This window comes from Streptomyces sp. NPDC030222 (assembly GCF_055573115.1).
Genome location: NZ_JBVICA010000024.1, coordinates 57,672 through 111,649 on the forward strand (window position 1 = coordinate 57,672; position 53,978 = coordinate 111,649).

General features: G+C 69.5%; 56 protein-coding genes and 10 pseudogenes. 32 read left to right on the forward strand and 34 right to left on the reverse strand.

Features of this window, described 5'->3' with window-relative positions; all coding sequences use genetic code 11:
• Window positions 1–63: 63 nt before the first annotated feature.
• The 4 genes from ACZ4Z5_RS28070 to ACZ4Z5_RS28085 form a co-directional block, all read right to left on the reverse strand.
• Window positions 64–1,224, reverse strand: coding sequence for an amidohydrolase family protein (locus ACZ4Z5_RS28070; RefSeq protein WP_468267564.1), 1,161 nt, complete (start codon window positions 1,222–1,224; stop codon window positions 64–66).
• Window positions 1,224–2,603, reverse strand: coding sequence for a type I glutamate--ammonia ligase (locus tag ACZ4Z5_RS28075; RefSeq protein ID WP_468267742.1), 1,380 nt, complete (start codon window positions 2,601–2,603; stop codon window positions 1,224–1,226). The genes ACZ4Z5_RS28070 and ACZ4Z5_RS28075 overlap by 1 nt, the downstream gene beginning before the upstream one ends.
• Window positions 2,604–3,034: 431 nt before the next feature.
• Window positions 3,035–7,243 (reverse strand): tetratricopeptide repeat protein, encoded by a 4,209-nt coding sequence (locus tag ACZ4Z5_RS28080; protein ID WP_468267566.1) that lies wholly within the window; start codon window positions 7,241–7,243, stop codon window positions 3,035–3,037.
• The gene (locus tag ACZ4Z5_RS28085; RefSeq protein ID WP_468267568.1) at window positions 7,240–7,611 is read right to left on the reverse strand and encodes a hypothetical protein; all 372 of its coding nucleotides are present in this window, start codon (window positions 7,609–7,611) and stop codon (window positions 7,240–7,242) included. Before ACZ4Z5_RS28085 ends, ACZ4Z5_RS28080 begins: the two co-directional genes overlap by 4 nt.
• A gap of 671 nt (window positions 7,612–8,282) precedes the next feature.
• Here ACZ4Z5_RS28085 and ACZ4Z5_RS28090 point away from each other — a divergent pair.
• Both ACZ4Z5_RS28090 and ACZ4Z5_RS28095 read left to right on the forward strand, forming a co-directional pair.
• Complete coding sequence (locus tag ACZ4Z5_RS28090; protein WP_468267570.1) at window positions 8,283–9,290, forward strand: permease; 1,008 nt, start codon at window positions 8,283–8,285, stop codon at window positions 9,288–9,290.
• On the forward strand, window positions 9,287–10,021 hold the full coding sequence (locus tag ACZ4Z5_RS28095; RefSeq protein WP_468267572.1) for a TIGR03943 family putative permease subunit: 735 nt from the start codon (window positions 9,287–9,289) through the stop codon (window positions 10,019–10,021). The genes ACZ4Z5_RS28090 and ACZ4Z5_RS28095 overlap by 4 nt, the downstream gene beginning before the upstream one ends.
• A gap of 167 nt (window positions 10,022–10,188) precedes the next feature.
• Here the strand turns inward: ACZ4Z5_RS28095 and ACZ4Z5_RS28100 are convergent, their stop codons facing one another.
• Window positions 10,189–10,542, reverse strand: a complete 354-nt coding sequence (locus ACZ4Z5_RS28100; RefSeq protein ID WP_468267574.1) for a hypothetical protein — start codon at window positions 10,540–10,542, stop codon at window positions 10,189–10,191.
• A pseudogene (locus tag ACZ4Z5_RS28105) lies at window positions 10,539–11,354 on the reverse strand (pyridoxal-phosphate dependent enzyme); the annotation flags it as partial. The pseudogene ACZ4Z5_RS28105 and the gene ACZ4Z5_RS28100, both read right to left, overlap by 4 nt.
• Here ACZ4Z5_RS28105 and ACZ4Z5_RS28110 point away from each other — a divergent pair.
• Window positions 11,354–11,901: pseudogene (locus ACZ4Z5_RS28110) on the forward strand (GTP-binding protein); the annotation flags it as partial. The pseudogenes ACZ4Z5_RS28105 and ACZ4Z5_RS28110 sit on opposite strands and share 1 nt — an antisense overlap.
• 119 nt (window positions 11,902–12,020) lie before the next feature.
• On the opposite strand, the gene ACZ4Z5_RS28115 reads toward ACZ4Z5_RS28110, so the two are convergent.
• The gene (locus tag ACZ4Z5_RS28115) at window positions 12,021–13,250 is read right to left on the reverse strand and encodes a glycosyltransferase (protein ID WP_468267745.1); all 1,230 of its coding nucleotides are present in this window, start codon (window positions 13,248–13,250) and stop codon (window positions 12,021–12,023) included.
• 489 nt (window positions 13,251–13,739) lie between these two features.
• Between ACZ4Z5_RS28115 and ACZ4Z5_RS28120 the strand changes: the two genes are divergently transcribed.
• Window positions 13,740–14,420: a pyridoxine/pyridoxamine 5'-phosphate oxidase gene (locus ACZ4Z5_RS28120; RefSeq protein WP_468267576.1), complete on the forward strand. Its 681-nt coding sequence runs from the start codon at window positions 13,740–13,742 to the stop codon at window positions 14,418–14,420.
• Window positions 14,421–14,452: 32 nt separating this feature from the next.
• Here the strand turns inward: ACZ4Z5_RS28120 and ACZ4Z5_RS28125 are convergent, their stop codons facing one another.
• Complete coding sequence (locus tag ACZ4Z5_RS28125; RefSeq protein ID WP_468267578.1) at window positions 14,453–14,608, reverse strand: hypothetical protein; 156 nt, start codon at window positions 14,606–14,608, stop codon at window positions 14,453–14,455.
• Window positions 14,609–15,029: 421 nt separating this feature from the next.
• Between ACZ4Z5_RS28125 and ACZ4Z5_RS28130 the strand changes: the two genes are divergently transcribed.
• Window positions 15,030–15,800 carry an SDR family oxidoreductase gene (locus tag ACZ4Z5_RS28130; protein WP_468267580.1) on the forward strand — a complete coding sequence of 257 codons (771 nt, stop codon included), beginning with the start codon at window positions 15,030–15,032 and terminating at the stop codon, window positions 15,798–15,800.
• Between the two features lie 58 nt (window positions 15,801–15,858).
• Window positions 15,859–17,655, forward strand: coding sequence for an acyl-CoA dehydrogenase (locus ACZ4Z5_RS28135; RefSeq protein WP_468267582.1), 1,797 nt, complete (start codon window positions 15,859–15,861; stop codon window positions 17,653–17,655).
• A 415-nt stretch (window positions 17,656–18,070) separates the two neighbouring features.
• Here ACZ4Z5_RS28135 and ACZ4Z5_RS28140 read toward each other — a convergent pair.
• Window positions 18,071–18,303: pseudogene (locus ACZ4Z5_RS28140) on the reverse strand (transposase); the annotation flags it as partial.
• Here ACZ4Z5_RS28140 and ACZ4Z5_RS28145 point away from each other — a divergent pair.
• Window positions 18,304–18,684: pseudogene (locus tag ACZ4Z5_RS28145) on the forward strand (transposase); the annotation flags it as partial. It lies immediately after the preceding pseudogene.
• Between the two features lie 17 nt (window positions 18,685–18,701).
• On the opposite strand, the pseudogene ACZ4Z5_RS28150 reads toward ACZ4Z5_RS28145, so the two are convergent.
• A pseudogene (locus tag ACZ4Z5_RS28150) lies at window positions 18,702–19,049 on the reverse strand (transposase); the annotation flags it as partial.
• A gap of 51 nt (window positions 19,050–19,100) precedes the next feature.
• Here ACZ4Z5_RS28150 and ACZ4Z5_RS28155 point away from each other — a divergent pair.
• The 8 genes and pseudogenes from ACZ4Z5_RS28155 to ACZ4Z5_RS28190 all read left to right on the forward strand — a co-directional run bounded on the left by ACZ4Z5_RS28155 (window position 19,101) and on the right by ACZ4Z5_RS28190 (window position 24,737).
• Window positions 19,101–19,562, forward strand: coding sequence for a reverse transcriptase domain-containing protein (locus ACZ4Z5_RS28155; RefSeq protein ID WP_468267584.1), 462 nt, complete (start codon window positions 19,101–19,103; stop codon window positions 19,560–19,562).
• 128 nt (window positions 19,563–19,690) lie between these two features.
• Window positions 19,691–20,110 (forward strand): hypothetical protein, encoded by a 420-nt coding sequence (locus tag ACZ4Z5_RS28160; protein WP_468267585.1) that lies wholly within the window; start codon window positions 19,691–19,693, stop codon window positions 20,108–20,110.
• Window positions 20,111–20,139: 29 nt separating this feature from the next.
• A complete protein-coding gene (locus tag ACZ4Z5_RS28165; protein ID WP_468267587.1) occupies window positions 20,140–22,101 on the forward strand; it encodes a tetratricopeptide repeat protein in 1,962 nt (653 codons plus the stop codon).
• 121 nt (window positions 22,102–22,222) lie between these two features.
• Window positions 22,223–22,387: a hypothetical protein gene (locus tag ACZ4Z5_RS28170; RefSeq protein WP_468267589.1), complete on the forward strand. Its 165-nt coding sequence runs from the start codon at window positions 22,223–22,225 to the stop codon at window positions 22,385–22,387.
• Entirely contained in the window at window positions 22,384–23,118 is a 735-nt protein-coding gene (locus ACZ4Z5_RS28175) for an RHS repeat-associated core domain-containing protein (protein ID WP_468267591.1), read from the forward strand. Before ACZ4Z5_RS28170 ends, ACZ4Z5_RS28175 begins: the two co-directional genes overlap by 4 nt.
• Before the next feature lie 355 nt (window positions 23,119–23,473).
• Window positions 23,474–23,768: pseudogene (locus ACZ4Z5_RS28180) on the forward strand (transposase); the annotation flags it as partial.
• On the forward strand, window positions 23,765–24,214 hold the full coding sequence (locus tag ACZ4Z5_RS28185; protein ID WP_468267593.1) for a HEAT repeat domain-containing protein: 450 nt from the start codon (window positions 23,765–23,767) through the stop codon (window positions 24,212–24,214). The pseudogene ACZ4Z5_RS28180 and the gene ACZ4Z5_RS28185, both read left to right, overlap by 4 nt.
• 34 nt (window positions 24,215–24,248) lie before the next feature.
• Entirely contained in the window at window positions 24,249–24,737 is a 489-nt protein-coding gene (locus ACZ4Z5_RS28190; protein ID WP_468267595.1) for a DUF4265 domain-containing protein, read from the forward strand.
• A gap of 427 nt (window positions 24,738–25,164) precedes the next feature.
• Here the strand turns inward: ACZ4Z5_RS28190 and ACZ4Z5_RS28195 are convergent, their stop codons facing one another.
• The 6 genes from ACZ4Z5_RS28195 to ACZ4Z5_RS28220 form a co-directional block, all read right to left on the reverse strand.
• A complete protein-coding gene (locus tag ACZ4Z5_RS28195; protein WP_468267597.1) occupies window positions 25,165–25,569 on the reverse strand; it encodes a hypothetical protein in 405 nt (134 codons plus the stop codon).
• Window positions 25,570–25,686: 117 nt separating this feature from the next.
• Window positions 25,687–25,833 (reverse strand): DUF4253 domain-containing protein, encoded by a 147-nt coding sequence (locus ACZ4Z5_RS28200; protein ID WP_468267599.1) that lies wholly within the window; start codon window positions 25,831–25,833, stop codon window positions 25,687–25,689.
• A 24-nt stretch (window positions 25,834–25,857) separates the two neighbouring features.
• A complete protein-coding gene (locus ACZ4Z5_RS28205; RefSeq protein WP_468267601.1) occupies window positions 25,858–26,721 on the reverse strand; it encodes a cytochrome c biogenesis CcdA family protein in 864 nt (287 codons plus the stop codon).
• Between the two features lie 7 nt (window positions 26,722–26,728).
• The gene (locus tag ACZ4Z5_RS28210) at window positions 26,729–27,319 is read right to left on the reverse strand and encodes a redoxin domain-containing protein (RefSeq protein WP_468267604.1); all 591 of its coding nucleotides are present in this window, start codon (window positions 27,317–27,319) and stop codon (window positions 26,729–26,731) included.
• 90 nt (window positions 27,320–27,409) lie between these two features.
• The gene (locus ACZ4Z5_RS28215) at window positions 27,410–28,129 is read right to left on the reverse strand and encodes a Crp/Fnr family transcriptional regulator (RefSeq protein ID WP_468267607.1); all 720 of its coding nucleotides are present in this window, start codon (window positions 28,127–28,129) and stop codon (window positions 27,410–27,412) included.
• Between the two features lie 188 nt (window positions 28,130–28,317).
• Window positions 28,318–28,800 carry a hypothetical protein gene (locus tag ACZ4Z5_RS28220; RefSeq protein ID WP_468267610.1) on the reverse strand — a complete coding sequence of 161 codons (483 nt, stop codon included), beginning with the start codon at window positions 28,798–28,800 and terminating at the stop codon, window positions 28,318–28,320.
• Window positions 28,801–28,976: 176 nt separating this feature from the next.
• Here ACZ4Z5_RS28220 and ACZ4Z5_RS28225 point away from each other — a divergent pair, with 176 nt between their 5' ends.
• Window positions 28,977–29,438 (forward strand): SRPBCC family protein, encoded by a 462-nt coding sequence (locus ACZ4Z5_RS28225; RefSeq protein WP_468267613.1) that lies wholly within the window; start codon window positions 28,977–28,979, stop codon window positions 29,436–29,438.
• Between the two features lie 8 nt (window positions 29,439–29,446).
• Entirely contained in the window at window positions 29,447–29,776 is a 330-nt protein-coding gene (locus ACZ4Z5_RS28230; protein ID WP_468267616.1) for a TfoX/Sxy family protein, read from the forward strand.
• Window positions 29,777–29,811: 35 nt separating this feature from the next.
• Here ACZ4Z5_RS28230 and ACZ4Z5_RS28235 read toward each other — a convergent pair whose 3' ends face one another.
• Genes ACZ4Z5_RS28235 through ACZ4Z5_RS28250 form a run of 4 tightly spaced genes read right to left on the reverse strand, consistent with a single transcriptional unit; the run spans window position 29,812 to window position 32,963 of the window.
• Window positions 29,812–30,612: a class I SAM-dependent methyltransferase gene (locus tag ACZ4Z5_RS28235; RefSeq protein ID WP_468267619.1), complete on the reverse strand. Its 801-nt coding sequence runs from the start codon at window positions 30,610–30,612 to the stop codon at window positions 29,812–29,814.
• Window positions 30,609–32,183: a radical SAM protein gene (locus ACZ4Z5_RS28240; RefSeq protein WP_468267622.1), complete on the reverse strand. Its 1,575-nt coding sequence runs from the start codon at window positions 32,181–32,183 to the stop codon at window positions 30,609–30,611. Before ACZ4Z5_RS28240 ends, ACZ4Z5_RS28235 begins: the two co-directional genes overlap by 4 nt.
• Window positions 32,184–32,212: 29 nt before the next feature.
• Entirely contained in the window at window positions 32,213–32,524 is a 312-nt protein-coding gene (locus tag ACZ4Z5_RS28245; protein WP_468267625.1) for a hypothetical protein, read from the reverse strand.
• A complete protein-coding gene (locus tag ACZ4Z5_RS28250) occupies window positions 32,508–32,963 on the reverse strand; it encodes a MauE/DoxX family redox-associated membrane protein (RefSeq protein WP_468267628.1) in 456 nt (151 codons plus the stop codon). Before ACZ4Z5_RS28250 ends, ACZ4Z5_RS28245 begins: the two co-directional genes overlap by 17 nt.
• A gap of 171 nt (window positions 32,964–33,134) precedes the next feature.
• On the opposite strand from ACZ4Z5_RS28250, the pseudogene ACZ4Z5_RS28255 reads away from it, so the two are divergent.
• Both ACZ4Z5_RS28255 and ACZ4Z5_RS28260 read left to right on the forward strand, forming a co-directional pair.
• A pseudogene (locus ACZ4Z5_RS28255) lies at window positions 33,135–33,425 on the forward strand (FAD-dependent oxidoreductase); the annotation flags it as partial.
• Window positions 33,426–33,541: 116 nt separating this feature from the next.
• Window positions 33,542–33,832 (forward strand): hypothetical protein, encoded by a 291-nt coding sequence (locus tag ACZ4Z5_RS28260; RefSeq protein WP_468267631.1) that lies wholly within the window; start codon window positions 33,542–33,544, stop codon window positions 33,830–33,832.
• A 420-nt stretch (window positions 33,833–34,252) separates the two neighbouring features.
• On the opposite strand, the gene ACZ4Z5_RS28265 is transcribed toward ACZ4Z5_RS28260, so the two are convergent.
• Entirely contained in the window at window positions 34,253–34,822 is a 570-nt protein-coding gene (locus ACZ4Z5_RS28265) for an SRPBCC family protein (RefSeq protein ID WP_468267634.1), read from the reverse strand.
• A 250-nt stretch (window positions 34,823–35,072) separates the two neighbouring features.
• Between ACZ4Z5_RS28265 and ACZ4Z5_RS28270 the strand changes: the two genes are divergently transcribed.
• Window positions 35,073–35,603, forward strand: coding sequence for a CDP-alcohol phosphatidyltransferase family protein (locus ACZ4Z5_RS28270; RefSeq protein WP_468267637.1), 531 nt, complete (start codon window positions 35,073–35,075; stop codon window positions 35,601–35,603).
• Between the two features lie 21 nt (window positions 35,604–35,624).
• Here ACZ4Z5_RS28270 and ACZ4Z5_RS28275 read toward each other — a convergent pair whose 3' ends face one another.
• The 3 genes and pseudogenes from ACZ4Z5_RS28275 to ACZ4Z5_RS28285 all read right to left on the reverse strand — a co-directional run.
• Window positions 35,625–35,939: a DUF427 domain-containing protein gene (locus tag ACZ4Z5_RS28275; RefSeq protein ID WP_468267640.1), complete on the reverse strand. Its 315-nt coding sequence runs from the start codon at window positions 35,937–35,939 to the stop codon at window positions 35,625–35,627.
• Between the two features lie 74 nt (window positions 35,940–36,013).
• Window positions 36,014–36,310 carry a MerR family DNA-binding protein gene (locus ACZ4Z5_RS28280; protein WP_468267748.1) on the reverse strand — a complete coding sequence of 99 codons (297 nt, stop codon included), beginning with the start codon at window positions 36,308–36,310 and terminating at the stop codon, window positions 36,014–36,016.
• Window positions 36,296–36,434: pseudogene (locus ACZ4Z5_RS28285) on the reverse strand (MerR family transcriptional regulator); the annotation flags it as partial. The gene ACZ4Z5_RS28280 and the pseudogene ACZ4Z5_RS28285, both read right to left, overlap by 15 nt.
• Before the next feature lie 87 nt (window positions 36,435–36,521).
• Here ACZ4Z5_RS28285 and ACZ4Z5_RS28290 point away from each other — a divergent pair.
• The 3 genes and pseudogenes from ACZ4Z5_RS28290 (at window position 36,522) to ACZ4Z5_RS28300 (ending at window position 37,858) form a co-directional block, all read left to right on the forward strand.
• Window positions 36,522–36,854, forward strand: coding sequence for a thioredoxin domain-containing protein (locus tag ACZ4Z5_RS28290; RefSeq protein WP_468267643.1), 333 nt, complete (start codon window positions 36,522–36,524; stop codon window positions 36,852–36,854).
• 34 nt (window positions 36,855–36,888) lie between these two features.
• Window positions 36,889–37,056, forward strand: a pseudogene (locus tag ACZ4Z5_RS28295) (thioredoxin-disulfide reductase); the annotation flags it as partial.
• Window positions 37,057–37,498: 442 nt separating this feature from the next.
• A complete protein-coding gene (locus ACZ4Z5_RS28300; protein ID WP_468267646.1) occupies window positions 37,499–37,858 on the forward strand; it encodes a hypothetical protein in 360 nt (119 codons plus the stop codon).
• Between the two features lie 19 nt (window positions 37,859–37,877).
• On the opposite strand, the gene ACZ4Z5_RS28305 is transcribed toward ACZ4Z5_RS28300, so the two are convergent.
• From ACZ4Z5_RS28305 to ACZ4Z5_RS28320, 4 genes are all read right to left on the reverse strand, one after another.
• The gene (locus ACZ4Z5_RS28305; RefSeq protein WP_468267649.1) at window positions 37,878–38,666 is read right to left on the reverse strand and encodes a transposase; all 789 of its coding nucleotides are present in this window, start codon (window positions 38,664–38,666) and stop codon (window positions 37,878–37,880) included.
• A gap of 207 nt (window positions 38,667–38,873) precedes the next feature.
• On the reverse strand, window positions 38,874–40,658 hold the full coding sequence (locus ACZ4Z5_RS28310; RefSeq protein WP_468267652.1) for a reverse transcriptase/maturase family protein: 1,785 nt from the start codon (window positions 40,656–40,658) through the stop codon (window positions 38,874–38,876).
• A 364-nt stretch (window positions 40,659–41,022) separates the two neighbouring features.
• The gene (locus ACZ4Z5_RS28315) at window positions 41,023–41,925 is read right to left on the reverse strand and encodes an ISL3 family transposase (RefSeq protein WP_468267655.1); all 903 of its coding nucleotides are present in this window, start codon (window positions 41,923–41,925) and stop codon (window positions 41,023–41,025) included.
• Window positions 41,926–42,289: 364 nt separating this feature from the next.
• Window positions 42,290–42,889, reverse strand: a complete 600-nt coding sequence (locus ACZ4Z5_RS28320; protein WP_468267658.1) for a hypothetical protein — start codon at window positions 42,887–42,889, stop codon at window positions 42,290–42,292.
• Between the two features lie 348 nt (window positions 42,890–43,237).
• Between ACZ4Z5_RS28320 and ACZ4Z5_RS28325 the strand changes: the two are divergent.
• Window positions 43,238–43,627 (forward strand): annotated as a pseudogene (locus ACZ4Z5_RS28325) (arsenic resistance protein); the annotation flags it as partial.
• On the opposite strand, the gene ACZ4Z5_RS28330 reads toward ACZ4Z5_RS28325, so the two are convergent.
• Window positions 43,625–44,710, reverse strand: a complete 1,086-nt coding sequence (locus tag ACZ4Z5_RS28330; RefSeq protein ID WP_468267661.1) for an IS630 family transposase — start codon at window positions 44,708–44,710, stop codon at window positions 43,625–43,627. The pseudogene ACZ4Z5_RS28325 and the gene ACZ4Z5_RS28330 overlap by 3 nt on opposite strands.
• 66 nt (window positions 44,711–44,776) lie before the next feature.
• Here ACZ4Z5_RS28330 and ACZ4Z5_RS28335 point away from each other — a divergent pair, with 66 nt between their 5' ends.
• Complete coding sequence (locus tag ACZ4Z5_RS28335; RefSeq protein WP_468267664.1) at window positions 44,777–44,923, forward strand: hypothetical protein; 147 nt, start codon at window positions 44,777–44,779, stop codon at window positions 44,921–44,923.
• 263 nt (window positions 44,924–45,186) lie between these two features.
• Here the strand turns inward: ACZ4Z5_RS28335 and ACZ4Z5_RS28340 are convergent, their stop codons facing one another.
• The 4 genes from ACZ4Z5_RS28340 to ACZ4Z5_RS28355 form a co-directional block, all read right to left on the reverse strand.
• Window positions 45,187–46,011 carry a 2-phosphosulfolactate phosphatase gene (locus ACZ4Z5_RS28340; protein ID WP_468267667.1) on the reverse strand — a complete coding sequence of 275 codons (825 nt, stop codon included), beginning with the start codon at window positions 46,009–46,011 and terminating at the stop codon, window positions 45,187–45,189.
• Between the two features lie 7 nt (window positions 46,012–46,018).
• On the reverse strand, window positions 46,019–46,978 hold the full coding sequence (locus ACZ4Z5_RS28345; protein WP_468267670.1) for a site-specific integrase: 960 nt from the start codon (window positions 46,976–46,978) through the stop codon (window positions 46,019–46,021).
• 348 nt (window positions 46,979–47,326) lie between these two features.
• Complete coding sequence (locus ACZ4Z5_RS28350; protein WP_468267673.1) at window positions 47,327–47,947, reverse strand: tyrosine-type recombinase/integrase; 621 nt, start codon at window positions 47,945–47,947, stop codon at window positions 47,327–47,329.
• A 252-nt stretch (window positions 47,948–48,199) separates the two neighbouring features.
• The gene (locus ACZ4Z5_RS28355; protein ID WP_468267676.1) at window positions 48,200–48,406 is read right to left on the reverse strand and encodes a DUF397 domain-containing protein; all 207 of its coding nucleotides are present in this window, start codon (window positions 48,404–48,406) and stop codon (window positions 48,200–48,202) included.
• Between the two features lie 130 nt (window positions 48,407–48,536).
• Here ACZ4Z5_RS28355 and ACZ4Z5_RS28360 point away from each other — a divergent pair, with 130 nt between their 5' ends.
• The 5 genes from ACZ4Z5_RS28360 (at window position 48,537) to ACZ4Z5_RS28380 (ending at window position 51,779) form a co-directional block, all read left to right on the forward strand.
• On the forward strand, window positions 48,537–48,809 hold the full coding sequence (locus ACZ4Z5_RS28360) for a hypothetical protein (RefSeq protein WP_468267679.1): 273 nt from the start codon (window positions 48,537–48,539) through the stop codon (window positions 48,807–48,809).
• Window positions 48,802–49,227, forward strand: a complete 426-nt coding sequence (locus tag ACZ4Z5_RS28365; protein WP_468267682.1) for a zeta toxin family protein — start codon at window positions 48,802–48,804, stop codon at window positions 49,225–49,227. Before ACZ4Z5_RS28360 ends, ACZ4Z5_RS28365 begins: the two co-directional genes overlap by 8 nt.
• Before the next feature lie 309 nt (window positions 49,228–49,536).
• Window positions 49,537–50,403 (forward strand): GNAT family N-acetyltransferase, encoded by an 867-nt coding sequence (locus ACZ4Z5_RS28370; protein WP_468267685.1) that lies wholly within the window; start codon window positions 49,537–49,539, stop codon window positions 50,401–50,403.
• Between the two features lie 108 nt (window positions 50,404–50,511).
• Window positions 50,512–50,967: a hypothetical protein gene (locus ACZ4Z5_RS28375; RefSeq protein WP_468267688.1), complete on the forward strand. Its 456-nt coding sequence runs from the start codon at window positions 50,512–50,514 to the stop codon at window positions 50,965–50,967.
• Between the two features lie 62 nt (window positions 50,968–51,029).
• Complete coding sequence (locus ACZ4Z5_RS28380) at window positions 51,030–51,779, forward strand: transposase family protein (RefSeq protein WP_468267751.1); 750 nt, start codon at window positions 51,030–51,032, stop codon at window positions 51,777–51,779.
• 102 nt (window positions 51,780–51,881) lie between these two features.
• Here ACZ4Z5_RS28380 and ACZ4Z5_RS28385 read toward each other — a convergent pair whose 3' ends face one another.
• On the reverse strand, window positions 51,882–52,190 hold the full coding sequence (locus tag ACZ4Z5_RS28385) for a hypothetical protein (RefSeq protein WP_468267691.1): 309 nt from the start codon (window positions 52,188–52,190) through the stop codon (window positions 51,882–51,884).
• A gap of 377 nt (window positions 52,191–52,567) precedes the next feature.
• Between ACZ4Z5_RS28385 and ACZ4Z5_RS28390 the strand changes: the two genes are divergently transcribed.
• Entirely contained in the window at window positions 52,568–52,999 is a 432-nt protein-coding gene (locus tag ACZ4Z5_RS28390) for a hypothetical protein (RefSeq protein ID WP_468267694.1), read from the forward strand.
• Between the two features lie 117 nt (window positions 53,000–53,116).
• Window positions 53,117–53,383 carry a hypothetical protein gene (locus ACZ4Z5_RS28395; protein WP_468267697.1) on the forward strand — a complete coding sequence of 89 codons (267 nt, stop codon included), beginning with the start codon at window positions 53,117–53,119 and terminating at the stop codon, window positions 53,381–53,383.
• The last annotated feature ends 595 nt before the right edge of the window (window positions 53,384–53,978 follow it).

Sequence of the window (53,978 nt, forward strand, 5' to 3'; positions counted from 1 at the left end):
AGCGAGCAGGTGCCGATCCCCTCGCAGGGAAACCGACGGCGATCACGGGCCGGGCCGCGCAGATCAGCCCGGCTCGGAGAGCCGGTAGACCCGGCGGGCGTTGTCTCGCCCGGTCCACGTGGCGATGCGGAGCGCGTCCGACAGGCAGAGCTCGTCCTGGTTCACGCGGTCCTGGAGCAGCGAGGCCAGGCCATGCCGGAAGGCCATCGAGCCAAGGTGGTAGAACTCGGCCGCCCCGTAGGCGTCGGAGCTGTACAGCAGCTTGCGGAACGGGGTGATCTCCAAGGCCTCTTCAAGGATGGCCCGCGCGCGGGACGGCCCGACGTAGTGCAGGGTCAGGCCGACGTCGAGGTGCACCTGCTCGAACACCGTGGCGAGAAAGGCGGCTTGGCGCTGGTAGGGCCAGCAGTGCAGAAGCAGCACGGGGACGGTGCCGGCGGTCAGGTGGAGCCAGTCGGTGAGATGGGTGGGGTCCGCCTTGTGCAGCCGGATGTCGCTGTCCCCGAAGCCCGTGTGCAGCTGCAGCGGAAGGCCCAAGACGACGGCTGACCATAGCAGGTGACGCATCAGCACGGGGTCATCGAGCCGTGTGCCGGTGCCGGTCAGCCACCGTTGCGCGGCGCGGGTGACGTCTTCGCCGTCCGGGCGGCGCGGGTCGAGGTCGAAGCCGGTGCGGTAGGCGGCCACCGATTTCACAGCGACGGCGTTCGTCCGGTCGACGGTCTCCCCCAGCGCGGCGGTGAACGCCGCAGCATATTCGTCCGGTTCCACGCCCCCGGCCGCCACGGACTCGGCGACGTCTTCCAGCCGGACGACGTGCAGCCCGGTCGCCGTTCCGCCGGCCGTCGCGGCGAGCTCCGCGGGGGTGGTCAGGCCTTCCGGGGCGTACCCGGTGTCGACGCAGAACACGTCGGTGCCCGCGCGTGTGAGGAACCTGCGGTTGACCTCTCGCCATCCCAGCTCCGCCCTGCGGGACGTGTAGTCCGTGGCGGGTGCGTGCCGGGGCAGATCGAGGAGAGGGGCGCAGTGCCGGCGGATCGCCACGCCGACGGGGCTGTCGAAGGGCGTGATCCCGCTTCCGGGCCAGGCGTCGCCTTCGGTGATGAGGGACTCGAAGTGCTCGGGGCTCAGATCGGCGGTGGCGACGCCGTGGCAGTGGTGGTCGACGAGTGCCAGATCCGACAGGGTGTCGAAGAGCGCTCCGGTGCCGGACGCTCCCTGCATCAGTACCGCCACCGGTAGGCCGCCGCGATCTCGCCGTCGTCCCTCCCGGCGACCGCCGCGGCCTCCCCGAGGCGTACCGCGATGACGGCGTCGGCGAGGACCCCGCCCAGGGCGGCACGCAGCAGGGTGTCCTTGCGGAATTCCGCGACGGCATCCTCCACCGACGTCGGCAGGCGGTGGATGCCACGTGCGGCCGCCTCGGCCTCCGGCAGACGGGCGGGATCGCCGGTGGTCTCCTCCGGCAGGACGGCGGCCGATTCGACGCCGTCCAGGCCGGCGGCGATGAGGCAGCCCAGAGCGAGGTACGGGTTGGCGGCCAGGTCGACCGGCTTCACCTCCAGGTTCGCCGTGCGGTCCCGTGCCCCCACCGTGCCAGTGATGACGCGCAGCGCGCACTCACGGGTCTCGTGCCCCCAGGCGGTGAAGGCGCCGGCCCATTGGGAAGGCCTGAGCCGCAGATGGCTGGCCGGGCTCGGCGCGGTGACCGCTGTGAGAGCGGGCAGGTGCGCGAGCACACCCGCGGCGAACGCTTCCGCCTCGGCGGTCATGCCGTACCGCCGGTCGCCCCCGGCATGCAGGTTGACACCGTCGCGCCAGGCGGAGAGATGTACGTGGCCGCCGTTGCCGACCTCCTCGGCGACGACGGCCGGCGAGAACGACACACGCAGGCCGTGCCGCTGCGCCACCGCCCTGATCGTCTGCCGCACCAGGACGCTGCGGTCTGCGGCGGCCACCGGGTCGAGCGCGCCCACCGACACCTCGAACTGGCCGGATGCGTACTCGGGGTGGATCTGATCCACGTCCACGCCCTGAGCCGCGAGCGCGGCCATCAGGCCGGCGGTGCAGTCTCCGAGCTCGACCTGACGGATGGCGCCGTACGCGGGACCCGAGCAGGCGGGGGTGAAGTCGTTGTCGGCCGTGGCGTGGCCGAAGGCCCACTCGATCTCGACGGCGGCCCTGAAGTCGATGCCGTACCGTTCGGCGGCTTCGGTGACGATTCGTCGGAGGGCGGTGCGGCTGCAAGCGGGATGGGGTTCGCCGTCCTGGGTGATCCGGTCCACCGGTGCCCACGCCCAGCCCGGCTGTCCGGCCAGCGCGACGAGGCGGTCGAGGTCGGGATAGAGGCGTAGGTCGCCGTCCGGCGAGCCCAGGACGTCTGTCGTCACGGTCGAGTCGTCCGCCAGGAAGGTGTCGAAGACGGGGGACATGCCGACGCCCCACGCCACCGCGGAGGCGAGCCGGGCGACCGGGACGGTCTTCACCCGGCTGATGCCGGCGGTGTCGACGTACGCCAGGACGACGCCGTGCACCCCGCGCTCGGTAAGCCCCGCGCCGAGTGCGCTGGCCCGCTCGACGTCCCCCGGCCGCCCGCCGGGCATGGGGTCGCCGGGCGTCCCGGTCTCGGCTGCGGACGCGATGGCGGAGGCGCCGTGCTGGAAGTCGGGTTCTCTGTTCACGATCACCGTCTACCCGGGGCACGCCTTTCGGTGTCCCAGCGCGGTCGTTTTCCGCCGGACCGGCCGCGTCGACGCCGCTCCGCCGGCTCTCAGCGACCCGCACAGCTCACGTGGCCGTGCACGACGTCGTGCTCGACCAGGTCGCCCCTGGACGGCGCCCCGATGTCAGGGCATGGAGTGGTTCGAGGCGTCGACGTACGTCGGGGGCGACGCTGTCTTTGGCTGCCGGCCGCAAGCAGCCAGGACGGGCGGCGATCGCCCTGCGTCCGGTCGTATCCATGCCAGCCCTCACGCTCGAACAGGTCGAGGCAATCGCCCGCGAAGGAGTGACGTTCGCCGACCGGGGAGCCGGTCTATCTCGTGAGCCGGGAATGCTGCACGTCAGGTGGCTGCGACCGGTCGCGCCGTGGCATGCGGCGACGGCCGGGTCGGTGCATTCTGTCGTACGTCTGCTCCGCGTCCTTGAGGTAAGCGGTGACCAGCCCGGGGGTCTGCTCGGCCAAGGCGCGCAGGATGGTGAGGGCTTCGGTGATGTGCTCCCGGGCTCGCGCCTCCGCATTCCCGGCCTGCCAGTCGGCTCGGGCCTGCGCGTACAGCGAGACAGCGAGGTCCAGTCGGTGTGCGGTGGGGTCCGTGGCCACCAGCCGACGGCTCAGGGCGACCGCCCGGCCGGTGGCTTGTGCGGCCCCCTCGTGCCGGCCGGTCTCGGTCAGACGCAGGCCGAGGTGGGCCAGTGCCCGGGCCAGCTCGCGCTCGTGGACCGTCGGGTCCTGCGCGGTGAGGTCCTCTTGGACGCGCACGGCGTCTCGGGTCACCGCGAGGGCCGCCTCATGATCGGCGGCGCCGGTGGCGAGGTGGTGGCCATAGACGACCAGCAGGCCCGCTCGAGCGCACTGTGCCTCCACACCGGTACCCAGGGGCACGTCTGCGGCACGTGCGAGGAGACGCAGGCCCGGCTCCGGCCGGTTGGTCTCTGCCAGGTGCATGCCGAGGACGGTCATCGCCGCGCTCTGCAGCCGCTGGCGCACCAGGCCCAGCGTGTCGTCGGGCAGGTCTGCGGCCATGTCGGCGGCCGAGCGCAGTATGTCCTCGGCCTCGGGCTGCCCGTGGATGTGTTGCTGGGTGCCGAGCGCGCACAGGGCACCGACGAGCAGGGACCGGTGGGCCGCATCTGCGGGAGGGGTGTGGCCCCAGACCTTGACCGCCTCTTCGGCGACCGGCAACGCCTCGCCGTGGCGGCCCGCCTGCGTCAGCACGTACGTCAGAGTCAGCAGGGCCTGGGCCAGCACCGGCCGGTACCGCGTGTCCTCGGCCGCCAGCTCCCGGTGGACGGCCGCCGCCCTGCCCAGTGGCCCCGCTGCCTCGCCGTAACGTCCCAGACGTGTGAAAGTGACACCGAGCAGGGTCAGTTCTTCGCAGTAGCGCGTCAGGTGGGCCGTGGGATCCCGCCGCACCAGGGTTGTCCGGACCCGTAGCGTCTCCTGTACCGCGTCCGGCACCTCGTCGGTACGTCCCAGGACGACGAGGAGCAGGTGACGGATGGACAGGGCCGTGACGAGCCGCGGGGCGCAGGCTTCCGGTTCTTTGCGCATCAGCTCCCGGTAGACGGTCACCGACTCCTCGACGGTGTGCAGTGCATCTTTTGGCCGGTGCAGGTCGGACAGGCACACCGCCTTGTTCGCCAGCGCTGTGGCGAGTGTTCCAAGAGCGGCGTCGGCCGGGGGTGCGGGCGTTGCGCGGCGGCTGATCCCGATTGCTTCGTCGAACGCATCCAGGGCCTCGGCAAGGTGGTCGAGAGCCTTGAGATGCAGACCGTACGTGTTCAACGCCGTGCTCAATGCGACGAGATGGGGCCGCGGGTGTTGGTCGGCCAGGGTTCGGTAGAGGCTCACGGCCTCCCGGGCGGCCTCGAGTGCCTCGTGGCCGCGGTCCGCCTGCGCCAGCTCGTCGGCGAGCGTGTTCAGCGCCATGGCGAGGTCGGCCCGGTGCGCACTTGGGTACTTCGCCGCGATGGGCCGGTACAGGTCCACGGACTCCTGAGCGGCTGCCAGGGCCTGCGGGATCCGGCCCGCCTTCTCCAACTGGCATGCCAGGGTGTTCAGACTCATGGCCAACGGCTCAGCGTAGGCTGTCAGATCGCGGTGGGCGAGGTTCCGGTAGAGGCCTACGGCGTCCTCGGCCGTCGCCAGGGCCCTGTCCTGGTGTCCCATCTCCTCGAGGTCGATCGCGAGGGCGTTCAGGCTGCGGGCCAGGGCGGCCAGGGAGGCGGCGGGGCTCTCGCGCGCCAGCTCGCGCCGGATGTCCGCGGACTCCTCGGCGCACCGCAGTGCCTCTGTGTGCCGACCGGCGCCACGCAGACACGAGGACAGTGTGCCCAGGCTCATGGCCAAACCGGCCCGGTGGGCGTCCGGGTGTTGCTGTGCCAGGGCGCGGTACAGCTTCGCGGCCTTGCGGGCCTCACAGAGCGCCTCGTGCACGCGGCCGGTCTGCTGCAGACGGATCGCCTGATTGTTCAGCGCGGCCGCCAGATCGGGCCGGAAGGCGTCGCCGTGCTGGTCGACGAGGTGCCGGCGTACCGCGATGGCCTCCTGGCTCGCGGCCAGGGACGCCGGCAGCCGTCCGAGTTCCCCTTCGGTATTGGAGACGGCGTTCAGGGCGTGCGCCAGTTCGGGCAGGGACGCTCCATCGTCCCACTGGCCGATCCGCCGGTAGAGCCGGACAGCCTGGTGAGCGGGGAATGCCGCCGCCTCGCGCCGCCCCGACGCCCCCAGGGCCACGGAGATGTTCAGCAAGCACGCGGCGAGCTGCACTTCGTAGGTGCGCGGGTCCTGGCGGGCGAGGGGCCTGAGCAGTCGTAGCAATTCACGGGCCACCTGGTACGCCTCCGTCCACAGGCCTGCGTCACCGAGTCGGCAGCACAGCAGACGCAGTTGTCCGGCGAGATCGGGCAGACGCGCCGGGTCCTGTGCGGCCCAGTCCCGGTGCAGCCCCACCAGCCGCCGTGTCAGGTGCAGTGCGAAGCCCGCCAACCGGTGGGTGGGGCGCGGCAGGTGTCCGGCGAGCCGGAGCAACTGCGTGGAATCCGGGTCAGGTGCGTCGGCCAGCTGGTACAGGGCTGCCAGCAGTGGGTCCGGCCGTTCCACATGGACGGCCACGTCGATGGCCGCCGTGGCCAGCGTGTCGGCGTACCGGACACACAGGTGCGTGAGGCCTGCGTCCAGACGGCCGCGGTGGGCAGGGTGGCCGGCGGCGCGTGCGGAGACAGTCAGCAGGCGAGTGGCCTGGGCCTCGCCGGCACCGTCCAGCAGCCGTTCGGACAGCTCGGGTGCGCTGCCCAGAAGCGCCCCTACGAAGAACTCGGCGAGCCGGTCCGGGTGGAGGCTGCCCCATACCTGCGTCCGGTCGGGCGGCGGATACAGCTGGGCGATTCGTTCGCGGAGGGCATCGAGGGTGTCCGGGCTGTGATGTTCCAGGCCCGGCACCCGGGCGAGAAGGGCGCGCGCCCCCTGGTGGTCGTGCGCGCCGCAGAGGAAGACGGCGGTAAGCGCAACCTCGGTCTTGGCCAGGCTCACACCCGACGCCTCGCTGGCAGCCCGCCAGTAGACCCGTTCGTGGCTCAGCAATCGCTCCTCCGCCGAACCGGGGCCGGGGGATGGCGACGGGCGGTCATCGCCTTCGTCGACGGCTTCCACCGCTGCGTCCAGCAGGTCGGCGAGCGCGGTCATGTGCAGGGTGAGCGCACAGTCCATACCCGGGCGTTGTAACCGGTGCGCGGGCAGGGCCAGCACGCGCGCCGCCAGGGCCGTCCAGTCGGGGCCCTTTTGCCCCGGCACCTGCGGCAGGGCGGCGGCCAGTGCATCGACGGCCTGGCGATAGGCGTCGACACGATCGGCGGCGTGCGGCTCCAGCGGCGGCAAGAGCGTGCCCCGCACCGCGTACAGATCCTCGATGCGGGCGCGGTCCTGCAACTCCAGCCACCAGTCGTCGGCGGTCCGGGCCAGCAGCAACACCTTGAACGGTGTCGTGTCCGGGCTGCGCAGGGCCGCGCGCAGCAGGGCGAGCAGCTGGTCCGGGCGCGCTTCCGCGTAGTCGACGACCACGACCACCGGGCCGGGCGGGCTGCTGAGCGCCGTCAGGTCGGCGACCGCGGCGTGCTGGCCGAGCCAGAGGACGTTCCACTCTTTTCGAACCAGCTCGTCGGTGAAACGGCGGGCGAGCCGAGTCTTGCCCTGCCCGCCCGGCCCGTACACCAGGTGCACGCCGAATCCCGGCTCGGCACACCAAGCCGCCAACTCCTCCAGCAGATCCGCGCGGCCACGGAAGGGGACCACCGCACGGTGTGCCTCCAGCAGGGCCGACGGGGACCGGGGCGTTCGGGTCCTGCCGACCAGATCGTCCCATTCCAGCCACCTCTGCCGCAGGTCCGGACCCGAAGCATGGAAGGTCAGCGTGTTGTTGTCGCCGGTAACGACGGCGAAGACGTCACCGTCGATCGCCACGGCGCCCTCTCCGGTGGCCTGGACGGCGGCAGGCCGCAGCAGGTTCCTCCACCGTGCGGTCATGCCGCGTCTCCCTCGTTGCCGGTGTCGGCGAAGCCGACGTTCCCGTCGACGGCGATGCTGCGCTCGCCCGGCGACCGCACCGCCCCGGCCGGCTCTCGGCCTGCGTCGCCCGAGGGGACGGGCGACGCGGCGGCGGGATCCACAGGCCGCGCACCTTGACGTCGATCACCGGTGGCTGCGTAAGCGATGCTGCCCCTGACCGCGATCGAGCGGGCTCCGCTCGCCTCCACCGGGCTGTCGGCTTCAGTGCGGTGCAGGCTGAAGAGGGACACCACCAGCCCGGCGAGCCCGACGACCGCCCCGATGACGCTCGCAGTCCGGTCGGCGGTGTCCAGATCCACCATCAGCGCCACGACCGTCAGCCCCACCGCAGTCAGGCCACATAGCACCGCCACCGCTGTAACAACGACTTTCGTCCTCCCCGTCATGTGGTCATACTTCCGGCTCCTCAGCCGGCGGGGAAGCAAAACGGCGAAGTGCCCATCGCAAGGACCTGACCGGATGTTGCCCAGTCGGAAGCGCGGTGTCCGGGAGGCTCATCGGAAGTCTTCACGCCTCGACATGGGACTTCCCCACGACATGAGGACCGTTTCAGCAGGTCCGCGCAATGTACGACGCGAAGTCGTGGAACAGCCCCTCGGCGGTTCCGTCCGGGCCGACGCCGAGCGCGAGCCTTCCGTACACGCACCAGGCCGACGACCAGGGGGTGACAATCGTGGCGCCGGGCCTGGCCTGCCCCAGCCATGCGGCCGGGACGTGGCCGACGGAGAATGTCGCGAGGATCCGTCGTACGGGCCGCCGTCGTCCCAGCCCACGGCCGCGTCACCGCATACCGGCACCGGAGCGAACCCGCAAGCCTTCAGGTGCCGTCCGGCCTGCTCGGCGGAGGCGTTGCGAAGGTACCTCTCGTCCAGGGGTTTGGCTTTGCAAGGCCAGGCAGGGGCGGTTGCGAGAGTGAGCAGTTGTGCCGGAACCGGCGTACTGAAGGTGGAGGGGAACCGAACCCACGAAGCCCTTCCGTACCGGAGGTACCTCACCCATGACCATCAAAGCAGCCCCGGCGCGGGTTGACTGCCGCGAGGCGGACGATGCGCAGGGTTGGCAGTTCAACTCATCCCTCGTGCTGACGATGCTGCTGCTTCTGGTGGTTGGGCTACAGGGGCCGATCCGCCGGGCGCTGTCCGCGCCGGTGATGCAGAGCTGGATGACCGTGTTCGTCGCGGTGGTCGTCCAGGCCCTGCCCTTTCTCGTGCTCGGCGTGCTGCTGTCGGCGATCATCGCAGTGTTCGTCCCATCATCGTTCTTTGCCCGCGCGCTGCCGAGACAGCCTGCCCTGGCGGTGCCGGTAGCCGGGATGGCCGGGGCGGTCCTGCCCGGCTGCGAGTGCGCCTCCGTGCCGGTGGCCGGGGCGCTGGTACGCAGGGGCGTCACCCCCGCTGCGGCGTTGGCGTTCCTGCTGTCCGCCCCGGCGATCAACCCGATCGTGCTGACCGCCACCGCCGTCGCGTTTCCCGGCAACCCGCGCATGGTCCTCGCCCGGTTCGTGGCGAGTCTGCTCGTGGCGTGCGCCATGGGCTGGTTGTGGCAACGGCTGGGCCGCACCGACTGGCTGCGCCCACCAGCCCATCCGTCGCTCGAGGGCCTCGGTAAGGGGGCGGCGCTCTGGGGATCCGTACGGCATGACGTGATGCACGCAGGCGGCTTCCTCGTCGTCGGCGCGATGGCCGCGGCCACGCTCAAGGCCGTGGTACCGGCCGGTTGGCTGCACACCGCGGCCAACAACCCGCTGGTGTCGATCCTCGCCCTGGCGGTGCTTGCGGTGGTGTTGTCGATCTGCTCCGAGGCCGACGCGTTCGTGGCCGCGTCCCTCTCCCAGTTCTCGCTCACCGCCCGGCTGGCGTTCCTCGTCGTCGGCCCCATGATCGACCTGAAACTGTTCGCCATGCAGGCCGCCGCGTTCGGCCGCGGGTTCGCGCTGCGCTTCGCCCCCGCCACCTTCACCCTGGCCGTCCTGATGTCGGCCCTGGTCGGGGCGGTGCTGCTGTGAACCGGCAGGCGCAAGCAGCCGTCCTGTTCCTCGTCGGCGGGGCGGTGCTGCGCGCCGGCCTTACCGACCTCTACCTGCGCTACGTCAAGGCCGGGCTGCGCCCGTTGCTGCTCGTGGCCGGCATCGTCCTGATCGTCACCGCCGTGGCCACCGTGTGGTACGAACTACGACGGCCGCGCGCGGTCCAGGAGGACCAGCCCGAGCGTGAGCCAGACGACCGGCGCGGCCATGCCCACCGCGAACCACGGATCTCCTGGCTCCTGCTCCTGCCCCTGTTCGCCCTCATCCTGGTCGCCCCACCCGCACTGGGCTCCTACAGCGCCATGCACACCGGCACGGCCCTGCAAGAACCCCCGGGCTTCCCCACTCTCCCCGCCGACGACCCCTTGAAGCTTGACGTCGTCGACTACGCCGGCCGCGCCGCCTACGACCACGGACGCACCCTCGGCGACCGGCGCGTCAAAATGACCGGCTTCATCGCACTCGACCGCAGCGGTGCGCCCTACCTCACCCGCATGGTTCTCAACTGCTGCGCCGCCGACGCTCAACCGGTCAAGATCGGCCTGACCGGACGGATTCCGCCCATCCTGCAGCCCGACACCTGGGTCGAAATCACCGGCACCTACACCAGCAAACAGACCAAAGACCCCGTCAACGACGGCGCCATTCCGTTCATCAACATCAGCCAGGTCAGGCCGGTCCCCGCCCCTCCCAACCAGTATGGAGACTGAAGAGGGCGAGTGAGTCATCGGCCTGAGGAGCCGATATGGGTGCGCCAAGGCGAACTTCCGGGGAGGCGCGCCACCGGCGGCTGCTGCACCGGATGGTCAGGTCCAGATCTTCGGAGACGCGGCAAGGGGAGAGAGCTTCCACGGCCTCCTTCTACGATGGCCGGCCGTCAGGGAGGTGTATCTGCTGCCGGGCGCGCCGAGCCTGGCACGATTGCAGTGGTGAACCCGTGCCGCGGCGCGGTGAGTACCTGCTGCGCCGGTCCCTGCTCGATGAGCTCGCCGGCGTCCAGTACGGCGATCCGGGCGGCGGCCGCTGCGGTGTCGAGTTCGTGGGTGATCACGACCAGGGCCAGTTCGAGTCGGTCGCGCAGCAGGACGGCGAGCGTGTTCAGGAGGCCGCGCCGGGTGACCGTGTCGAGTTCGATGGACAGCCGGATGGCCTCGCGGGCCGCCATGGCCGAGCGGGATATGCGCAGTGGCTCGGCGAGTTCGAGGCGTACAGTACGCTGACGGGCCTTCACGGACTCTCTTCCAGATGCGGGGTTCGGCCGTCCAGCGGGTCGGTGACGGCGCTGCACCGCGCCCATCCGCTGGCCTCCACGGCCCTCGGGTGCGGGATCTCGACCGGGCGAGTGGCGGCGGTGGCCAGGTCGAGACCGTGTGTGGCGGTGAAGTCATCGGCGTAGACGGTGGAGAGGTAGCGGTGCGGCCCGTCGGGGAAGACGGTGGCGACGACGGCTCCCGGGTGGACACGGGCGGCCCAAGCGGCCACCAGCGCCACGGCTCCGGTGCTCCGTCCGCCACTGACGAAGTTGCCGACGGCCAGCCGTCGGCAGGCGTCCGCGGCCTCCGCCGGCCCGACCCAGTGGACTTCGTCGAACGCGTCGTAGGCGACGTTGCGCGGATGGATGCTGCTGCCCAGGCCGCGCATCAGACGCGGTCTGGCCGGCTGGCCGAAGATCGTCGAGCCGGTGGCGTCCACGCCGATGAGCCGGAGCCCCGGCCAGTGACGGCGCAGTGGGCCGACGACACCGGCGCTGTGGCCGCCGGTGCCGACGCTGCACACCAGCACGTCCAGGTGGTCGAGCTGTACGGCCAGCTCGGCGGCGAGGGAGGCGTAACCGGCGATGCTGTCCGGGTTGTTGTACTGATCGGGCCAGTAGGTGCCTGGCAGCGATGTCAGCAGTGCACGCATCCGGGCCAGCCGGGCGGCCTGCCAGCCGCCCTCGGCAGCCGGACGGTCGACCAGCTCCAGCCGGGCACCGTACGCGCGCAGCAGCTGTCGCATCGAGGGCTCCAGCTCGGTGTCGCCGACCAGCACGATCGGATGCCCCTCCACTGGCTGGCGGGGACGGGCTCGCCGAGCGAGGACTCGACCAGTACGAGGTCGACGAACGCACCGTCAGCGACCTGCTGATGGACCGGATCGAGTTCGCCGATGTGATCGTGCTCAACAAGCTCTACCTCGTCGATGCGGAGGCCGCCGGCCGGCTCCGGGCAGCCCTGACACGTCTCAACCCGGTGGCCGGGACCGTGGCCGCCACGCGCGGGCGCGTGGACCTCGGCGATGTGCTCGGCACCGGCCTCTTCGATCTGGAGCGCGCGCGGCAGGCCCCGGGCTGGGTCATGGAACTCAACGGCGATCACGTCCCGGAGACCGAGGAGTACGGCATCTCCAGCACGGTCTTCCGCTCCGCGGTGCCGTTCCATCCGGGCCGCCTGTGGACGTTCGTCACCGAGAGACTCGACAGCGGAAGCTTCGGGCAGATCCTGCGCTTCAAGGCTTCTTCTGGCTGGCGAGCCGCCCCCACGTGACCGGACTGTGGTCGCAGGCCGGCTCCGTAGCCCGCTTCGAACCCTCGGGCGCCCGGGCGGCGGACCCCTGGGGGTCTTTGAGGCGTCGCCAGCAGATGGCGTTGTAGGCGAAGGAGATGAAGGCGTCGTGGAGTTCGGTGCGGCGGCACTGGACAACCTTCCTGGCTCGACGATCCCGCGTGGTTCACGCGGACGTTGTCAGCTTTCCTCGGCTGACCGTGTCGAGCAGCAGCTTCGCGGCCACGGTCGTCCCGTTGGTGCGGATCGTGTCGGCCACGGCGGTCGCTTGTGCGCGGGTCTCGGGTGTCAGGGCCGTCCTCAGCGCGGCCGACAGGGACTCGAAGGTCGGAGTTGGACCGTCGTGCGCCGCGCCGATGCCCAACCCGGCCACCCGGCCGGCCCAGTAAGGCTGATCTGCCAACTGGGGGACCACTACCTGGGGGGCGCCGACCCGGGCGGCCGTCGTCGTCGTACCCGCGCCGCCATGGTGCACGACAGCGGCTACCCGGTCGAACAGTGCCTGATGGTTGACCTCGCCGACGGCGAAGCAGTCCTCTTGGCCGTCGATCAGCGCCAGGTCCGCCCAGCCGCGCCCGATGACGACGCGGTGCCCCTGCGCGCGGACCGCCTCGATGGCCACCTGGGCGACGTCCTTCGAGGTGTGCATCGGCATGCTGCCGAAGCCCACGTACACCGGTGGCGCGTCGGCGTCCAGGAACGCCACCAACTCGGTCGGGAGCGGGCGTTCGTCCGGCAGGATCCACGCGCCGGTCTGAACGACGTCGAGGTCGGGTGTCTCCCGCCACGGGTCCAGGATCGGATCCGTCGCCAGCCATGGCTGGTCGCCGATGACGTAGTCGCGGACGTGCTTCACCGGGGGCAGACCGGCCGCCGCACGGTTCGTGTTGAGCGCCTCGCCGAACAGCGCGTCGATGCTCTGGGCGTCCAGATCCCACAGCACGCGCTTGTCGGTCACCTCCGGTGGGAACGGCCGCCCCGCATACGCCAGTGGCCGACGGTGCGGCGCCGGCAGGGTGAGCTGCTGGAAGGTCACGGACACAGACCGGATGCCCAGCATCTCGGCCACCGACAGAGCACCGGCCGCGGCCGGCATCATCCCTGTCGCCACCAGCACGTCGCATCCCTTGGCCGCCGCGGGTACCGCATCGAACAGCCCGGCGATGACCTCGGCTGCGCGCTGCGGCAGGCCCGAGGCCGGCGGCGCCTCCTTCGTCCACGCCCGCGCCGACCGGCTGACCGGCACCAGCGGCACGCCCACACCGTCCAACCGCCGCGCGAAGTCCTCGTCCGGCGGCACGCACACCCGCACCTCCGCGCCGAGTTCCCGCAACCGCACCGCGAGTCCCACCAGCGGTTCGACGTCCCCGCGCGACCCATACGTCGACAACAACACACGCACTTCGCGACACCCGTTTCCGTAGGTTCTGGGTTCGCCGGCGATTCTGGGGCACGCCGGGGGTCTTGCCGCAAGCCCCCTGGTGCGCTATACGTTGAGCATGACAAGGAGTGGGTAACCTCCTTGCCTTCGCCTTTTGTCGTCCGCTGTTGACGGACGACCTCCTTGCGAAGCGGCGGCCCTCTGCGTACGGCGGTGCCGTCGGCCCAGGAGGATCTCCGACGAGCTGTGCACTCCGCGGGCGTGAGCCCGAAGGCGTCGGTGCAGCTGGTCGTCGGAGGGTCGCCCAGGGCGACCCGGCGGCGTCCGCGGGGCGCGGCGTCGCGGTCGCCTTCCGGGCAGTCGAGGATCGCAACCTCGTCGCAACCCAGACCTGGGTCAAGGGCGCGGACAGTGGCGGTCGGTCGCTCCTCCCGCCCGAGCACGCCCGCGCGGGCGTCCGGTCCACCGTCTTGAAGACCCTGGGCATGATGAAAGGATCGGCGCGTGAACGATGAGGACATCGCCGCCGACTCCGACGACTTCCACACAGTGCTCAGGTGCCTGCGCGTCTGGGACACCGAACTGCCGGTCTTCGACCCCGCTTCGGCGCCCGGTGAACCACTGCCGCTCTTCCGTCGGTGGTTCGTCGAGGCGGCGGCCGCCGGACAGGCCGAGCCGCACACCATGACCCTTGCCACCGTCGACGGGGACGGACGGCCCGACGTACGGTCGCTGATGCTGCACGACGCGGACGAGCGCGGCTGGCACTTCGCCTCCCACTCCACGAGCAGGAAGGGCCGCCAGCTGGCGGCCCGCCCGGAGGCCGCGCTCGGCTTCTACTGGCCCCTGCAGGGGCGGCAGGTCAGGGTGCGGGGCGCGGTTACGGAGGGCACCGCCGAGGAGGCCTACGCCGACCTCCACGCGCGGTCGACGGGAGCTCTGGCCTCGGCGCTCGTCGGCCACCAGAGTGAAGTGCTCGCCTCCTACGAGGAACTGGTGGGGGCGAACGAGGCGGCCTGGGAGCGGGCGGCCGCCGAGCCGGACGCCGCCTCGCCGACCTGGACGGTGTACGTGCTCGACGCGTACGAGGTGGAGTTCTTCCAGGGCGACATGCGACGGTGCCACGTGCGGCTGCGCTACCGGCGCGAAGAGGGCTCTTGGGTAAGGGAGTTGCTCTGGCCCTGAACCGGTCCTGCCCGGATGGGTCACCGGCCCGCTCAGCGACACGACTCGTCGAGGTCCCCGACGAAGGACGGGAAGTCGGCCTGGGACTCGGCGGTGATCTCCCGGGCAGCCTGGCGCGCAGTCGCCGCATGCCGCTCTGCCGGCAAGGCGCGGCAGTCGTCGAACTTCGGGTATGCGGGTGCGGCCATGTCCACAGGTGCCTGACGAGATTGTCCGCCTATTGAGGAGTGGGGCAAGTGGTTGCCGTTTCCTGAAGACGAGAGCCTCCAGTAGCTCCGCGTGAGGCTCGGCGGTCATCGTGACGACGGCCCCAGACGTGCCGTGTCAGCAGGTGCTCCAGCGGTCGGCGACGCTCGAGCACGGCCTCCTTGCTCCCATGCGCTGTGGCCGGCACCTGTCGGCTCGCAAACGGCCGGCCAGGCCGCTGGGCAGCCATATGGGCGAGGGCCGGGACCCGGATGGGTCCGCTGCCGACCCACCACGACCTTCGCGGCCACGGACGGGGGCTCGTTTGACGCAACCCTTGGACAATGCCTAAGCGACTGCTTAGTATCTGCCCTGGGCGGGAATGACCTGTCCGTGCCCGCCCCTCCACCTCAGGAGTCCACCGTGACCTCACTGTTCTCCGTTGCCGGCAAGACCGCCCTCGTGACCGGCGGTTCCCGCGGCATCGGCCTGATGATTGCCCGGGGCCTGGTCGAAGCGGGAGCCAAGGTCTACATCAGCTCCCGCAAGGCGGAAGCCTGTGAGGAGGCCGTGCGCGGGATCTCCGGTCTCGGTCAGGCGGTGGCGCTGCCCGCCGACCTGTCGCGCGAGGAAGAGTGCCACCGACTCGCCGCGGACATCGGCGAGCGGGAGGAGCGGCTGCACATCCTGGTGAACAACGCCGGCGCCACCTGGGGCGCGGCCCTGGACGAGTTCCCGGTCAGCGGCTGGGACAAGGTCATGGACCTCAACCTGCGCAGCCCCTTCCTGCTCACCCAAGCCCTCCTGCCGAAGCTGCGCGCCGGCGGGTCGATGGAGGACCCCGCGCGGATCATCAACGTCGGATCCATCGACGGCCTGCACGTCAGCCCGGTGTCGGCCTACTCCTACGCGGCCAGCAAGGCAGGCCTGCACCATCTGACCCGCGTGCTGGCCAAGGAGCTCGGGCCACAGGGCATCACGGTGAACGCCATCGCGCCCGGCCCGTTCGAGTCGAAGATGATGGCCGCGACCCTGGACGCCATGGGCGAGGCGATCGCGGAGGCCGCTCCGCTGCGCAGGATCGGCCGGCCAGATGACATGGCGGGTATCGCCGTCTACCTGGCCAGCCGGGCCGGCGCCTACGTCACCGGGGCAGTCATCCCCGTCGACGGCGGCCTCGGCACCACGGTCTGACCCGGCGGACACGGCTCGCCCACGCCGCACAAGAACCCGAACCGAGAAGAAGCGGACCATGGCCTCCCTCCTGTTCTCCCGCCGAGACCTCGACTTTCTGCTGCACGAGTGGCTCGACGTTGAATCCCTGACCGCGCGCCCCCGCTTCGCCGACCACTCGCGCGAAACGTTCGACGCGGTACTGGACCTCAGCGAGGCGATCGCCACCCGGCATTTCGCCCCGCACAACAAGAAGAACGACACCGAAGAGCCGTGCTTCGACGGCGAGCGAGTGCACATCATCCCCGAAGTGGAAGAGGCTCTGAGGGTCTTCGCCGAGGCCGGGCTGATCGGCGGGGGCATGGACTACGAGGTGGGCGGCATGCAACTGCCCGGCGTGGTGGCCAGCGCCTGCTTCGCCTGGTTCCAGGCGGCCAACGTGGGAACGGCCGCCTACCCCTTCCTCACCATCGGCAACGCCAACCTGTTGCTCGCCCACGGCAGCCCCGGGCAGATCGACACCTATGTCCGCCCGATGGTCGAAGGCCGCTTCTCCGGAACCATGTGCCTGTCGGAGCCGCAGGCGGGCTCCTCGCTGGCCGACGTACGCACCCGCGCGGAACGGGCCGACGACGGTACCTACCGCCTGTTCGGCAGCAAGATGTGGATCTCGGGTGGCGACCACGAACTGACGGAGAACATCGTCCACCTGGTCCTGGCCAGGATCCCCGGCGGCCCGCCCGGGGTGAAGGGACTCTCGCTCTTCATTGTTCCCAAGGTCCTGGTGAGGGCCGACGGGACGCTCGGCGAGCGCAACGACGTCGCCCTGGCCGGCCTCAATCACAAGATGGGGTATCGAGGGACGACCAACACACTGCTGAACTTCGGCGAGGGCGCTTTCCTGCCCGGCGGCGCCCCCGGTGCCGTCGGCTTCCTGGTCGGGGAGCCCCACCGCGGACTGTCCTACATGTTCCACATGATGAACGAGGCCCGCATCGGTGTCGGACTCGGCGCCACGGCGCTCGGTTACACCGGCTACATTCACGCCCTGGACTACGCGCGCACCCGGCCCCAGGGGCGCCCGCTCACGGCCAGGGATGCAGCCACCCCCCAGATCCCGATCATCGGGCATCCCGATGTCCGGCGCATGCTCCTCGCCCAGAAGTCGTACGTCGAAGGCGCGCTGGCTCTCATCCTGTACTGCGGGCGGCTGCTGGACGACGAGCGCACCGCCCCGACGGCCGACGAGCGGACCAGGGCCGGGCTTCTGCTGGACATGCTCACCCCGATCGCCAAGAGCTGGCCCTCCCAGTGGTGCCTGGAGGCCAACAACCTGGCCATCCAGGTCCACGGCGGCTACGGCTACACCCGCGAGTACAACGTCGAGCAGTTCTACCGGGACAACCGCCTCAACCCCATCCATGAGGGGACCCATGGCATCCACGGCCTCGACCTACTGGGCCGCAAGGTTGTCATGGACGGCGGCGCCGGGCTCCGCCTGCTCATCGAGACCGTCTCGACGACGACCGCCCGCGCGGCGGCCGCGGAGGACCAGCTCGCCGGCTTCGGACGGCAGCTGGACGCGTCCGTCGCCCGCGTCGCCGCCGTGACGCAGCACCTGTGGGAGGCCGGGGACGCCGAGACCGCCCTCGCCAACGCCTCGATCTACCTGGAGGCCGTGGGGCACGTTGTGGTTGCCTGGATGTGGCTGGAGCAGATGCTGGCCGCCGCCGGACACAGCGGCACCTTCTACGAGGGCAAGCGCCGGGCGGGTCAGTACTTCTATCGGTACGAACTACCCAAGACCGAGGCCCAGTTCGCGCTGCTGGAAAGCCTCGACCGCACCACCCTCGACATGCCCGCGGACTGCTTCTGAGGCCGGAACCGCCCACCGCGTCGGCCGGTACGCTCGACGACCCAGGGGGCCTCGCCCGGTCCGGAACCGTGCGCGACGCCGCGTCGGGCGACCGTGGCGGCGATTCCTCTGGGCTGTCGCCCAGGCCATGCAGTTCTGATCCTGGCTTCGAATGTCCGGGCGGGATCCCCCGGGCCCCGTGGTTGGCATGGCTGGTTGTCCAGAGCGGGTTCACTTCTCTCATTGCCCCGCACCTCGGCAGCAGACCCCAACGACGAGTCAGGTCTCGGCTTTGGAAGCCCAGCACAGCGTCGAGAGAGGCCCTGTGGCTGCCGGATGAGGGACACACAGGGACACGGTTGCCCTATATCTCCTTGTTCCGGAACGTCTTCCTGCTCTGCCCACAAGCTCGAGAACCTGTCCCTAAGATCGTGTCCTATGTGGTGAGGCGGATGAGGCGTTTATAGCAGCAGCGGGCTGCGGCGAGGCCGAGAAAGGCCAGGTAGTCGCGGGGATGGCGTTCGTAGCGGTGGTTGAGGCGGCGGTAGCGTTGAGCCGGGACATGGTGCGTTCGATGACCCACCTGTGGCGGCCGAGGCGTTCGCTGGACTCGATGCCCTTGCGGGCGACGCGGACCCCGATGCGTTTGCCACGTAACCATTTTCGCAGCTTTCGCAGGTTCTGACCTCGATGCCCGGCATCGGGGTCAGGACCGCAGCCCGCATCCTGATCGACGTCGGTGACGGCAGCGGCTTCGCCACCGCAGGCCACCTCGCCGCCTACGCCGGCCTGGCACCCGCCACCCGCCGGTCCGGCTCCTCCATCCGCGGCGAGCACCCAGCCAGGCGAGGCAACAAACAACTCAAGCGAGCCTTCTACCTCGCCGCGTTCGCCTCACTGTCCCAGCCCCACTACTACGACAGGAAACGACGGGAGGGGAAGCACCACGTCGCGGCCCTCATCTGCCTCGCCCGACGCCGCATCGACGTCCTCTTCGCCATGCTCCGCGACGGCACCTTCTACGAACCCCCCAAGATCGCCACCGCTTGACGAAAACCATAGGGGCACTTTTTCGCCCTCACGTGGGCGGAGTCGAGGACCGATCGGGAGAGGTCAAGCAGGCCGGCGTCGTCGAGGCGGTGCAGGATCGCCTCGTGCAGCCGGCCCCACACACCTGCCCGGGACCAGATCAGGAACCGGCGGTGCGCGGTCGACTTCGATATCCCGAAGCACGGCGGCAACGCGCGCCAGGAACAGCCGCTGACCAGCACGTAGGTGATCGCGGCAAACAGCGTCTCATCAGGCGTGTCCTGCGTCCCGCCACCCTGCGGCCGCACCCGAGAGGGCGGGATCAGCGGCTTCGCGATCTCCCACAACCCGTCCGGAACAATCCAACTCCACGTAGCCCGCCCCATGACGTACCCAACGACCGCCTCACCACATAGGACACGGTCTATGCCTTCGATATGTGGCTATACCGGAACTTCCGGGGCATCCAGTTTGAAAGGTATGCCGACGACGCGGTCGTGCACTGCGTCAGCGAGCACCAGGCCCGCGAAGTCCTGGCGGCGCTCGGGAACAGGATGGAAGAAGTCGGGCTGCGGTTGCACCCCGACAAGACCAGGATCGTGTACTGCAAGGACCGCTCGCGACGCGGCTCGTACGAGCATGTGTCGTTCACGTTCCTCGGGTTCACGTTCCAGCCACGTGGGGCGTGGGACAAGAACGGGAAGCGGTTTCTCTCGTTCCTCCCTGCGGTCAGCAACGACGCCCTCAAGCGACTCGGCGCAGAAGTCCGTAGCTGGCAACTGCACCAGACCCCGCTGACGTCGACACAACAGGCTGCCCCGACGACCCGACCACCGTCTCCAACTTCGTGCGGCTCTATCACCCTGCGGAGGAAGACCAGAAGCCCGAGAGCGTCGTAGCGAACTTCGAATGACCGTCAGCCGCCGCCCAGCGGCTCTCGTGACGTCCTAGAGCCTTTCTGGCGATTCACGTCGGATCAGGCCCTAGCCTGGTACGTAAGGGTGAGGGGCGTTCGCGGGGAGGCGTCATGACGGTCGGTCGGATCGTGGCGGGCGGGGCGGGAGCCGTCGGTCTGGGGCTCGTCGGGGTCGTGGTCCTGGTCGACCTCGACACCGGGGACCGGGTCGCGAGCGTGCTCGGCGCGCTGGTGACCCTCGGGCTCGCTGCGTACACCTTCCTGGCCCCGGCCGGCCAGGCGCGCCCGATCAGGGCCGGGCGCGGCGCGACCGTCATCGACGGGAACGTGACGGGCAGCGCGCTCGGCACGGGCTCCACGGTCGCCGGACCGCCCACCCGGCCACGGGCAACCCGGCCCACTCCCACCGAGCCCCCGGCCGACGGCACCCCGCGGGCCGCGGGTGAGGACGTCCGGGCGGCCCGGGACGCCACGGTCGTCCTCGGCGACGTCCACGACAGCGCCCTCGGTGACGGGAGCGAGCGCCGGTGAGCCCCTGGTGGCGGAAGGACCGGGGTGGCGTGACCGTCGGCGGTGACGCCTGTTACAGCGCCCTAGGCCGGTACAGCTCCGTCGTCGTGCACCAGCCGCCCGCCCAAGGCGAGGCCGCCGTGCGCTGGCCGCTGGAGGTGGGCTCCGCGCCCGCCCTCGCCTCCGCCTTCCAGCCCCGCGCCGCACTGCGGGAACGGATCGACACGGCACGGACCGGGGGCGGTACGGCAGTGCTGACCCAGGTCCTGTCGGGCGGCGGCGGGGTCGGCAAGTCGCAGCTCGCCGCCTCCTACGCCGCCCAGGCCCTCGCCGAGGGGACGGACCTCGTCGTGTGGGCCCCGGCCGCCGAGCCCCAGCAGGTCGTCGCCCGCTACGCCCAGGCCGCCCTGCGGGTCGCCGCCCCCGGCGCGACCGGGGACGACCCGGAGTCCGACGCCCGCGCCTTCCTGGCCTGGCTGGCCACCACCTCCCGGCGCTGGCTCGTCGTCCTGGACGACGTCGCTGACCCAGCGGGCATCGAGCCCCTGTGGCCGGCGAGCCGCACCGGCAGCGGCCGGGTCCTGGCCACGACCCGCCTCCACGACGCCCGGCTGACCGGCGGCGGGCGGCGACGGGTCGCCGTCGACACGTACGAACCGGCGGAGGCGTCCGCCTACCTGCGGGCGCGCCTGGCTGAGGAGGCGGGGCTCGCGGACGGGGCCGTGGACGAACTGGCGGAGCGGCTCGGACGTCTGCCGCTCGCGCTCGGCCACGCCGCCGCGTACATGATCAACCATGGCCTACCCTGCACCCCCTACCTGGCCCGGTTCACCGCCGCCCGGTCGCTCGCGGAGGTGCTGCCGCCAGACGCCGACACCGAGGGCTACGGCCGCGCGGTCGCCACCACGCTCCTCCTCTCCCTGGACGCCGTCCAGGAAGCCGACACGGCGGGCCTCGCCGTACCCGTCCTCCGCCTGGCGGCCTTCCTCGACCCCGCGGGGCACCCGGGGGCCCTGTGGGGCACACCGGCCGTCCGCGCGTACCTCGGAGGCGCCGAGCCGGCGACCGTCCACACGACCCTGCGCGTGCTGCACCGGTACGCGCTCCTGACCTGCGGTGCGGACTCGGTCCGCATCCACGCCCTCACCGCCCGCGCGGTCCGCGAGACGATCCCGGACGGGGAGCGGCGCGGCCTCGCGGTCGTGGCGGCCGAGGCGCTGCTCGCGGTCTGGCCGCAGGACGAACCGCACCGGGAATGGGCCGCCGTCCTGCGGGCCAACACCGACGCCCTCGCGGCGACCGCCGGACGCCACCTGTGGCTCCCGGAGCCGCACCCCGTCCTGTACCGCGCGGGCTCCAGCCTGGCGAACGCCGGGCACCGGGAGGCGGCGCTGGGCTACTGGGAACGGATGGCGGCGGAGGCAGGACGGACCTTTGGTGGCGAGCACGACGACACCCTGGCGGCCCGGGGCAACCTCGCCCTCGCCTACCGGGCCGTGGGCCGGACGGAGGAGGCGTGCCGGCTCGGCGAGCGAACCCTCCACGACCTTGAGCGGCTGCACGGCCCGGAGGACCGGAAAGTCGTCATGACCCGAGCGCAGCTGCTCGTCATCCTCGCCTCGGCCGGGCGGGTGCACGACGCGATCGAGATGGGGCAGCGGGCCCTCATCGGTCACATCCGGGAGTTCGGCCCCTACCACCCGATGACCCTCAGCGTCCTCACCAATCTGATCGGGGTGTGCATGCAGGCCGGGGCGGCCGAGGAGGTCACCGCCCTCGCCGAGGGCCATCTGGCGAACATCGCGGGGCTGCTCGGCCCGACGCATCCGTACACCCTCTTCGCCCGGAACAACGTCGCCTACGCGTACGGGCGGACGGGGCGGCTGGACGAGGCCGCCGCCCTGCTCGACGCCCTGGTGGCCGACGCTGAGCAGGTACTCGGTCCCGACCACCCGGACACCCGGGCGTACCGGCAGTCGCTCGCGTACGTCAGGGGCGAGAGCCGCGTCTGAGGAGGTCGACGCCGCGCACGGCGAGGACAGCGCCGCCGGCCGTGTCTCCTTCGCGCTCGACCACGCCGTCGGCGACCTGTACGGGAGCCTGCGCAACTGTCTCGAGACCCCGGAGGACGTGGTGTGCCGGCGCAAGCAGCACGCCGCGCCGGCGCACCGGCTGTCGGCGGTCCTGCGGGACTGGAACCGTCTGGTGCGCATCGCCGAGGGCTGGCGGGAGCATTCCGCCTACGACCAGACCCGCTGGATCACTTTGACCCACACCGGTGCCGGGGTGGCCGGGTGAGCGTCGAGCTGGAGCGCGTCGACGTCGTGCCTGCTCCGGCGGGCCCGGCCGCGCACGTTGCAGCCTACGACGAAGCAACGGCAGCCGTCCTCGCCGCGCTCGACCAGGGCGCTGAGGACCACCTGGCGGACGCCCGGCCCAAGACCGGCGCCGACCCCAGGACGACCTACTACGACCCCTTCGGCCGACGCGTCAACCCCAACGGCACCGCCACCCCCGCACCCGCCGTCCCGACCGGGATCACCCGCGGCTACACCGGCCACGAAATGGACGACGAATACGGCCTCATCAACATGAAGGGCCGCCTCTACGACCCCGCCACCAAACGCTTCACCACCCCCGACCCCCACATCACCGACCCCCTCAACCCCCAGAAGTGGAACCCCTACAGTTACGTCAACAACAACCCCACCAACGCCACCGACCCCACCGGACACGACGTCTGCGGCGGATGCGGCACCCCGATCGACGCCAACGGCACCGGAGCCACGTACACCGCCACCTTCACCGTGCCCCCTCAGCAGACCATCGCGCCGGGTCAGGACGGCGGGCTGGAAAGCCGCACCATCACCGGCGAAGTAACCGTCACCTGGTACGCACCCGCCCCTGAAGGGGACGCCGCCGTATCCGACCAAGACCAACTCAAGCAAGCGACCACCGAGTTCTCGAACGGCGGAGAGATCAGGCCCGACGGCGCCCGGGACCGATGGATGGGGGCAATTTGGACATGAACAACCCCTACGCTCTCAATACGTGGATCGGCGAGGGAAGTAAAGCGTACAAATTCCTCCAGGGTCTTCCAATAATCGGACTGGGGCTCCCCGACACACTTCCGGATTCTCCGGAGTGGAACGAAAAGAGAGCCGACCAGCGAGCCGGCCAGCTGGGCGTGCAGACACTCCTGGCGTACACCATCGACCGGCCTTGGGGATGGAATGAAGCGTTCAATGACGGTGGTGTATACGGACATCTGGACGGGGGAGGGCGCAGCGTGTTCACAAATACGTCTTTCACTGGCGTGTACGGAAGAGAGGTCGGACAGGTGACCTCAACGCCAGGGTCGAGCTTCATATTCTCCAGCGGCGCAAAATCACCGACGATCGGGACGAACTGCTCGCCTTCTACGACTTCCCGGCCGAGCACTGGATCCACCTGCGGACCACGAACCCCATCGAGTCGACCTTCTCCACCGTCAAACTCCGCACCAAGGTCACACGAGGCGCGGGGCCCGGCTGCGGCCCTGGCGATGGTGTTCAAGCTCGTCGAGTCCGCCCAGGCCCGATGGCGCGCGATCACCGGCGCCCACCTGGTGCCGCTGGTCCGTGTCGGCGCGCACTTCGAAAACGGCGTCTTGGTCGAGCGGTCCGAGATGGCAGCATGAACGACATGTTCGAGGCCCTTGAAGCACTGACCGACCGCGATCCGGACTGCCGGGACGTCGCCGCCGACGCCCTCGGGGACCTCCTGCGCGGCACCGCACTCGACGCCGACTCCGCTCACCTGGCCGTCGGACGCTTGGTCAGTCTGGCCATAAGCGAACCGGTGACCAAGGTGCGCGAATCCGCCCTGAACTCGATCAGCGAGGGATTCAACCACCACCGCCTGCCCCTGACCCTCGTCGAACCGCTGGCGGCAGCCATGCCGACGATGGATCGCCAACTTCTCGTCCACACCCTCTACATCCTCGGAGCCACCCACGACCCACAGGGCCGACCGCTGATCGAACCCTTCCTCCATCACCCCGACCCAGAGGTGCGCGCGGAGGCTCGGCTCGCAGCAGCCGAGATCACCGTCGTCGAGTCGGAGGGCCTCACCCACAACTCTTGACTATTGCTCGGCGGTGGCTGTGGATGATGGTGCGGTGACGAGCATCAGGGACGAGCATGTGAAGGTCCACTTCCGCTTGGAGGTAGACGAGGACGGGTGGCCGCCGGCGAGCGTGGAACGTCTGTGGGCGGTGGACCTTGGCGACGGAACCGTGCGGTTGGACAACACTCCCTGGTTCGTACGCGGAGTCGCCAGCGACGACGTCATCCGGGTGGAGGTCGACGATGAAGGCGTCCACTGGGCTGGTGAGACAGTGCGGGCTTCGGAGAACTGCACCATTCGGCTGATCATCCTGAAGGACGGCGGCTCAGGCGCCGATCGGCAGACCGTGCTGGAGACCTTTCACCGGCTCGGCACGACCGGCGAGGGGATCGAGCAGTTCCGGATGGTGGCGCTCGATGTGCCACCAGATGCGGACCTGCCTCGGATTCGGAAGCTTTTGGGGCATGGGGAGGCCAAGGGGTGGTGGCACTGGGAGGAAGGGTGTGTCACCGCCGCATGGCGGGCCACGGCAGCGGCGTGACTGCCATGGCCGCTCACACCTCTCCTCAGGGGGAGACACGGAAGGGAGACAGTATGTCCGTCTTTTGCTGCGTCAGTTGTCAGCAGCCCTTGACGGGGGAGGTGGCTCCGGGGGAACCGCTGAGGGGGGCGGAGCGGCCGGTGGGCCATGAGGTCGTCTCGCCCCGGATGGCCCCGGGGACCTTCAGGGTCAATTTCGACGCCAGTCTGCTGATCTTTCACCCGGATGACGTTCCGGGGACTGCGCTACACCCCGATTCCCGGCGTCTCGCCGGTTGCTGCGGACTCGCCGGCCAGGACGGCCCCAACCTCGTATGCGGCAGTTGCGGTGTCGAGGTCGCGACCAAGGAGTCTGACTGCTGGACCGACAACCTCGTGGCATTGATCGCCTCCGCCGTTACGGAGAGTGTCTCCTCGCGCCCCAGCCGTCAGTGACGGGAACGGAGCACGCGGTCGCGGTACTGCTGGAAGCCGTGCCATCCGGACGTTTCCAGGGGAGTGATCAGGTCTCCTTCGGCGTAGTCCAGGACCTTGCAGCCCAGGGCTCCAGCGAGGCGGAAGACAGGGGTGAGGACGTCGTCGCCGGATCCGCGGATGTGGAGCATGATCGAGTCGACCGGGTCTTCTGCACCGATGTTGAGTTCCGTGGACCAGGTGGGTCCAAGGAGTTCGCCCCAGGTGGGATGGGCGAGGTCGATGTCGGGGATGGCCTGCGTGGAGGCTGCGAGGACGTCGTGCCGGTTACCGATCGGGGCAGGGGCGTAGTCGTCGGGGATCTGCTGCACCGAGGTGACGTCGTCAGGCAGGCGGAGGAGGAGCACGTCCCAGCTCATGGTGACATTTCGGAATAACTTGTAGGGGTGTTCACGAGCGACTCTGGCCAGGGGCTCACGAAGCGCTTGGAGATCGCTTCCCGCGGGGCGGGTGATCGTTTCCCAGGCGGAGATGGATCAGTCCCACCCAAAGTCCCAGCTGTGGGCTCCGGTGATCCGCTCGGCGTAGCCGGTCAGCGTATACGGTCGGTTGCCCTGCCAGATGTTGTCGGGGCAGATGGCGAAGTGCTCGGCCGCGACCAGGAGAGCGTCTTCCTCGTTCATTGGCGGCGTGGCCGGGGCCTTTGATCACGGTTGGAAGCCGGTGTGCCGACTCGTGCGCCTGCGGCGCCGGATGAGAAGTGTGGCGAGCAGCAGGAGCGCGAAGAGTACGGCGATCGCGGCGGGGCCGGCGGTGTCCAATGTGTTGGCAACGGTTCGCTGGATGGCGGCCGCCGCGTCGATGACGGGGTCGGTGGTGGTGGGATTGCGCAGGGCGCGTATCTCGTACCAGCCGTAGTAGGCGACGTAGGCGCCGACCAGGAGGAGCAGACCGCCACCGAGCCGCGGGGTGATAGCGCCGAGACGGCGCAGCCGGGTGACGGCGGCGGTGCGGGTGAGGGCGACGGTCAGGGAGGCGGCGCCGACGATCAGGCCCATCCCAGCGGCGTAGGCCGTGAACAGGGCGATGCCTTCCGTGGCGGAGCCGCTGCGGAAGGCGGAGACGACGATGGCGAGAAACGGGGCGATGGCGCAGCCGAGGGAGGCAGTGGCATACGCCATGCCGAACAGTGCCATCGAGGGCACGGAGCGCGTGACGGCGGGGGCGCGGCGGAGTTTCGGGGCCAGGGCAGGTAGTTGGCGGCCGGCGAGCAGCCATACGCCGGCCGTGGTGATGAGCAGGCCGAAGATGATGGTGAACCAGGGCAGGTGCTGCTGGACCTGGCCGGCGACGGGCTGGATGAGGAGTCCGAAGACGCCGAAGAAGGCAGCGAAGCCGACGGTCATCGCGGCGGTGGCGGCGAGCGCCCGACCGACGGCGACGGTACGGCTGGGGCTGTCGTCGCCCAAGACGAGCAGCGAGAGGTAGGCGGGCAGCAGGGCGAAACCGCACGGATTGACGGCAGCAAGTATTCCGGCGCCGAGCGCGAGGGCGAGAGGCAGATCACTCATGGCGCGTTCAGCCGGTGCGGGCGGCGACCTTGTCCGCCAGCCCCTTGCCGCCGAGAAGCACGCCCTCGTAGACGGTCTTTCCGGCCTGGTCGAGGATCACGTAGGAGCTCTGCTGGGTGATCTTGAACCGCTTCCACACCTCGCCCTTCTCGTCGGACAGATGGGGGAAGGAGGCGGTGCCAGTGTCGGAGACGAAGGCGCGCATGGCGGCGTTGTTGTCCAGGCCCGCGACGCCCACGACGTTTGCCCTGCCCTCGTAGGCGGCGGCGACCTTGGCCGTCTCGGCGGCCTGGCCCTTGCACGTCGGGCACCAGGGCGCCCAGAACCACAGCACGGTGGGCTTGCCCGCGAGAGTCTTCGCGTCGAACGGCTTGCCGCCCACCGTGGTTGCGGAGAAGTTCAGCGCCTCGGGGACCTTCACACCCTGTGACCCGCTGCCGCTGTCGTGGGAGTCGGCAGGCGACTGAGCGGGGGGAGACGCCTTCGAGGGGGAGGTGCCCCTGTCGCCGGCGGACGCGGAGCCGTCGCCCGAGCCGCATGCGGTCACAGTGAGAAGGGCGGCAGCGAGGGCGGCCGGGAGGAGAATACGGGCACGCAAGGAGGACTCCTGAAGGGTCGGGACTGGTGGCGAGCGTAGTTCGTGGCGGCTCGAGCGGGCAGTGAGCCGGAGCCTTACGGATGGGTGACGTCAGCCGGCGGCGTCCTTGAGCCGTGCGGGGTCGAGGACGGTGATGCGCCCGCGGGCCAGGCGGAGCAGGCCGTGGTCGGCGTAGTCGCGCAAGACCTTGGTGCAGGTCTCGCGGGAGGTACCGGCGAGGGCGGCGAGCTGTTCATGGGTGAGGGCGATCTGCGGGTGGCGCCCGACCGGCCGCAGGGGGCCTGCCGGAGGCTGGGCGCTGGTCAGGGTGGTCAGCGTGGTGGCGACACGTTGGGCGACGGTCTTGAACACGCTGTCGGACAGACGCTGTTCGAGGTCGGCCAAGCGGTGGCCGAGAATCGCCGTGATCCGGGCGGCGATCCGCGCGTCGGCCAGCAGCAGCCGATTCACGTCCGTACGGCTCATCACGCACACGACGGTGTCGTCGAGGGCTTCGGCGTAGTTGTCGTACATGTGCTGTCCGAGCAGGACCATCTCGCCGAAGATGGTGCCCGGGGAAATGATCGCGGTGGTCAGCGCCCGGCCGTCGGCGGAGACCCTGAAGACGCGGACCCTGCCCTTCTTGAGGATGAACAGCACCTCCGAGGGCTGGGTGGGCAAGTAGAGGATCTCTCCCGCGTGGTAGGTCTTCATCGGCGCCGCGGCGGCGATGGCCTCCATCTCCTGCTCGGACAGGTCGCAGAAGATGTCGACCTCGGCCAGGCACCAGGTCCGCTCCGCTTCCTCGTCTCGGGCTGCGGCGTCGGTCATGGTGTGCGTCTCCTCGCGTCGTCCAGGGGCCCAGGGTGGTGGTGCGGCACCCCACGCCGGGCTGGCCAGTGCCTCTGCGCTGCTGGCCAGACAGTAGGGCACCGCGCCGTCCACCGGGCCTATGCGGCGCAGCGCCGCGCCCGGAGGAGGAACCGCGGGGCCGGGGCTTGACGCGGGAACCTCGCTGCTCATCGGGCCGGGCCGGTGCGCTTGCCCATCGCCTGGGCGATGCACGCGAACGTGGCGCCGGCGAGCAGGCCGAACACGAGGTGGGCGCCGAGGCTGGAGGAGGTGACGTCGTTCCACTCGAAGACCGGCATGCCCATGTTGGCAGGCATGATCCACAGCGCGCCGATGGCCCACCACACCACGCCATAGGCCAGGCCGAGGACGATGGCGGGTGCCAGGCGCTGCGCGAGGTGGCCGAGCACGATGCCAAAGGTGGCACCGGCGAACAGCGCGAAGGACAGGTGGATCAGCCAGCCGACGAAGGCGTTGGTCGAGCCCAGCAACCCGGCCACCATCGTGATCATCGCGGTGTCCATGACGGGCCGGGAGACCGACATCCAGATGCCCATGCCAACGCCGCCGACGAGGCCGGCCGCAGCGCCCCAGACGGCGTGCACCGGGATCGCAGCGGTCTTGGAGGAGATGCGTGATGCCGTGGTCATGGTGATCGTCCCATTCCTCGGTGGTTCTCCTGCTTCCGTCGCTGACGCTAGATCGGCTGGTGGAGGCAGGTATGTGACCGCCCTTACCTACGCGCCGGTAGTCCCGTGCGGCGTCCGGTTGCCGCTGACCGCCCCGGGTGGGCCCATGGAACTGACGCCGGGGAACGGGGCAGCGGATGGGTATCGACGTGACCGTGGAGCGGGTGGTCCCGCTGCCGTGTGAGCAGGTGGCGGCGTACGCGATGGACTGGCGCCACGACGCCGAGTGGACCCAGGGCATCCGGACGGCGGAGCTGACCCGCGAGGCCGATGCGGGCGGTTTCGGGGTCGGGGCGGAGGTGACGCGGACGGCGTACTTCCTGGGCAAGCGGATCGACTACGTCCTGCGGGTCGCCGCGTACGAGCCGCCGAGGCTGTTGGACATGGTCTCGGTCACCGGACCGATGCCGATGCACGTCACCTACACCTTCGAGCACCTCCCGGACGGCGGCACGCGCGCCCGGATACGCGTGCGCGGTGACGCTTCGGGCCTCTACCGGCTGGCGGGACCGATGATGGGGCGCAGGGTGCGCTCGTCGCTGGTCAAGGATCTTCGGGACCTTGAGCGGCAGGTGAGCCGCCGCCGCAGGGGAGGGTGAGGACGGTCATGGCGTTCGACGAAGGACTGGCGGAACGCATCCGGGCCCGGCTGGGCGCGGATCCGGGCATCACGCAGAAGCGGATGTTCGGCGGACTGGCGTTCCTACACGAGGGCAACATGGCCGTGGGCGTGATCGGGGACGAGCTGATGGTCCGGGTCGGCCCCGGCGCCACCGAGGCGGCCCTGGCGCGGCCCGGGACGCGGCCCTTCGACTTCACCGGGCGCCCGATGCGCGGCTGGGTCGTCGTGGCCTCCTCCGCCGTGTCCGAGGACGAGGCCCTGGCCGACTGGGTCGGCCAGGGGCACGCCTTCGCGGCGAGCCTGCCGCCCAAATAGCCCTGTCGGCGGCAGGTGCCTCCGCTCCCGGCCCCCTAGTCCGGCGTGCGTTCGGCGATGAGTAGCGCGTAGCCGAGGACGCCGTCGGTGACCGCGGCCCGGGCGGCTGCCAGGACGGCGGGGGCGGCGTCGAGGTCGACGCCTGCGGCGGTGAGGCGGGCCTGGGCGGTCATGCGCAGCAGGTTCAGCCTCGCCTCGATCTGGTCGATCATCCGCAGCATCGCCTGATTGTGGCGCTCGGTGCGGAGTGTGCGCAGGCCCGCGCCAGCCAGGATCTCGGTGTAGTCCTGGAGCGGCCGGGCGTCGGCGATGCAGGCGATCCGGGCGCCGAGTCCGGTGAGCTCGGCCGACAGCCGGGTGGGATCGATGGCGACGTCGGTGATGCCGAGGCGGCCGCCGGGCCCCAGGACGCGGGCGAACTCGGCCGCGGCCCGCGCCTTGTCCGGGAAGGTGCACAGGGCGCACTCGCACACCACGGCGTCGAAGACACCCTCCGGGTACGGGAGGTGTTCGGCGTCCCCGGTGGTGAACCGCACGCGGTCTGCGAGGCCAGCGGCCTGGGCGGCACCCTGGGCCAGGGCGGTGTTCGCGGGCGCATAGTCCACCCCGTCGACTTCAGTGCCGTACGCGTCGGCCAGGAGCAGGGCGGTGGTGCCGCGCCCCGAGGCGACGTCGAGGACCCGCGCGCCCGGGGTCAGGCGGAGGCCGTCGGCGAGGCGGCGGGTCAGGGCGGTGCCGCCAGGGTGGTAGGACTCGCCGAGGAGCAGGGCGACGAAGTCGGAGGAGTACGCGGCGGCGCAACACGCCTTCAGCTCCTCGCCGCTGGGCTGGTTCATGACGAGAGCTTCCCTTCCTCGTCTGAGCTGCTGGCGGTCTTCGAGCCGTACGGGGTCGCCGTCAGACGGCCGGCGAGCGGCAGCGCGTTGGGCGCGACCGGGGCGACGGGGACACCGGACATCTGCGCGCGGACCTGTTCGCGGTAGCCGACGGAGTTGTAGGCACAGAAGGGGATGAGGCGTCCGTCGGGGGTGATCTCCTCGACGCAGCACTTCATCAGCTGCTTGACGTTGAGGGTGTAGGGGTCCTGGAAGTCCTGCACGACGATCATGAACGCTTTGTCGTTCAGGTTCTTTACCGCTTCCGGGAGGTCGATGCCGCAGGCGTCCGCGCAGTCCAGTACCTCGGCTGTGGCCCGCAGCTTTTCCTCGGTCGTGGCGCTGCCCATGAACGCGGAGGCCGACCACAGTTTCTCCAGGGCCTCGCGGATCCCGGCGTCGGGCATGACCCGGTTGGTGACGTAGTCGAGATAGTCCTCGACGTTGAGCAGCCGCGGGATGGGGACGACGGTGCGGTTGCCCGGTTCGCCGTCGACGAGGAGGTAGGTGATGGACCGGCAGGTGGGGAAGCAGCACGGTACGGGGAAGAAGTCGCCCTTGGTGAACCATTCCGGGCGTTGTTCGTTGATGAGGCGGATGACGTCGGGGTTGGTGAGCCGGTTCAGCGGGTCGAACTCCACGTGCCGGCCCGAGTGGGTGACCGGCTGGAACGCCACCGAGCGGACCGCAGGGTGGTCGATGCCGTACTCGGTGATCGCCCCGAGCTCGTGCTCGTTCAGCCCGCGCTCGACGGCCGCAACGAGGGTGACGGTCAGCCCTGCCTCGGCGCAGTTCTCCAGGGCCCGCTGTTTGAACGTACGCAGGTCCCGGCCCCGGATCTCCAGGTGCGTGCGCTCGTCGAAGCCGTCGAACTGCAAGTAGATGTTCACCGACCGGCCCGGCACCTGGTTGCGTTTGCCGAGTTCGGCGACGAAGTTCTTGTCGGTGGCGAGGCGGATGCCGTTGGTGTTGAGGTTGACGTTCCTGATCGGGCGGGTCTGGGCGAGGTCGATGAAGTCCAGGATGTGCTTGTGGATGGTCGGCTCGCCGCCGGAGAACATCACCACCTCCGCCTCCCCCTCGGACCCCACGAAGGCGTCGAGCATCCGCTCGCACTGCTCGTGGGTGATGGAGTAGCCGTCGCTCTGGTGGCCGGAGTCGGCGAAGCAGATCGGGCAGTCCAGGTTGCAGCCCGTGTTGACCTCGATGATGCCCAGACAGGCGTGCTGCTTGTGCTCCGGGCACAGCCCGCAGTCACTGGGGCAGCCGTCCTTCACCTCGGTCTGGAAGACGAGCGGAATCGTGCCGGGCTTGTTGAAACGGGCCGAGGACAGGTACTCCTCGGCATCCCCGTAGGCCAGCGCCTCGAACTCGCCGTGCTCACTGCAGCGTTTGCGCAGATAGACCTTGTCGTTGCGGATGCTGACCTGCGCGTCGATGGGTGTCTTGCACAGGGGGCAGATGGACTTGGTGAACTCCACGAACACCTCGTCGCGGTCGGTCTTGCGCCGTGGCGCGGGTGCCTGGGTCACGCGGAACTCCTCCATGAATGGGCCTGCCTTCACTTACCGGGCGTCGTCACGATCGGGTGTCTCGCCCGCCTGCGGCGCGGGTGGGGCCGGGACGGTCGGGCAGCAGTCACCCGGTCCGGCGCCCCGGCGGCGACGGACCCGGCACCACAGTGCGTAGCCGTGCCGGCCAGGAGGATGACCGCGCCGCCGGTGATCAGCCACCCGTTGGCCAGAATCCCGCCGACCGCGCCGAGTGCTCCGTCGGCCAGGAGCAGGGGGCCCGCGCAGCACACCACCATCAGCAGTGCGGCGCCCACGGCCGCCACGCCACCGAGACGCGCATGTTCACGAAATGCCGGCACGGTGCCTCCCCTCCAATCCGTCTGCCGGCGAGGGGGCGGGCGTGGTGCGGGTGGAGCGGAACAGCAGGGCGGCATAGAAGAGGGTCAGGGCGTCCTGGAGTAGGACGAACCAACTCAGCCGCTGCGTGAGGTAGATCCCGAAGCAGCCGCAGTTAGCCACGGTCAGGCCCCGCGCGTACGCCTGCACGGCCAGCACCGTCCACACCATGGAGACGGTCGTGTACACCCACACCGGTGCCAGGGTCTTGGAGCGGGGGCGGGCCAGGAACCAGATCCCGCACACCAGCTCGCCCGCGATCAGCGCCACGGCCAGTACGGTTGCGGCGCTGCCGGTCACCAGCCCGTACGCGGACAGAATCCGCGGCATGTGCCCGAAGGAGGCGAGCTGGGCGACGCCCATCGCCGTGTACACCGTTCCGAGCACGATCCTCAGCACCATGATCCGACCGTAGGCTCCCGGCCGCGGCGAGAACTGTAAGCGCGCTCACCGAACCACCACGCCCGTTCCCGGCACGATCGAAGGGATGATCGGCGGTGTTCGCCGCCGCGCGAGCCCGCATCCTGGGGGATCGGGAGGTGCCAGGTGAACGGTCAGCAGTCCCCCGAAGCGATGCAGCACCTGCTCCCCGCAGAAGAACCCGCCGTCGGCACCCTCCTGGCCGATGTGCTGGAAGAAGAGGGCATCACCGTACGCACCCGAGCCCGGGCCACCGGCGTGCGTCACGCGGACGACGCCTTCCGGCTCACCCTGGAGGGCGGGCAGGAGATCGCAGGGCAGCACCTGCTTGTGGCCACCGGACGCCGGCCGCACCTGGCCGGGCTCGGCCTGGAGAGCATCGGGCTAGACCCCCAGGCCCGCGTGCTGGCCGTGGACGGGCAGACGCGGGCCGCACCAGGGGTCTGGGGTGTTGGTGACGTCACCGGACGGGGCCTGTTCACGCATGCCGCGATGTACCAGGCCGAGAACGCCGTACCGACATCCTCGGCCGACCCGGACCGGACGCGGACTACCGGGCGATGCCCCGGGTTACCTTCACCGATCCGGAAGTCGGCTCCGTCGGGCTGGCCGAACACGCCGCCCGCGAGCAGGGCCTGCGAGTACGCACCGGCACCGCGCGAGTGCCCTCGTCCGCACGGGGCTGGATCCACAAGGCCGACAACGACGGCCTGATCAGGCTTGTCGAGGACGCCGACCGCGGCGTCCTGATCGGGGCGACCTCCGCTGGCCCGGCAGGCGGTGAGGTCCTCTACGGACTGGCCGTGGCCACCCGGACGGAGATCCCGGTCGACCGGCTGTGCGGCACATGATGTTCGCCTACCCCACCTTCCATCGCGCCGTGGAAGACGCCCTCGCCGACCTCGTCCATGGCGACTGACCGCCCAGGGGCACGAACGCACCACAGCGGGGCGGCCGACCCCGCCAGTCAGCGGCGAGGAGGCGGCAGCCAGCAGAACACCGCCCGCGTGAGCGCCCTGGTCAGCCAGTCGCCCACTCGATCACGCACCCGCATCGGACCCCGGGCACCGCGGAAGGTTGCCCGCTCTTCAGGCGCCGGCGTGCCGCCCAGCGTCGGCCTCAAAACTCATGCTGCGTCCCGGCCCGCCGGGCCAGCCCGCTCGACCGCGCCACCATGTCTCATCGCCGCCTTCCTTCACGGTGCGAACAGACACGCCGCCCGCACGCCACCGCCTCCGTCGGCCCGCCGTGCGGTACCGGCGAGCCGCCGCTCACCGCCGACCCGAGCGCCGCTCCGCCTCCTGCCGGACCGCGGCCAGGGAGGCGGCGACGGTCGCTTCCCACCGGGTGGCGACCAGGCCGCCCCACCACTGCCCGGCCCGCCACAGATCCGTGGCGAGCTCGCCCTCGTAGACCAGCCGCGTACCGGACTCGTGCTCGTTGAGGGTGAACGATTCGGTGACCGCCGGGACGGGCCCGCGCACCAAGCGGAAGTCGACCCTTCCTGGGCGGGTGAACCGCACCGTCTCCACCGTCGTCGCCGCCAGCCGCCCGCCCGCGACCGGGGTGTGATGGGCAGCGAGCACCATGTCGCTGCCCTGTTCCAGCACCATGACCTTCTCGCGCATCGCTCGGGTGGCCCGCCCCAGATACGGCTGGGCGATGACGTCGAACACCACCTCACGCGGCGCCGGGATGTCAACGGTCTGCGGCCCGAGCGGCCGCGTGCGCCGCCCGACACCCACATCCAGCGGCAGTGCCCCCGTCACCAGCCCCACATACCCGCCCGCCGCGCCCACACCCGCTACGGCCACCGCCCCCAGAACACCGATCCACGCCATTGCCCGACCTCTCCACGCGTCCGTCCCCGTCTCACGTACGACGCTAGGCCGGGCATGTACCGCCGATCAGTGAGCGCGCTCACCTTCCTCCCGGCGCGTCGGCCCCTACCCTGATCGCCACCCCCGAGCGGTGGAGGACGCAGAAGCATGGAGCCCGTATCCGCGATGGCCGACAGCCGCGCCGCGACGAACGCGCTGCTGGCCGAGCTGCGAGAAGACGGCCTCGCCCCGGAAGCCGTCGTACGCTTCCTTGGACAGGCCGCACACCGGTCGCTGCGCCAGGCCACCCGCCGCCCTGCACGGCGTCCTATACCGGCTGGCGCGGGGCAGGCGGCCCGGGCGGCGCTGGGTGGCCGCCGGCTGGGTCTTCGGCGCCTCGCACCTGGGGCTGCTGGAGCACCGCACCCGCCTGACCGCCGCAGACGTCCTGACGCTGCTGCGCGCCAACCTCCCCGCCCTGCCCGGCGGAACCGGCCGCGCCTCCGGCGTCCTGGCGGTCGGCCTTGATCTCGCCGACGGGCGCCTTGCCCGTCATCAGGGCACGACCTCCCCCTTCGGCGACTACGCCGACACCTTCGCCGACGCCGCCTTCTGGACGTGGCTCACCCTGCGCCACGAACCCAACACCGCCGTACGGACACGGCCATCACCGCCTGGGCACTGCCCGTCATCACCGTCACCGGCCTCGCCCTGCGCCGCGGCGTCATGCCCGAGCGGCCCCGACCCGTCCTGCTGCGCCCGGCCGCCGCCCTTCAGGCCGTCGTCGCCCTCCGGCACCTGACCCGCCGCTGACCCGACTCGGTCACTGCTCGCCATCTGCCGACGCCTCCGGCGTGCCCTCCACCCGTACGCCCTGCCAGAACGCCACATGATCCTTGATCTTCCGGGCCAGGGGGCTGGGCTTGGGGTAGTACCAGGCGGCATCCGGATTCGTCAGCCCGTCGACCTCGAGGCTGTAGTAGCGGGCCACTCCCTTCCAGAAGCACAGTGACCTGGTCCTGCTCGGCGAGAGGTACTGCCGGTGCAGCGACTCGGGCGGGAAGTAGTGGTTGCCCTCGACGATCACCGTGCGCGGAGCCTCCGCAATCACCGTTCCGTTCCACACCGCGCGCAGCATGGCCTTGCTCCTCTACCTGAACGGGGACCGGTATGTCCCGGAGCCCTCACGCTAGGCGGGCCTGGCCGGCCGGTTCAGTGAGCACGCTCACCAACCGCGCTGCCCGCCCCGGTGAGGATGCGGCACACCTCGGCGTCGGTGCAGTCGGCCGGATCGGTCGCGGCGGCCCGCTCCGCAAGCCCTCGCAGCACCGCCCTGGTAGCGCGCAGCTCGGCCAGGCGCCGGTCGATGTCCTGAAGATGCGCCTGGACGAGCGCCGTGACGTGGGCGCAGGGAGAGGCGCCGGCATCACGCAGAGCGAGCACGGAGCGGATCTCGGCCAGGCTCAGCCCCGCGCCCTGGGCGTCACGGATGAACGACAGCCGCTGCACCGCCTGTGGCGGATAGTCGCGATAGCCGCCCGTGGTACGGGGCGGGCAGCAGCCCGGCCTGCTCGTAGAACCGGAGGGTCTTCGCCGTCACCCCGCTGACGGCGGCGAGGTCACCGATGCGCATACCTCCAGGCTAGCCCTTGACCTTCCACTGCACTGGAAGGTCTACCGTCCACACACCAGGAAGAACCACGTCAGGAAGGGGTCTACCGTGAACCACTCCGAGACTGAGACGGCGCGCGTCACGGTGCTGACCGTGCCCGACTGCCCGAACGCCCCGCTCATCCGCGAGCGCATCACAGAAGCTCTCCAGGGCCGGGCCGTGCCGCTGGAATGGATCGAGGTCCACGACACGGGCGAGGCCGTCCGGCGGGGGATGTCAGGCTCGCCCACCCTCCTGCTGGACGGAGTTGACCCGTTCGTCCCTGACGGCGCTGCAGCGAGCCTGTCGTGCCGGCTCTATCAGCACGCCGACGGCACCACGGACGGCGCCCCGTCCGTCACCGACCTGCGCCGTGCGCTAACAGCGAGCGGCCCGTCCTAAACCTAGCGAAGGGGTGGGGCCGCGGCCTTGCTTGTCCAGCCTGCCTGGGGTGTTCGCCGCTGGCGACGTCGTCGACCACACCTACCGCCAGGCCATCACCGCCGCCGGCACCGGCGCGGCCGCGGCCCTGGACGCCGAGCGCTACCTCGCCTCCCGTAACACCACCCAAGTCGAGCGGGAGCCGGCCGCGGTCCCGGCCTGACTGACCGAACCGCGACGCGGGCCCGCCGGGAAACATCCTGGCGGGTCCGCGCCGTCGTGCGGCTCGGAGGAGCACTGCCACCCCGCCCGGCGCTTCCTGGTCATGCGGGTACTCCGAAGAGGTCGGCCAGCTGGCTTTGTTCACGAGAACGGACAGCAGATGTTCACCACTTCGGGAGGCACCGCGGTCAGCGGCTGTTCGATTCCGTCTGGGACATACGCGCGAAGCCAGTCCAGCGGAGTATTCGGTTGTGCGTGAGGGGTTGAACCTGCGACGGCCACCGGCGTCAATGTGGTTTCGGGAGAGAGCTCAGGTTCGCCGCCGAGGTCGGCGAGCTGATGAGAATCCTTGAAAACGGCTCTGGCCGCAGTTCCGTGACGAGCCACTGCAGTGCCTGCCCCTGGCAGCATCGGCTGTCAGTGGGAACGAGCACAATGCCGCCATGAGCTACAACCTGGCTGTTTGGGACGGTCCGACTCCCGCTGACGATGCAGCAGCGCTAGAGATTTTCGAGGACCTGTACGACAAATTCATGGGAGCCAAAGGCCAGCCGCCGACCCCACGTATCAGGCAGTACGTCGAAGGGCTGGTGGCCCGGTGGCCTGACCTGAGTGCCGATGATGAGGACGAGGACACGAGTCCGTGGTCGGACGGCCCCTTGATCAACAACGCGAGCGGTCCGCTGTTCTACTTCGGCATGGTCTTCAGTAAATACCAGGAGGCCGCCTCGTTCGCCGCCGACCTGGCGCGGACCTCCGGCCTGGTGTGCTTCGATCCGCAAGATCGGCGTCTGATCACCTGACTGGTATCTCCTTTGTCGATCATGGCTGGGTGAGGATGCGGGTGCGGAGGAGAGGGAAGGAGGCCCGGCCGTACATCGCTCTCTTAAGGGTTTTCACCCTGTTGACGTGCCCCTCGACGACGCCGGAACTCCAGGTGAGGGTCAGCCCGGCGGTGACGGCGTCGAGGTCGCGTCGGAGGAAGCCGGCGAAGCCGCTCATCGGTTTCGGAGCGTCGGTCTCGGCCTGGCGGATCCAGTCCATGAGCAGGTGCCCACGCTGGTGACGTACCAGTTCGGCGAAGGCTCGGGCGAGGTCGCATGTGCGGGCGATGTCCGGGCAGGCGAGGCGGGCTTCGAGGAGTCGCTTGTCCTGGCTGTCGGTGAGAGTCCCGCGGGGTCTCATGATCCATGAGGTGATCTTGCGCGGGCTCGGGATGTCGGCTCGGACCGGCTCGGCGGTGCCTGACCGCAGTGCGGCAAGATGCTTGCGGACGACTTGGCGGCTGCCTCGGTAGCCGCGTTCACGGAGTTCCAGGAACAGTCTGCTGCCGCTGGCCTGGCCTTCGGTCTCGGTGAACCGGGTGTTGAGGTAGGGCTTGAACGGTTCCAGCACTCCGGCCGGACGTCGCTCGCGGGCCGCGGTCAGGAGCTGGTCGAGGTCGGTGTCGCGGAAGCGGCGCACGGTCTTGCGGTCCAGATTCAGCCGACGGCCGATTGCGCTGATGGTCCATCCGGCTTCGACGAGCCGATGCACATCGGCATGGCGGTGCCGGGTCCGCTCGATGATCTGCGTGCGGGGAAGGGCTGGCGGCGGCAGCTCCGAGAGCACGGGTTCCGGCGCCGTGGGTGTTTCGTCCTCAGCGTGTTTGCGCAGGCAGTCGCGGTGCTGGTGGCAGGACTTTTCGACGGCTGCGGACAGGTTCTGCAGCAGGGTACTGGTGGGCCGTCGGCGAGGTGCCTGCTGAACAGGCCCTTCTCCCACGGCCCCCAGCCCGAACGACGCGTGCGACTTTCGCCGCACGTCGCTCTCCAGTGACTACTCCGTGAGTGCTGGCACAGGTCTTGCGCCGTGGATGTCCGCATGACAACTTCGGCAGACCACGAGGGTTTTGCGATGTCGTGCGGCCATGAGATCTGCCCACGGCGGCCGGTTCCCGGATCGTCCGAGGTCGGCGAGCTTGGCGACGTGGTGGACTTCCACCTCGTCAGCGCGTCCGCATGCCTCGCACCGTCCGGCAAGGAGCCGGGTGACCAGCTCCTTGCGTTTGGTGTTGACCGGGGCCAGCCGACGGTCGGTGATGACCGTCTTCTTGTTCTGTCGCAGCGGGATCCCGCCGAACCGTCCGACCAGTGGCTTCCTGCCGGTGCGTTCGACGCGGGCCTCGAAGCACTTGCGCGGCCCGTACGGTGTGTCGATGGTGCCCGCGTACTTACGGGCCATCGTCGAAACTGACGAGCGGTGCTTGTTGGCGAGCGTCATGAGCATCGAGGTCTCCATGACCCATTGCAGCCGGGCGAGTCGAAAGACGTCGCCGGCCATCAGGTAGTACTGGACGATGCCGCGGTACTCGGACCCGTAGGTGCTGATGATGACGTGGTCGTCCTGGTTCAGCAGTTCGGGCCGACGCGCGGGTTTCCCGCGCTCCTTGTACTGGGCCTGCTTGGCGGATACCACCGAACGAGGGACACGCAGACCGATAGTCCCATTGACAGAACGCCGTCTGCCGGAGACCTTGCGGTCGTTGTGAAGCACGGTGATGTCGTAGCCGAGAAACCTCGCCGCCCCGGTCCGGGCGTGCGTGATGAGTGTCTTCTCCGGCGACAGTTCCAGCTTGAGATCGTCCCGCAGGAACCGCGCCAAGCGCTCTTTGATTTCTTCGGCTTCCGCCTTTGGTCCGGCAAACCCGAGGAGGGTGTCATCGGCATAGCGCACATACCTCAGCCGCCGGTAGCCGGGATCCTGAGTATCCATGCTGGGCATGCTGTGGAGTTGCTTGCGCAGTTCCCGCACTTTGGTGTGGTTGCCGCGCTTGCGGGCGCTTGCCATTGCTGCCCACACCCGGTGAAAGGCGCGGTTCGGCTTCCTGACTTTCCCCCGGGTGTACTCCGGGATAAGAACCTTCTCGATGTACTCGTCCATCTTGTGCAGGTAGATGTTGGACAAGATCGGTGAAACAACCCCGCCTTGCGGACTGCCACTGTGCGTGGCGTTCCAGACCCAGTCCTCCATGTATCCGGCCCTGAGCATGTTCCGCATCAGCCGTAGGAACCGGTTGTCGCGGATCTTCTCACTCAGGATCCGCAGCATGACCTCATGGTCAAGCTGGTCGAAACACTGAGCGATGTCGCCCTCGATGAACCAGACCGTCCCGGTCCAGGTGTTGGCCACATCACGTAACGCGGTGTGGCAGCCCCGACGGGGACGGAAACCGTGGGAGGAGTCGGAGAACGTCGGCTCGTAATATGCCTCAAGAAGCAGGCGGATCACCTCGCCGACGAGCTTGTCGCTCCAGGGCGGCAGGCCCAGCGGTCGCAACTTCGTGCTGCCCCGCCCCTTCGGGATGTAGACCCTGCGAGCCGGGCTCCACCGGTAGCGCTCGTGGCGCAGCGCGTCGATGACGTGCTCGATCTTGCCCAGCGACATGCCGTCCACGGTCTCCCCATTGACCCCGGGCGTCATCGCTCCCTTGTTGGAGTACAGACGTCCGTAAGCCAGCAGATACAACTGCGGATTGAAGAGCTGTCGATACAGTTCACTGCACGGCAGGCCGCGCCTGCCGCGTTCACGGAGGACACCCAGCACCGTTTCGGCGCTCTGCATTACGCATACCTCCCGACTCTGTGGTGTCCGATCACCTGGCCCCCTTCGCCCGATGCAGACGGCTTTCCCGTCTTCCTTGGCCGGTCGTGACTCCGGCGACTACTACGGGGCCTCCGTCGCCTTAGGAAGATCTCCTCCCGTAGGCGATCCCATGTTCGTCCTTGTCGTACGTCCTAGCGTGATTTAGGTGCCCCATTCATCTCCTTGAATGCCCTCGCTGGGCATCGCTCCGCACTCCGGAGGTTGCGTCGGCCACTGGCATCAAGCCGTCGCAGGGTGCGGCGTCGGTGTCAGGCATCTTTCCGACGGACTTGACCTTCAGTCTTCTGGAGATTGGGGTTCAGGCAATCCAGCTTTCACCGTGTCACGCGGGTCCCTCGACGCCCCGTCTCCAATGCCTGAGCCCGGCCGTCGATTTTCTGGCATGCTGCGGTCCCATCACCGTTTCCGGATTAGGTAAGCCATCAGACCCAAGAACCTCCCTCCAAATTCTTCCCGACTGAATCGGGGATACGACAAGGCGCCTCATGGCGCACTGCCAGCGATCAGCGACCTCCACTGCATGCGGGGCTGCCTCGCGGATCGCGCGGGTGTAAGCGGTGGCCCGGTCCCTGCAGATGATCTCGACCCCAGGGTGTGCCCGCAGCCAGTCGGCAAACGTCTCCACGGTGCGGTCGGGAAGTACGTCCACGACCCGGCCTGCTTCGACGTCGACCAGCACGGTGCCGTAGGTGCACCCCTTGCGGAAGGCGAACTCGTCCACGCCGAGCACCCGCGGCGCGCGCTTGGGGACCGGCGGTGCCTCGAGCAGGCCGAGTAGCTTGCTGCGGCCCGCCGACAGGTGCAGCCGACGGCACAGCCGTTCGCCGGCCCGGCCGCCCAGCTCGACGGCGACCGCCCGCAGCCACTGCTCCGTACCCAGGCTGGAACGACGGTACCGCTCACTCAGCCCGTCGACCTGTTCCACGAAGGTCTTGCGCCGGCAGGACGCTCGGTCGCAGAAGAAACGCCTCACCCTCAGCCTGATCTGCAACTTTCTACCGGTCAACGGACGTTCTGCCAGGCCACGTTCGTAGGTGGAGTGCACCCTCCGAGCTCGCGCTCGGCAGCCCGGGCATCGAGGAGGCCGGCCGCAGGCCACCGCCGACACCACCAGCACCTCCGCGGTGAACGCCACCTCGTCCAGCCGCACATCCATCCCCGGGAACAGCAACTCATCCAGCGAGCAGACCCCCATACGGCAGAGATCTCCTGCCGAATCGTTCACGCAGTCCAGCGCTGACCTGCGGATTCACGGAACTCCGGTCAGAGCCGTTTTCAAAGAGCGTCATCAGAGCCAGGCCCACTGCGCCGTGTGGACCTTTGGGCCGCTGGAAAGTGGCTGACCCGCGACGACAACAGGGCTTACGTCCCGCAGTTCCGTCGCGCTGCAGACACACACCCCACCGCAAGGCCCTCGGTGACTTCAAAACAAACCGACATCGCAAACTCGGACAGAAGGTGACTCCCAACGTCACCTCGAAACGACTCCCGCATTGAGGTACAGAGCCAGCCAACAGGCGGTCGAAGGTGCCGTCGGCGGCCCAGCGGGCGAAGCTTCGGCCCAGGTCGGGGGTCCGGGTCGGGCCGGCTCAGCCGAACCAGACCACCAGGCGGACGTTCTCGTCGCCGTACTCGGCCGCCAGCGCGCGCATCGACGCCCATACCGGGGCCCAATCGCCGTCCGGCGGAACGATCATCCCGGCCGTGTAGACCACCGGACGGTACACGGCGCCGTTCAGATGGACCTCGCCGCCCGGCGGCCATTCGTTTGGGAACAGATCCTCGCCGAAGACCTCCTCAGCCGCGTCGAGCACCTCGGGCGGCGCCCACAGCACGTCGTGCAGGACGAGCTCGCCGTCCGGCCCCGGCCGCCACTCGCCCACACGGTTCCCGGCGGGGCGGTCGCAGAGCGGCGCGTCCCAGTCAACCGCCGCGATCTCGGCCCACGTCGCGTACGAGTGGCTGTGGTTCAGTTCGTCGACCTCCTTCGGTACCTCCTCGCAGGCGTCCTCCGGCCACCCCCGTCGGTCGAAGAGCGGCCGGTCCACTCCGAGGCTCCCGCCGTAGCCGAACATGGCTTCGCGCTCGTCCCGCTGCTTCCAGAGGTCGAAGTCGAGCAGATCGACCTCCATCTCCCACGCCCCGCCCGCCGTACGTGCCTCGATCAACCCGTCGATGTGCGTCCCCATACGCCGATGCTATGGGCGAGACACCCCAGGGCTGTCCATGATCGCTCGGCGGCGCCAAGCAGGCTTCGCCCGTCGGCGCTGAGCCGAGCGGAGGTCCAAGTCGGCTTCGGGGCGATGTCTCGATGCGCAAGCAGTTCGATTCCGGTAGTTCGCTCGGGTGCCTCCCGAAGTGGTGAACATCTGCTGTCCGTTCTCGTGAATAGAGCCAGTCAGCATTCCGGCGGCGGACTCGGGCGCCCGCACCTCCAGCTGGAGAGCGGTCGGGGTCAGGTGCAGATGGGGTGGCCAGCACAGCACTAAGGAGCAGTTCGGGTGTCGCAGCAGGGACCGCAGGGCCTGGTCGAGCGGATGGAACACCACCAGGTCGCGATCTACCTGGCCGCACTCGCAGCCGGGGGGCTGCTCGGCTGGTCGGCCCCCAGCCTCGGGCCGGGGCTGGAGCACGCGATCAACCCAGTGCTCGGGGCGCTGCTGTTTGTCGCCTTCCTCCAGGTCCCGGCCGCCGAACTGGCCCGCTCCCTGCGCGACGGACGGTTCCTGGCCGCCGCAGCGGCGGTGAACTTCGTGGTGGTGCCGCTGGTCGTCGCCGCGATGTTCACGTTCCCGCCCGCCGACCAGGCGGTCCGGCTCGGGGTCCTCCTGGTGCTGCTGTGCCCCTGCATCGACTACGTCATCGTCTTCTCCGGGCTTGCCATCGTCTTCTCCAGGCTCGCCGGAGGCTCCAGCCGACGCCTCCTAGTCTTCTGAGTCAGGAATTCTATTCAGATATGAGGCGAGGCGTTCGAGGATCTCGTCGGCGGTCTTGGTCCAGACGTAGGGCTTCGGATCGGTGGCTGCGATCCAGTTGCGGATGTCCTTCTCCAGGGCTTGGACGGATCTGTGGACGCCTCGTCGTATCTGCTTGTTGGTGAGTTCGGCGAACCAACGCTCGACGAGGTTCAGCCAGGACGAGCCGGTCGGTGTGAAGTGCAGGTGGAAGCGTGGGTGCGCCAGTAGCCACTTCTTGATGGCGGGGGTCTTGTGGGTGGCGTAGTTGTCGCAGATCAGGTGGACATCAAGGCTGGCGGGCACTTCTTTGTCGAGCTTGATCAGGAACTTCTTGAACTCCTCGGCACGATGTCGGCGGTGCAGGGAGCCGATCACTTTGCCGGTGGCGACATCGAGTGCGGCGAAGAGCGTGGTGGTGCCGGCGCGGACGTAGTCGTGAGTGGCCCGCTCGGGAACTCCAGGCATCATCGGCAGCACCGGCTGGGACCTGTCCAGGACCTGGATCTGCGACTGCTCATCCACGCAGAACGCCAACGCCCGCTCCGGCAGGTCGAGATATAACCCAACGACGTCGTGGACCTTGTCGACGAAGTACGGATCGGTTGACAGTTTGAAGGTTTCCGACCGGTGCGGCTGCAGGCCGAACGCCCGCCAGATTCGTGACACTGACGACTGCGACAGGCCCATCTCTTTCGCCATGGACCGTGTCGACCAGTGTGTTGCGTTCTTCGGGGTGGACTCCAGTGTCTTCGTGACCACCGCGGCGACCTGCTCGTCCGTCACCGTCCTGGGGCCGCCCGGACGCGGCATATCGCCAAGACCGGCGATGCGGTACTGCACGAACCGAGCACGCCAGCGGCCCACCGCGTGAGGTGTGGAACCGAGTTGGGCAGCCACGTCCTTGTTCGAGGCGCCGTCGGCGCAGGCCAGGATGATCCGGCACCGCAAGGCCCACGCCTGCGGCGTGGAACGACGCCGCACCCATTCCTCAAGCGCAGCGTGTTCCTCGTCCGACAGTCTCAACTCGGCCTTCGGCCGCCCCGTCCGTGCCATGAAGCAAGCTTATACATCTGAACAGAATTCCTGACTCAGAAGACTAGTCCTCTACAACCGGCGAAGATGAAGGTCGAGCGTTACCGCTTCCGCGGAGCAAAGATCAGCACGCCGTACAACATCGACGAGGTGAACCCGGACGGAGCACGCTTCCGCCGGACCAGCCAGGACGATGTGGCCTTCGTCGGCCAGGTCAGCGAATACCTCGCCTGATTCATCGGATCACGTGGAGAGCCGGATGCTCGGCCAACGGGCACGTCCGGTTCGGCGGGCGGGGATGGGAAAACCGACACCGGAAACGGTGCACGGCGTCCCGTCCCCGACCCAACACCTGAACCTGGACAAGAAGGGCGCCAAACTGCTGTTCCAGATCTTCACAGAGCGCGAGGAATGCAAGGCCACCGCGGTCGCGACGAACTCCCCGTTCGCGAAAGCGCACTTGTTCCGGCGAACCCGTGCAAGGTGCCGCCGAAACTTCACAGGTTCGGCGGCGCCCCGGTGCCGTCGGTGCTGTGGTTGAAGGCTCCATCGGAGAGGACGGGTACGACCGCACTGGCGTCGAGCTCGGTGGCGATGGCCACGTCGTCGGCGAACCCGCTCCGGGCCAGTTCATTGCCCGAGGAACAGGCGGCCACGGCGCTGACGACATCGGCGGTCTGCACGAAGCAAGCCCGTACGGCAGCTGCCTCGGGAGACAGCGGGCCAACGCCTCGCGACTCCAGCTCGGCGATGATCGCCCCGGCACCCAGCAAGTCCTCCAGCGCGGGTCGCAGGCTTCCGTCCGGCCACCGCTCACCAGCAGCGATCACCACGACGGGACGTCCTGCAGTCCCGTAGTCGTGCCGGGCCAGCCATCGTCCGACAGCGGTGGCGTTACGCAGACAGCCCGCCACCACTGTCGAATCGCCTGCTGCCGCGGCGATGGCGGATCCGTTGGGAGAGGGCAGCACGAGTCGGGGGGTGAACGGGGCTTGCCGGAGTGCTGCCGGAGACAGCGACCACGGTGAGGTCGAGGTGGCGGCTCGCCGCCCCACGGCCAGCGCCGCCATCTTGTTCTGGGCAAACGCGGTCGCCGTCTCGTCGCGCCAGGCATAGGGAAAGACCTGGGTCCCTGCTTCGACGGCGACGGTCACCGACGTCGTGAACGACAGCACGTCGACCACCACCAGGCAGGCGGCGTCTTGCGCTATCTGCTGGGCACCGGTGGGGCCCCACTCGAATCGGACGCCGTGTTCTTGCTGCAGGAACCAGTCGCTCATGGTGGTCGAGTCTGGCACCGGTTGATCAATGGAGAGAGCCATCTGGTGTTCATGGGCTGGGCAGTCGTCCGGTGTCGACGTGATCGGCGAGATAGATCAAAGTGGCCTGCGGGTCCATGCCGACGGCTGCGGCGACGAGCTTGGGGTCCATGGTGTTCACCAGGTCGAGGAGGCGGGTGCTGCGGATCGTCCGCGGCGGGTATCCGCAGTCGTCAAGGCCATGGGAGAGATAGGCAGTTGAGGCGGGGCTCCGCCCGGCCTTCGTTCCTTTGGTGACCATCACGTACGGGTTGGACGTCGGCCATGCTTCGCGGTGGGCCAGGCAGCGTTGCAGCACGGTCCAGGAGGCGGGGTCCAGGGGTCGCTTGCCGAACCGGACCGTCTGCGCCGCCGGGTCGATGTCGGTGATCTGCAGCAGACGGACCTCCGTACTGGAGGCGTCGTGCAGCAGGGCGAGCATGCCCATCACGGCCTCGTGCGGGTGGACGTGTTCGTCTGTGGTCCAGCGGCGGAAGAGCTCGCGCTGCTGGTCGAGGGTGAGAGTCCGGCCGCGGAAGCCGCTGCGTTCCTTCACGATCATGGTGCGGGTCGGGTCGATGAGCACGATGTGCTGGGAGCGGGCGAAGCGGAAGAACTGCCGCAGCACCACCAGTCGGCGCTTGCTGGCCTTCGGCAAGGTGGCCAGGAAGGCTTCGATGTCGTGCACGTCGATCAGGGCCCAGTCGTCCTTGCCGCGGTGCTCGGTCAGGAAGCGGGCCAGGTCCCGCAGGATGCTCAGGGCGGTTTCCAGGGTGTGGTTGCTGCGGGGGCGGGTGCCGGCCCGGCGGGCCCGGTTCTGGGCCCGCATGCGGGAGGCGTCGAAGGCGGCCACGGCCGGCCGGAGCGGTTCGGGGACGGCGTCGATGCGGCGTTTGCGCCGCCCGGCGGCGAGACGTTCGGCCTGGTCGGTGGGCAGGGCCAAGCCGCTCAGGGTGAAGAAGTCCTCCAGTGCGTGGGCGAAGGAGCCCATCGAGCGTCCGGGGCTGCGGGCTCGCTCCAGCAGGGCCTGAGGCGAGTTGGAGTGCTCGTCGCTCAGGAGCCGGCCCAGGTCGGTGACGAGGCCGCAGGCCCGGGAGACGCAGAAGCGGGCCGCGACATGAGCGACGAAGTCTTCGAGCCAGGCGGGCGGATCGGAGAGTTGGTCGCGGAGGTGTTCGCCGCGGATGAAGGGGCGGCCGGGGTGCCGTTGCCAGCAGGCCGAGCACAGGCCCAGTCCGGCATGCCGCCTCAGCTGGCCGCACTCGCGGCAGATCCGGGGTGGCTGTTTCAGCGGGCCCGGACGGGAGCACGACCCGCACCAGCCGGTGTCCTCGCGCAGCTAGCCTGGATTGCCACAGCGCGGGCAGGGCCCGCGATGCAGGGCTCCGCCGGACTGGTCGGCGAACAGCACAGGAGAATCAGGGAACTTGGGCCGCACGTCCTCCAGGAACCAGCGCAGCACCAGGTCCAGGCCGTCGAGCATGGGCACCCAGCGCGGCCTCGGTCCGGAGGTGTGAGCGCCTTTGCCGAAGCGGACGTGCAACTTGCCGAACGGGCCGCGGCTGAAGTGCACATCCGGCTTGTCCAGCAGCGATGCCTCCTCCGAGCGGAGCCCGGCGTGATACAGCGTCCGGAACATCGCATAGTCCCTCGCGGCGGGTCCGTACTTCCTCGCGGTCGCGATCCGCTGCTTCATGAAGTCGAAGAACTCCGCAACGCGTTCCGGCGTCGGCGGCGGCACCAGGGCCGGGGAATCGTCGCCGACATGCCGGGAGGCATTGAACTCGTCGACCGGGCAGACCAGCCGGACGCCGAACGCGGCCTCGATGTCGGCCGCCTTGCGGGCCTGCAGGAACCGGTGGAAGCCCTTGAAGATCTGGACGTACTCGCGCCGGGTCGACGTCGCCCGGCCCTTCATCGCCAGGTCACCAACCACCCGGTCGATGTCCTCCGGCGTCACCTCCCACGCGGGTCGGCCCAGGGCCGCGAGGGTCCGCTCCAGCAGGCCGACGTCGTTGTCGATGGTGACCGGGCTGAACCCGCGGGCCCGCCACGAAGCAACGAACGCGTCAACGCACGCGGTCTGGAACTGCCACGGGTCCGTCGCCAGGGGCTCCTGCGGGACGGCCCCGCCCGCGATGCCAGATACCCGTCGCCGCCATCGGCGGCATGGGGAAACCCGCCAGGACGGCTCTCGTGCGTGTAGTCGACGTCAGGCCAACGGTGGACGCTCTCCAGGGCGGTCGCCGAGGAAGGCCTGCCAGGCCACGGCGGAGACCTCAAGCGGGCGGCGGGCGAGGTCCTTGGAGTCCCGGATCAGCACGCCGTCGCCCCCCGTGCGTACGCGGGTCTCGACACAGGCGTCCAGGCAGTCACCGCTGTAACTGCTCTTGTGCCATCCAGCCGACGGAAGCGGCATAAATCCCTCCTGATGGGGGCGGAAATCCGGCCGATCACCGGCGTCCTAGACATGGGAGTCTAGAAGCAATGTGCCCTGCAGAAAGTCCTGTTGGCACTCCGGCACGATCGGGATACGGGGAGCGGGATTCATGCCAAACACAGCGCGGTCGCCGCGGTGGACAGCGGCGGAGATGGACGCGTTCGAGCGGGCCCGCGACCTGCTGAACGCCGTAATCGCCGCCTACAGCAGCCGGATCGGCGCGGCGTCGCCGGAGGTCGCGCGGGCGCTGCGTAAGGAGCGCCTCCCGCTGCTGGCGGAGCGCGACACCCTGACCGCCGACAACTCCGAGCGTGTCGCGGAGATCCTTCGGGACATGCCCGCCCGGCTCGCCACCGTGCGCAAGGGCAGCGCCGGTGAGTGACACATCGGGAACGGCGAACGAGCAGGAGGTGAAGACGCCGGCACGTCGCCTGTCGGACGACCACCTCGAAGAGATCTTTCGCGAGGACGTACAGCCAGGACTGGCCCGCTTCGCTTCCCAGGACTCACCTCGGATGGTTGCTCTCGGCGGCCCACAAGGCTCTCGAAAGACCACGCTGCGGCCGGTGGTAGCCGAACAGTTGGGCCTGACGGACGTCGGGTACTTCGACGGCGACGACCATTACACCTTCCACCCGCACTACGACGCCCTCGCTCAGGAACATGGCGCGCTGGAAGCCACACGGATGTGCGGGCCTGACATCGCGGTCCTGCGCACGAAGATCCTGGACGAGGTGTTTGCACGACGGCTGAACATCATGCTCGTCGGCCCGCTCACGAATGAGCGGTGTGCATCGTGAAGGTGCTGGTCACGGGTCTGGCGTGAGTCGTCTTCGGGATTCTCGGGCTGGTCGTGGGCGGCAGTCTGAGGTGTAGATCGTCTGGCATGGTGCGGGTTTTGCGATTTCTCGCCCGCCGTCTCAGGTTGCGCTCGTACGCTCCGGCGCATGGTGGACCCCGAGGTGCATGAACGGCGCCGCGCGGAACGGGGGGACCGAGGCTGCTGAGCTATTGCGGGAGCAGAAGCTCTTGGTCGGGCCGCTGCGGGAGCAGCGGCCGGCCCGGTTAATCGGTTGCGGACCTTCGGGATGGAGTGTCTGATCCCGGCTATGACGATTGTGCTGGGTACGCCGACTGTCGACGGGGTACGCGAGGCCATGGCCGCGCTGCGGGAGTGGCAGTACGACGAAGCGTCGATGCAGTTGCATTCCGGGGACATCGGCTGGAACTACCGGTTCGGAACGGCCGAGACGGCCGCAGTGGTCCGGACCTGGAGTCGGGACGGGCGGATTCTCGCGGTCGGGATGCTCGACTCGCCGACGCTGGTGCGGATGGCGGTCGCTCCGGACGCTTTCCAGGATGAGGACTTGGCGCGGCGGCTTGTCGAGGACTTCTCGCTGCCTGAGCGCGGCGTGCTGCCGGAAGGAGCGGTGTCCATCGAGGCGCCGCTGGGCCTGCTGCTCCACGACCTGCTGAGCAAGGAGGGCTGGGGCGTCGACGAGCCGTGGACGCCGCTCTTCCGCGACCTCACCGAGCCGGTGGAGGACCCCGGCGTGCGGATCAAGTCGATCGGCCCGGAGCAGGCGCAGGACTTCGCCGACGTCCTGCGGTCGGCGTTCAACACCTCGCGGCCTACGCGCGAGTACTGGCACGCGATGTCGGCGGGACCGTTCTACGCTGACGCCCGCTGCCTGGGCGCCTATGACGACCAGGGCAGCGTGGCGGCGGTGGTGACGGTGTGGTCGGCCGGCCCGGGGAGGCCGGGGCTAGTCGAGCCGATGGGCGTCCACGAGGACCACCGTGGTCGCGGCTACGGCCGGGCGATCACCGTGGCCGGGGCGGCCGCGCTGCGGGAGATGGGCTCGTCGAGCGTGCGTGTATGCACGCCGAGTTCCAACGTCGGCGGCGTCGCCACGTACAAGGCGGCCGGGTTCGAGGTGCGGCCGGAGGTGCGGGACCGGATCCGGACGGCCTGACGCCGGGGCTGCTCGGTAAGGCGGCAGTCTGGGGCGTAGATCGTCTGGCAGGTGCGGGTTTCCGGTTTCTCATCCGCCGTCGCGGGTTGCGCTCGTACGCTCCGGCGCATGGTGGACCCCGAGGTGCATGAGCGGATCACGGCGCGCCGCGCGGAGCTGGATGAACTCGAAGAGCAGCTGGTCAAGCAGCTGTCCGAGGTGCGGGCCGAGGGGGACGAGCTGGCCGTGGCGGTGCGGGTGTGGCAGCGGATGAGCGAGCAGCTCGCTGACGAGCGGGCAACGGCCGGGTCGCCGGTGATGCAGGTGGCGGGTCGGGCGGTTCGGCTGGTCCCGGACCGGGTGTCAGGGGTGGCCGAGTCCGCGCTGCCGGCGGACGACCAGCGCATCCTGGCCGCCGTGCGGCAGGCCGGCGGGCCGGTCGCCACCCGGGCCGTCGGTGAGGCGTTGGGTCTGGACACCGGGGTGCGGGGCAAGCTGGAGCCACTGCGCGGGAAGTTGACCAAGCTGGCCGATCGCGGCTGGCTGCACAAGCGGGGGGACGGCAAGTTCACCGTGCGCCCGTAGTCGCCGGACTCGAAGAGCGGGTGGGCGTAACCGGCCTGCCCCCGGCGGAAGTTGAGTTTGGTGTGAAGAAAAACAACGAAACCGTCGAGGGCCCTGACGGCCTTGTCTGCACCGCCCGCCTGCCTCTGTCGGGCGCCACCTTGAACTATCTCGCCGATCTGATCCGCGGCCACTGCAAGAAGATCCGCTCGCCGTGGCGGGCGCTGCCCGCCGGGAAGATCGCCGGGATCGTGCTGGCGGTGCTGCGCTGTGACCGGCGGCCCGGCGACCTGGCCGGCGGCAACGGCATCCACCGCACCACCGTGAGCCGGTGGGTGCGCGAGGTCGTCGTCCTGCTGGCCGCCCGCGCCCCGTGCCTGGACCGCGCGCTCAAGAAGATCGCCCGAACGGGTGGCGGCATCGTACTGCTGGACGGCTCGCTGATACGCACCCGACGCCGCACCGGAGACGCGAACCGGAAGAATTACTCCGGTAGGAGCAAATGCCACGGACTGCTCGTGATCGCACTCACCGACGATCGCGGCCGGCTGCTCTGGGTGTCCCCGGCCCGGCCCGGACGCACCTCGGAGATCACCGCCTGCCGGCACGACCACCTCACCGCCCATCTGCGCGCGACCGGCCTCGGCGCCATCGCCGACCTGGGCTTCATCGGCCTCGACGACAACGACGACCTCGGACGGCAAGGTGAGCGCCCGTTGAAACCGCAGGATCCGGCTGGCGGGTTGCGGCGGCAGTCCGATCTGCTCGCGGAAGAGCACCTGCAGCCGCCGGCTGCCGCGGCCCGTGGCGGCAGCCAGGTCTTTGGCGGATAACCGCCCGTGACAGGCACGCAGCCGGCTCCATGCCTCGGCAACGACTGGCGAGGGCGGCGGAGCGTCCACCATCCGCCGCGCCAGGGCGTTCTCGATGACGGCTCAGCGCCCTTCCCAGTCCGGCACCGCAACGAGCTGCTCGGTGAGCCCGGCTGACCAGCCGGCGCCCAGCACCTCATCCGGGTGCACGTGGCCGTTGGCCAGGTGGTGCAGCGGCAACCCCAGGCACGTGTACGCGCCGAGCGGAGTGAACTCCACCTCGACCGCCTCCGCGACGCCCGCGTAGCCGCCCCTTATCGACGACGTCCGCAGGCCAGCGAACCTGGCAGGCCACGTCGTCTGCGCCGCGGGCGCACTCTGGGGCTCGTGGAACAGGTGCAGGGGTTCTCCCCAGCCCAGGATCAACGTCACGGTGGCCGAGGGAAGAGTGAGCCTGACCGGTCCCCGCCCTGCAGTGCGATGACCTCTGTACACCACGACCTGAGCCCGTAATCGCTCGGAGGCTCGACGCTCCACATACTCGCCCCTGTTCCTCGACTCCATGGACGTTTCAACCTCCGTCTGCGACCCGTGCCGGTGCGCGCGTCAGTCGACTCTCGTGAAGGAGTGCGCCTTTGTACAAGGCGACAGCCCAGGCTTCACAGCAATCTGGACACACGCCGCGCGGCGCCCGTCATCTCAACGCGGGCACCGCTACCGGATACGACTGCTCAGTGGCAACAGCAGCATCGCAAGCACAGTCCTGTCGCCGGCGAGGCGACGAGTCCAGAACGAGACCAGGGAGAACTGTGAACATCCGACGCATCCTCACGGGCAGTGCCGTGATCGCCGTACTGGCGGTGCAGCCCATGGCCGCGAACGCCGCCCCAGCCGCATCGGCGGACGCATCCGCGAGCGTGACGAACGAAGTGCCGAACTGGACACCGTCGAACGTCGGCGCCAGCGCCATGGCCTGCGATGACGACAATGTCGTGAACGGTCCCGGGGGCACCAGCGTGAAGAACGCCATCTGGCTCAGGAACGGGCCCGGCCAGGGCTGTGGCAACGCAAGCAACTACACGCTCCAGGTGGGCACGCGACTCGGCGGCTGGTGCTACACGTACAACGAGTCGGGGAACAAGTGGTACTACGTCAGCGTCGGCGGCGAAGCACCCCACGGCTGGATCTACTCGGGGAACGTCACGTCAGACGCGAGCTCGATCAACAAGCCCTGCCGTTGACGTGAGCCAAGCGGTTCCGTGAGTCGACCGGGCCTGCATGGACGCCACTTCCACACTTCCCGCTGAGGATCCCCGGTCGGGGGAGCAGCCTCAGCAGCCCATAGAAAGGGAGAAACCATGCGCACCACAGCGAAACGAGCCTTCACCACACTCACCGCCAGCGCGGCCCTCGTCATGATCGCCACCGCGGGCGCCTCGGCCGCCACCGCTTCGGGTACGACCGGTGTCGCGGCCGCCACCCGGGCACCCGCAGGGGCCCCGCGCTGGGAATTCCTCGGCGAGTTCCCCAAATCGCAGTGCATAGATCTGCGGGACTCCTATGCCGGTACCGCCAAGTGCGTCAAGAACGCCGGCGGCCTGTGGGACCTCCTTGTCTGGGTGTGATCCGCTGCGAGGAAGCCGCCCGAGGGTGACCACGCGGCGACCAACCGGTCCGTGAGTGCGATTCGCTGACTGTACGAACCGGGCCTGGCCCCCGCGATCCCGTCGAGGGCCAGGCTGCAGACGTTCCCGATTCGCCTGGGACGGTGTCCCCCGCTGCGGCAGGATCGGTTCCTCGCTATCGCACACTTCACCGGCCAGATCGTCTCCCCGCCGCCCTCTCGGCTCGTCCGCCTTCCGCAGCCGCGCGTGACTGGGGGCATGGGGTCAGAGCCATCGTCGTTCACCGCCCGTCGGCTGTGCTCGACGCTCGCAGCGGCCTGCTCGATGGTGCGGGTGGCCCGGCCGGCGCAGCGTGTGCCGGCCGGGCCCCCGCACCGAGGCCGACGGACACCCGGCCGATCAGGTCCAGCGGCGGCAGTCCGGCCTCGGGCGGTCAGGCGGGGCCGACACCGGCTGATTGACCCTCCCGATAACCGACGATCTTCACTGAAGGCTCGGAGCGCCGCAGGCCTCCGTCGTGAACTCCGCCCTCCGTCGCCCGGACCCAGAGCAGCCCGGCCGTCCGGCCCCCGCTCACCGTCCCCGTGCGGAAAGA

Bases quoted from the DNA above. Each gene is read 5' to 3' on its own strand.
- ACZ4Z5_RS28345 (WP_468267670.1), bottom strand. From the start codon at position 46,978: ATGGGCTCCTTCGCCCACGCACTGGAGGACTTCTTCACCCTGAGCGGC.
- ACZ4Z5_RS28320 (WP_468267658.1), bottom strand. From the start codon at position 42,889: ATGGGGACGCACATCGACGGGTTGATCGAGGCACGTACGGCGGGCGGG.
- ACZ4Z5_RS28225 (WP_468267613.1), top strand. From the start codon at position 28,977: ATGGGTATCGACGTGACCGTGGAGCGGGTGGTCCCGCTGCCGTGTGAG.
- ACZ4Z5_RS28205 (WP_468267601.1), bottom strand. From the start codon at position 26,721: ATGAGTGATCTGCCTCTCGCCCTCGCGCTCGGCGCCGGAATACTTGCT.
- ACZ4Z5_RS28275 (WP_468267640.1), bottom strand. From the start codon at position 35,939: ATGCTGCGCGCGGTGTGGAACGGAACGGTGATTGCGGAGGCTCCGCGC.
- ACZ4Z5_RS28335 (WP_468267664.1), top strand. From the start codon at position 44,777: ATGAAGGTCGAGCGTTACCGCTTCCGCGGAGCAAAGATCAGCACGCCG.
- ACZ4Z5_RS28310 (WP_468267652.1), bottom strand. From the start codon at position 40,658: ATGCAGAGCGCCGAAACGGTGCTGGGTGTCCTCCGTGAACGCGGCAGG.
- ACZ4Z5_RS28265 (WP_468267634.1), bottom strand. From the start codon at position 34,822: ATGGCGTGGATCGGTGTTCTGGGGGCGGTGGCCGTAGCGGGTGTGGGC.
- ACZ4Z5_RS28370 (WP_468267685.1), top strand. From the start codon at position 49,537: ATGACGATTGTGCTGGGTACGCCGACTGTCGACGGGGTACGCGAGGCC.
- ACZ4Z5_RS28185 (WP_468267593.1), top strand. From the start codon at position 23,765: ATGAACGACATGTTCGAGGCCCTTGAAGCACTGACCGACCGCGATCCG.
- ACZ4Z5_RS28260 (WP_468267631.1), top strand. From the start codon at position 33,542: ATGCCCCGGGTTACCTTCACCGATCCGGAAGTCGGCTCCGTCGGGCTG.
- ACZ4Z5_RS28075 (WP_468267742.1), bottom strand. From the start codon at position 2,603: ATGCCCGGCGGGCGGCCGGGGGACGTCGAGCGGGCCAGCGCACTCGGC.
- ACZ4Z5_RS28080 (WP_468267566.1), bottom strand. From the start codon at position 7,243: ATGACCGCACGGTGGAGGAACCTGCTGCGGCCTGCCGCCGTCCAGGCC.
- ACZ4Z5_RS28230 (WP_468267616.1), top strand. From the start codon at position 29,447: ATGGCGTTCGACGAAGGACTGGCGGAACGCATCCGGGCCCGGCTGGGC.
- ACZ4Z5_RS28250 (WP_468267628.1), bottom strand. From the start codon at position 32,963: ATGGTGCTGAGGATCGTGCTCGGAACGGTGTACACGGCGATGGGCGTC.
- ACZ4Z5_RS28125 (WP_468267578.1), bottom strand. From the start codon at position 14,608: ATGGCCGCACCCGCATACCCGAAGTTCGACGACTGCCGCGCCTTGCCG.
- ACZ4Z5_RS28200 (WP_468267599.1), bottom strand. From the start codon at position 25,833: ATGAACGAGGAAGACGCTCTCCTGGTCGCGGCCGAGCACTTCGCCATC.
- ACZ4Z5_RS28215 (WP_468267607.1), bottom strand. From the start codon at position 28,129: ATGACCGACGCCGCAGCCCGAGACGAGGAAGCGGAGCGGACCTGGTGC.
- ACZ4Z5_RS28135 (WP_468267582.1), top strand. From the start codon at position 15,859: ATGGCCTCCCTCCTGTTCTCCCGCCGAGACCTCGACTTTCTGCTGCAC.
- ACZ4Z5_RS28090 (WP_468267570.1), top strand. From the start codon at position 8,283: ATGACCATCAAAGCAGCCCCGGCGCGGGTTGACTGCCGCGAGGCGGAC.
- ACZ4Z5_RS28235 (WP_468267619.1), bottom strand. From the start codon at position 30,612: ATGAACCAGCCCAGCGGCGAGGAGCTGAAGGCGTGTTGCGCCGCCGCG.
- ACZ4Z5_RS28300 (WP_468267646.1), top strand. From the start codon at position 37,499: ATGAGCTACAACCTGGCTGTTTGGGACGGTCCGACTCCCGCTGACGAT.
- ACZ4Z5_RS28330 (WP_468267661.1), bottom strand. From the start codon at position 44,710: ATGGCACGGACGGGGCGGCCGAAGGCCGAGTTGAGACTGTCGGACGAG.
- ACZ4Z5_RS28375 (WP_468267688.1), top strand. From the start codon at position 50,512: ATGGTGGACCCCGAGGTGCATGAGCGGATCACGGCGCGCCGCGCGGAG.
- ACZ4Z5_RS28155 (WP_468267584.1), top strand. From the start codon at position 19,101: ATGTGGCTATACCGGAACTTCCGGGGCATCCAGTTTGAAAGGTATGCC.
- ACZ4Z5_RS28340 (WP_468267667.1), bottom strand. From the start codon at position 46,011: ATGGCTCTCTCCATTGATCAACCGGTGCCAGACTCGACCACCATGAGC.
- ACZ4Z5_RS28220 (WP_468267610.1), bottom strand. From the start codon at position 28,800: ATGACCACGGCATCACGCATCTCCTCCAAGACCGCTGCGATCCCGGTG.
- ACZ4Z5_RS28070 (WP_468267564.1), bottom strand. From the start codon at position 1,224: ATGCAGGGAGCGTCCGGCACCGGAGCGCTCTTCGACACCCTGTCGGAT.
- ACZ4Z5_RS28160 (WP_468267585.1), top strand. From the start codon at position 19,691: ATGACGGTCGGTCGGATCGTGGCGGGCGGGGCGGGAGCCGTCGGTCTG.
- ACZ4Z5_RS28360 (WP_468267679.1), top strand. From the start codon at position 48,537: ATGCCAAACACAGCGCGGTCGCCGCGGTGGACAGCGGCGGAGATGGAC.
- ACZ4Z5_RS28355 (WP_468267676.1), bottom strand. From the start codon at position 48,406: ATGCCGCTTCCGTCGGCTGGATGGCACAAGAGCAGTTACAGCGGTGAC.
- ACZ4Z5_RS28395 (WP_468267697.1), top strand. From the start codon at position 53,117: ATGCGCACCACAGCGAAACGAGCCTTCACCACACTCACCGCCAGCGCG.
- ACZ4Z5_RS28195 (WP_468267597.1), bottom strand. From the start codon at position 25,569: ATGAGCTGGGACGTGCTCCTCCTCCGCCTGCCTGACGACGTCACCTCG.